58 protein-coding genes and 1 other RNA gene (1 of these 59 only partly in view) are annotated in these 55,214 nt (G+C 63.9%); 22 read left to right on the forward strand and 37 right to left on the reverse strand.

Annotated elements, in window-relative coordinates; translation table 11 throughout:
- Positions 1-55 precede the first annotated feature (55 nt).
- The gene (locus tag ACP15R_RS06185; protein WP_424985521.1) at positions 56-895 is read left to right on the forward strand and encodes a universal stress protein; all 840 of its coding nucleotides are present in this window, start codon (positions 56-58) and stop codon (positions 893-895) included.
- A 43-nt stretch (positions 896-938) separates the two neighbouring features.
- Here ACP15R_RS06185 and ACP15R_RS06190 read toward each other — a convergent pair whose 3' ends face one another.
- Positions 939-1,193 carry a GlsB/YeaQ/YmgE family stress response membrane protein gene (locus ACP15R_RS06190; protein ID WP_424985522.1) on the reverse strand — a complete coding sequence of 85 codons (255 nt, stop codon included), beginning with the start codon at positions 1,191-1,193 and terminating at the stop codon, positions 939-941.
- Positions 1,194-1,264: 71 nt separating this feature from the next.
- Positions 1,265-2,587: a serine hydroxymethyltransferase gene (glyA, locus tag ACP15R_RS06195; RefSeq protein ID WP_424985523.1), complete on the reverse strand. Its 1,323-nt coding sequence runs from the start codon at positions 2,585-2,587 to the stop codon at positions 1,265-1,267.
- A 101-nt stretch (positions 2,588-2,688) separates the two neighbouring features.
- Here glyA and ACP15R_RS06200 point away from each other — a divergent pair, with 101 nt between their 5' ends.
- Positions 2,689-3,573, forward strand: a complete 885-nt coding sequence (locus ACP15R_RS06200) for a LysR family transcriptional regulator (RefSeq protein ID WP_424985524.1) — start codon at positions 2,689-2,691, stop codon at positions 3,571-3,573.
- On the opposite strand, the gene fnrL is transcribed toward ACP15R_RS06200, so the two are convergent.
- Positions 3,564-4,307, reverse strand: coding sequence for a transcriptional regulator FnrL (fnrL, locus tag ACP15R_RS06205; protein ID WP_424985525.1), 744 nt, complete (start codon positions 4,305-4,307; stop codon positions 3,564-3,566). The genes ACP15R_RS06200 and fnrL overlap by 10 nt on opposite strands.
- Before the next feature lie 80 nt (positions 4,308-4,387).
- Here fnrL and hemN point away from each other — a divergent pair, with 80 nt between their 5' ends.
- Positions 4,388-5,743: an oxygen-independent coproporphyrinogen III oxidase gene (gene hemN, locus ACP15R_RS06210; protein WP_424985526.1), complete on the forward strand. Its 1,356-nt coding sequence runs from the start codon at positions 4,388-4,390 to the stop codon at positions 5,741-5,743.
- 7 nt (positions 5,744-5,750) lie between these two features.
- On the opposite strand, the gene ACP15R_RS06215 is transcribed toward hemN, so the two are convergent.
- The 5 genes from ACP15R_RS06215 to ACP15R_RS06235 all read right to left on the reverse strand — a co-directional run bounded on the left by ACP15R_RS06215 (position 5,751) and on the right by ACP15R_RS06235 (position 12,139).
- Entirely contained in the window at positions 5,751-7,328 is a 1,578-nt protein-coding gene (locus ACP15R_RS06215; RefSeq protein ID WP_424985527.1) for an ABC transporter ATP-binding protein, read from the reverse strand.
- A complete protein-coding gene (locus ACP15R_RS06220) occupies positions 7,325-8,431 on the reverse strand; it encodes an ABC transporter permease (RefSeq protein WP_424985528.1) in 1,107 nt (368 codons plus the stop codon). Before ACP15R_RS06220 ends, ACP15R_RS06215 begins: the two co-directional genes overlap by 4 nt.
- The gene (locus ACP15R_RS06225; protein ID WP_424985529.1) at positions 8,432-9,517 is read right to left on the reverse strand and encodes a microcin C ABC transporter permease YejB; all 1,086 of its coding nucleotides are present in this window, start codon (positions 9,515-9,517) and stop codon (positions 8,432-8,434) included.
- Positions 9,518-9,526: 9 nt separating this feature from the next.
- Complete coding sequence (locus tag ACP15R_RS06230; protein ID WP_424985530.1) at positions 9,527-11,431, reverse strand: extracellular solute-binding protein; 1,905 nt, start codon at positions 11,429-11,431, stop codon at positions 9,527-9,529.
- 201 nt (positions 11,432-11,632) lie between these two features.
- Positions 11,633-12,139: a c-type cytochrome gene (locus ACP15R_RS06235; RefSeq protein ID WP_424985531.1), complete on the reverse strand. Its 507-nt coding sequence runs from the start codon at positions 12,137-12,139 to the stop codon at positions 11,633-11,635.
- A gap of 118 nt (positions 12,140-12,257) precedes the next feature.
- On the opposite strand from ACP15R_RS06235, the gene ACP15R_RS06240 reads away from it, so the two are divergent.
- Positions 12,258-13,091, forward strand: coding sequence for a prephenate dehydratase (locus ACP15R_RS06240; protein WP_424985532.1), 834 nt, complete (start codon positions 12,258-12,260; stop codon positions 13,089-13,091).
- Between the two features lie 36 nt (positions 13,092-13,127).
- Here ACP15R_RS06240 and ACP15R_RS06245 read toward each other — a convergent pair whose 3' ends face one another.
- The 4 genes from ACP15R_RS06245 to nudC all read right to left on the reverse strand — a co-directional run bounded on the left by ACP15R_RS06245 (position 13,128) and on the right by nudC (position 16,674).
- Complete coding sequence (locus ACP15R_RS06245; RefSeq protein WP_424985533.1) at positions 13,128-14,537, reverse strand: PepSY-associated TM helix domain-containing protein; 1,410 nt, start codon at positions 14,535-14,537, stop codon at positions 13,128-13,130.
- Positions 14,538-14,703: 166 nt separating this feature from the next.
- A complete protein-coding gene (locus ACP15R_RS06250; RefSeq protein WP_424985534.1) occupies positions 14,704-15,054 on the reverse strand; it encodes a hypothetical protein in 351 nt (116 codons plus the stop codon).
- A gap of 87 nt (positions 15,055-15,141) precedes the next feature.
- On the reverse strand, positions 15,142-15,609 hold the full coding sequence (locus ACP15R_RS06255; RefSeq protein WP_424985535.1) for an SRPBCC family protein: 468 nt from the start codon (positions 15,607-15,609) through the stop codon (positions 15,142-15,144).
- Positions 15,610-15,645: 36 nt separating this feature from the next.
- Entirely contained in the window at positions 15,646-16,674 is a 1,029-nt protein-coding gene (gene nudC / locus ACP15R_RS06260) for an NAD(+) diphosphatase (protein WP_424985536.1), read from the reverse strand.
- A 217-nt stretch (positions 16,675-16,891) separates the two neighbouring features.
- Here nudC and ACP15R_RS06265 point away from each other — a divergent pair, with 217 nt between their 5' ends.
- From ACP15R_RS06265 to ACP15R_RS06275, 3 genes are all read left to right on the forward strand, one after another.
- A complete protein-coding gene (locus ACP15R_RS06265) occupies positions 16,892-18,778 on the forward strand; it encodes a bifunctional 2',3'-cyclic-nucleotide 2'-phosphodiesterase/3'-nucleotidase (protein WP_424985537.1) in 1,887 nt (628 codons plus the stop codon).
- A gap of 41 nt (positions 18,779-18,819) precedes the next feature.
- Positions 18,820-18,918: signal recognition particle sRNA small type (gene ffs / locus ACP15R_RS06270), an RNA gene on the forward strand.
- 107 nt (positions 18,919-19,025) lie between these two features.
- Entirely contained in the window at positions 19,026-20,537 is a 1,512-nt protein-coding gene (locus tag ACP15R_RS06275; RefSeq protein ID WP_424985538.1) for a YifB family Mg chelatase-like AAA ATPase, read from the forward strand.
- Positions 20,538-20,540: 3 nt separating this feature from the next.
- Here ACP15R_RS06275 and gshB read toward each other — a convergent pair whose 3' ends face one another.
- From gshB to rsmI, 3 genes are all read right to left on the reverse strand, one after another.
- Positions 20,541-21,476 (reverse strand): glutathione synthase, encoded by a 936-nt coding sequence (gshB, locus tag ACP15R_RS06280; protein ID WP_424985539.1) that lies wholly within the window; start codon positions 21,474-21,476, stop codon positions 20,541-20,543.
- 61 nt (positions 21,477-21,537) lie between these two features.
- Positions 21,538-21,906 carry a YraN family protein gene (locus ACP15R_RS06285; RefSeq protein ID WP_424985540.1) on the reverse strand — a complete coding sequence of 123 codons (369 nt, stop codon included), beginning with the start codon at positions 21,904-21,906 and terminating at the stop codon, positions 21,538-21,540.
- A gap of 11 nt (positions 21,907-21,917) precedes the next feature.
- On the reverse strand, positions 21,918-22,775 hold the full coding sequence (gene rsmI / locus ACP15R_RS06290; RefSeq protein WP_424985541.1) for a 16S rRNA (cytidine(1402)-2'-O)-methyltransferase: 858 nt from the start codon (positions 22,773-22,775) through the stop codon (positions 21,918-21,920).
- An 85-nt stretch (positions 22,776-22,860) separates the two neighbouring features.
- Between rsmI and ACP15R_RS06295 the strand changes: the two genes are divergently transcribed.
- The 3 genes from ACP15R_RS06295 (at position 22,861) to murJ (ending at position 28,502) form a co-directional block, all read left to right on the forward strand.
- On the forward strand, positions 22,861-24,030 hold the full coding sequence (locus tag ACP15R_RS06295) for a penicillin-binding protein activator (RefSeq protein ID WP_424985542.1): 1,170 nt from the start codon (positions 22,861-22,863) through the stop codon (positions 24,028-24,030).
- Complete coding sequence (locus ACP15R_RS06300; RefSeq protein WP_424985543.1) at positions 23,990-26,818, forward strand: [protein-PII] uridylyltransferase; 2,829 nt, start codon at positions 23,990-23,992, stop codon at positions 26,816-26,818. The genes ACP15R_RS06295 and ACP15R_RS06300 overlap by 41 nt, the downstream gene beginning before the upstream one ends.
- A gap of 112 nt (positions 26,819-26,930) precedes the next feature.
- Positions 26,931-28,502: a murein biosynthesis integral membrane protein MurJ gene (gene murJ / locus ACP15R_RS06305; RefSeq protein ID WP_424985544.1), complete on the forward strand. Its 1,572-nt coding sequence runs from the start codon at positions 26,931-26,933 to the stop codon at positions 28,500-28,502.
- A 20-nt stretch (positions 28,503-28,522) separates the two neighbouring features.
- Here murJ and ACP15R_RS06310 read toward each other — a convergent pair whose 3' ends face one another.
- Positions 28,523-29,209 (reverse strand): rhomboid family intramembrane serine protease, encoded by a 687-nt coding sequence (locus tag ACP15R_RS06310; protein ID WP_424985545.1) that lies wholly within the window; start codon positions 29,207-29,209, stop codon positions 28,523-28,525.
- Between the two features lie 101 nt (positions 29,210-29,310).
- Between ACP15R_RS06310 and trpS the strand changes: the two genes are divergently transcribed.
- The 3 genes from trpS (at position 29,311) to ACP15R_RS06325 (ending at position 31,618) form a co-directional block, all read left to right on the forward strand.
- Positions 29,311-30,336 (forward strand): tryptophan--tRNA ligase, encoded by a 1,026-nt coding sequence (trpS, locus tag ACP15R_RS06315; RefSeq protein WP_424985546.1) that lies wholly within the window; start codon positions 29,311-29,313, stop codon positions 30,334-30,336.
- 96 nt (positions 30,337-30,432) lie between these two features.
- Complete coding sequence (locus tag ACP15R_RS06320; RefSeq protein WP_424985547.1) at positions 30,433-30,915, forward strand: VOC family protein; 483 nt, start codon at positions 30,433-30,435, stop codon at positions 30,913-30,915.
- Between the two features lie 193 nt (positions 30,916-31,108).
- Positions 31,109-31,618, forward strand: coding sequence for an AAA family ATPase (locus ACP15R_RS06325; protein WP_424985548.1), 510 nt, complete (start codon positions 31,109-31,111; stop codon positions 31,616-31,618).
- Between the two features lie 58 nt (positions 31,619-31,676).
- On the opposite strand, the gene rpmD is transcribed toward ACP15R_RS06325, so the two are convergent.
- From rpmD to rpmC, 11 genes are all read right to left on the reverse strand, one after another.
- The gene (gene rpmD / locus ACP15R_RS06330) at positions 31,677-31,865 is read right to left on the reverse strand and encodes a 50S ribosomal protein L30 (protein WP_199024044.1); all 189 of its coding nucleotides are present in this window, start codon (positions 31,863-31,865) and stop codon (positions 31,677-31,679) included.
- A gap of 12 nt (positions 31,866-31,877) precedes the next feature.
- Positions 31,878-32,450 carry a 30S ribosomal protein S5 gene (gene rpsE / locus ACP15R_RS06335; protein ID WP_424985549.1) on the reverse strand — a complete coding sequence of 191 codons (573 nt, stop codon included), beginning with the start codon at positions 32,448-32,450 and terminating at the stop codon, positions 31,878-31,880.
- 101 nt (positions 32,451-32,551) lie between these two features.
- On the reverse strand, positions 32,552-32,911 hold the full coding sequence (rplR, locus tag ACP15R_RS06340; protein ID WP_424985550.1) for a 50S ribosomal protein L18: 360 nt from the start codon (positions 32,909-32,911) through the stop codon (positions 32,552-32,554).
- Between the two features lie 11 nt (positions 32,912-32,922).
- Positions 32,923-33,456 carry a 50S ribosomal protein L6 gene (gene rplF, locus ACP15R_RS06345; RefSeq protein ID WP_424985551.1) on the reverse strand — a complete coding sequence of 178 codons (534 nt, stop codon included), beginning with the start codon at positions 33,454-33,456 and terminating at the stop codon, positions 32,923-32,925.
- 12 nt (positions 33,457-33,468) lie between these two features.
- Positions 33,469-33,861 carry a 30S ribosomal protein S8 gene (gene rpsH, locus ACP15R_RS06350; RefSeq protein ID WP_424985552.1) on the reverse strand — a complete coding sequence of 131 codons (393 nt, stop codon included), beginning with the start codon at positions 33,859-33,861 and terminating at the stop codon, positions 33,469-33,471.
- A 13-nt stretch (positions 33,862-33,874) separates the two neighbouring features.
- A complete protein-coding gene (gene rpsN / locus ACP15R_RS06355) occupies positions 33,875-34,180 on the reverse strand; it encodes a 30S ribosomal protein S14 (protein ID WP_369954729.1) in 306 nt (101 codons plus the stop codon).
- Positions 34,181-34,198: 18 nt separating this feature from the next.
- The gene (rplE, locus tag ACP15R_RS06360; RefSeq protein ID WP_424985553.1) at positions 34,199-34,762 is read right to left on the reverse strand and encodes a 50S ribosomal protein L5; all 564 of its coding nucleotides are present in this window, start codon (positions 34,760-34,762) and stop codon (positions 34,199-34,201) included.
- Positions 34,755-35,066 (reverse strand): 50S ribosomal protein L24, encoded by a 312-nt coding sequence (gene rplX, locus ACP15R_RS06365; RefSeq protein WP_424985554.1) that lies wholly within the window; start codon positions 35,064-35,066, stop codon positions 34,755-34,757. Before rplX ends, rplE begins: the two co-directional genes overlap by 8 nt.
- Positions 35,067-35,068: 2 nt before the next feature.
- Entirely contained in the window at positions 35,069-35,437 is a 369-nt protein-coding gene (rplN, locus tag ACP15R_RS06370; RefSeq protein ID WP_008757934.1) for a 50S ribosomal protein L14, read from the reverse strand.
- Between the two features lie 72 nt (positions 35,438-35,509).
- Positions 35,510-35,740 carry a 30S ribosomal protein S17 gene (rpsQ, locus tag ACP15R_RS06375; protein WP_424985555.1) on the reverse strand — a complete coding sequence of 77 codons (231 nt, stop codon included), beginning with the start codon at positions 35,738-35,740 and terminating at the stop codon, positions 35,510-35,512.
- Positions 35,741-35,744: 4 nt separating this feature from the next.
- Positions 35,745-35,951, reverse strand: a complete 207-nt coding sequence (rpmC, locus tag ACP15R_RS06380) for a 50S ribosomal protein L29 (protein WP_424985556.1) — start codon at positions 35,949-35,951, stop codon at positions 35,745-35,747.
- Between the two features lie 275 nt (positions 35,952-36,226).
- Between rpmC and ACP15R_RS06385 the strand changes: the two genes are divergently transcribed.
- The gene (locus tag ACP15R_RS06385; RefSeq protein WP_424985557.1) at positions 36,227-37,027 is read left to right on the forward strand and encodes an ion transporter; all 801 of its coding nucleotides are present in this window, start codon (positions 36,227-36,229) and stop codon (positions 37,025-37,027) included.
- Between the two features lie 111 nt (positions 37,028-37,138).
- Here the strand turns inward: ACP15R_RS06385 and ACP15R_RS06390 are convergent, their stop codons facing one another.
- Positions 37,139-37,756: a 2OG-Fe(II) oxygenase family protein gene (locus tag ACP15R_RS06390; protein WP_424985558.1), complete on the reverse strand. Its 618-nt coding sequence runs from the start codon at positions 37,754-37,756 to the stop codon at positions 37,139-37,141.
- A 39-nt stretch (positions 37,757-37,795) separates the two neighbouring features.
- Complete coding sequence (ypfJ, locus tag ACP15R_RS06395) at positions 37,796-38,698, reverse strand: KPN_02809 family neutral zinc metallopeptidase (protein ID WP_424985801.1); 903 nt, start codon at positions 38,696-38,698, stop codon at positions 37,796-37,798.
- 60 nt (positions 38,699-38,758) lie between these two features.
- Here ypfJ and ACP15R_RS06400 point away from each other — a divergent pair, with 60 nt between their 5' ends.
- The 4 genes from ACP15R_RS06400 (at position 38,759) to recR (ending at position 42,072) form a co-directional block, all read left to right on the forward strand.
- Positions 38,759-39,121 (forward strand): YidH family protein, encoded by a 363-nt coding sequence (locus ACP15R_RS06400; protein WP_424985559.1) that lies wholly within the window; start codon positions 38,759-38,761, stop codon positions 39,119-39,121.
- 79 nt (positions 39,122-39,200) lie between these two features.
- A complete protein-coding gene (locus ACP15R_RS06405) occupies positions 39,201-40,952 on the forward strand; it encodes a DNA polymerase III subunit gamma/tau (protein WP_424985560.1) in 1,752 nt (583 codons plus the stop codon).
- A 97-nt stretch (positions 40,953-41,049) separates the two neighbouring features.
- Positions 41,050-41,394 carry a YbaB/EbfC family nucleoid-associated protein gene (locus ACP15R_RS06410; protein WP_369955302.1) on the forward strand — a complete coding sequence of 115 codons (345 nt, stop codon included), beginning with the start codon at positions 41,050-41,052 and terminating at the stop codon, positions 41,392-41,394.
- A gap of 84 nt (positions 41,395-41,478) precedes the next feature.
- Complete coding sequence (gene recR, locus ACP15R_RS06415; RefSeq protein WP_424985561.1) at positions 41,479-42,072, forward strand: recombination mediator RecR; 594 nt, start codon at positions 41,479-41,481, stop codon at positions 42,070-42,072.
- Between the two features lie 24 nt (positions 42,073-42,096).
- On the opposite strand, the gene ACP15R_RS06420 is transcribed toward recR, so the two are convergent.
- Together ACP15R_RS06420 and ACP15R_RS06425 are read right to left on the reverse strand one after the other, a co-directional pair.
- A complete protein-coding gene (locus ACP15R_RS06420) occupies positions 42,097-43,248 on the reverse strand; it encodes an amidohydrolase family protein (protein WP_424985562.1) in 1,152 nt (383 codons plus the stop codon).
- A gap of 81 nt (positions 43,249-43,329) precedes the next feature.
- Positions 43,330-45,429, reverse strand: a complete 2,100-nt coding sequence (locus ACP15R_RS06425) for a TOMM precursor leader peptide-binding protein (protein ID WP_424985563.1) — start codon at positions 45,427-45,429, stop codon at positions 43,330-43,332.
- Positions 45,430-45,538: 109 nt separating this feature from the next.
- On the opposite strand from ACP15R_RS06425, the gene ACP15R_RS06430 reads away from it, so the two are divergent.
- Positions 45,539-48,862, forward strand: coding sequence for an AAA family ATPase (locus ACP15R_RS06430; protein WP_424985564.1), 3,324 nt, complete (start codon positions 45,539-45,541; stop codon positions 48,860-48,862).
- 34 nt (positions 48,863-48,896) lie between these two features.
- Positions 48,897-49,310 carry a BMA_0021/BMA_0022 family TOMM bacteriocin gene (locus ACP15R_RS06435; RefSeq protein WP_424985565.1) on the forward strand — a complete coding sequence of 138 codons (414 nt, stop codon included), beginning with the start codon at positions 48,897-48,899 and terminating at the stop codon, positions 49,308-49,310.
- Positions 49,311-49,352: 42 nt separating this feature from the next.
- Here ACP15R_RS06435 and ACP15R_RS06440 read toward each other — a convergent pair whose 3' ends face one another.
- The 6 genes from ACP15R_RS06440 to ACP15R_RS06465 form a co-directional block, all read right to left on the reverse strand.
- Entirely contained in the window at positions 49,353-50,174 is an 822-nt protein-coding gene (locus tag ACP15R_RS06440) for an N-acyl homoserine lactonase family protein (protein WP_424985566.1), read from the reverse strand.
- The gene (locus ACP15R_RS06445) at positions 50,171-50,461 is read right to left on the reverse strand and encodes a putative quinol monooxygenase (protein WP_424985567.1); all 291 of its coding nucleotides are present in this window, start codon (positions 50,459-50,461) and stop codon (positions 50,171-50,173) included. Before ACP15R_RS06445 ends, ACP15R_RS06440 begins: the two co-directional genes overlap by 4 nt.
- Positions 50,462-50,586: 125 nt before the next feature.
- Positions 50,587-51,366, reverse strand: coding sequence for a heme ABC transporter ATP-binding protein (locus tag ACP15R_RS06450; RefSeq protein ID WP_424985568.1), 780 nt, complete (start codon positions 51,364-51,366; stop codon positions 50,587-50,589).
- Positions 51,363-52,433 carry a FecCD family ABC transporter permease gene (locus ACP15R_RS06455; RefSeq protein ID WP_424985569.1) on the reverse strand — a complete coding sequence of 357 codons (1,071 nt, stop codon included), beginning with the start codon at positions 52,431-52,433 and terminating at the stop codon, positions 51,363-51,365. Before ACP15R_RS06455 ends, ACP15R_RS06450 begins: the two co-directional genes overlap by 4 nt.
- Positions 52,430-53,293: a heme/hemin ABC transporter substrate-binding protein gene (locus tag ACP15R_RS06460; RefSeq protein ID WP_424985570.1), complete on the reverse strand. Its 864-nt coding sequence runs from the start codon at positions 53,291-53,293 to the stop codon at positions 52,430-52,432. Before ACP15R_RS06460 ends, ACP15R_RS06455 begins: the two co-directional genes overlap by 4 nt.
- Positions 53,293-54,345: a hemin-degrading factor gene (locus tag ACP15R_RS06465; protein ID WP_424985571.1), complete on the reverse strand. Its 1,053-nt coding sequence runs from the start codon at positions 54,343-54,345 to the stop codon at positions 53,293-53,295. The genes ACP15R_RS06460 and ACP15R_RS06465 overlap by 1 nt, the downstream gene beginning before the upstream one ends.
- Positions 54,346-54,854: 509 nt before the next feature.
- Here ACP15R_RS06465 and hemP point away from each other — a divergent pair.
- Complete coding sequence (hemP, locus tag ACP15R_RS06470; protein ID WP_424985572.1) at positions 54,855-55,028, forward strand: hemin uptake protein HemP; 174 nt, start codon at positions 54,855-54,857, stop codon at positions 55,026-55,028.
- Positions 55,025-55,214: the beginning of a hypothetical protein gene (locus ACP15R_RS06475; RefSeq protein ID WP_424985573.1), read on the forward strand. The gene runs 296 nt beyond the window's last position; the window shows 190 of its 486 coding nt (coding positions 1-190); it begins with the start codon at positions 55,025-55,027; its stop codon lies beyond the right edge, outside the window. The genes hemP and ACP15R_RS06475 overlap by 4 nt, the downstream gene beginning before the upstream one ends.

Genomic DNA, 55,214 nt, shown 5'->3' on the forward strand with positions numbered 1-55,214 from the left:
CCATACGATCCCGGTTGCAAACCCGGCCGGCGACATCAAATTCCGCGAGGACCAGATGGCTTTCAAATCCCTGCTCACCGTTCTGACCAGCCTGTCTGACGCCGATCCGGCGCTCCGGCAGATCATCGCATTGGCCGGCGCACAGGACGCGCATGTCGAGGCATTGTGCCTGGGCGTCGACCGCAGCCAGACCGGCTATTATTATGCCGGGGCCAATGCCATGATCCTGCAGGAAACCCTGACCCGCGCAAATGCCGAAGCCGCCGAGGTTCTGGCCCATGCCAGCGATATTCTCGGCAAGTCGGGGGCGCGCTGGTCAGCCGATGACGGGGTGGCGCAGCTGGCCGATATCGGGCGTCACGTGGCCCACAGGGCGCGGTTTTCAGACCTCGTGGTGCTGCCGCGGCCCTATGGCGACAACCACGGAACCGAAGCTGAACCGATCATCGAGGCCGCGCTGTTCGAGGGACATGCGCCGGTTCTGATCGTGCCCGATCAGGGTGAACCGGTTGCCGCGCCGCGCAACATCATGGTGGCATGGAACCAGAGTGTCGAAGCGATGCGCGCGATCCGCCGTGCGCTGCCTTTCCTGGCCGCGGCCGAACTGGTGCGGATCGTGGTGATCGATCCGCCGAGCCATGGGCCGGAACGCTCGGATCCGGGCGGATTGCTGGCGCAGATGCTGGCACGGCACGGTGTCACCTGCGAAATCGACGTGCTCAGCAAGACGATGAACCGGGTGTCCGACGCGCTGAACCGGCACGCGGTCGACACCAGCGCCGACATGGTGGTGATGGGGGCCTATGGCCATTCCCGGTTCCGCGAGGCGATCCTGGGCGGGGCCACGCGCAATATGCTGGAACAGGCCAGGTTGCCGGTGTTCATGGCCCATTGACGCGCCCTGCCGGGCCCGAAGAACCGCCGGGGCACGGGGCCGGTTACGCCTTGCGGATCAGGCCGATGAGAAACAGCAGGATGACCGCGCCGATCGTGGCATGAAAGATCGAGGCAATCACGCCGCCGCCAACGGCGAACCCGAGCGCCGGAAAGATCATCCCGGCGACAAAGGCGCCGACCACGCCGACGATGATATTGCCGATCACGCCGAATCCGCGCCCTTTCATCAGCTTGCCAGCAATCCAGCCGGCAATCGCCCCGATCAGGATCATCGCGAGAACGCTGCCAAATTCCATCTGTCTATCCTCACCCTGTTGCGTGCAGGCAGGTTCGCACCATGCGCCCCCGCCCGCAACCCGTGGCGCGGTCAGCCATGGACAAAGTGCATGCCCTGGAACCCGGCGCGCATCTCGCGCGTGCGCGCGGCCACCTCAGCGGGATCATCGCCTCGCAATCCGTCAGCGATCAGCCGCGCCAGCTGCCCGGCATCGGCGGTTGTGACGCCCCGGCGCACCAGTTCCGGCGTACCGATCCGCAGCCCGTTCATGTCGCCCTCGACCCCGGCAATCGGCAAGCCGATGCCACAGGCCAGGAACCCGGCCCGGCGCAGGGTTTTCGACGCGGCCTGCCCGCCGCCGAACCGCGCGGCCTCGAGTGCGAATTGATGCGACCGCGTGGCCCCGGTGCCGGTCTGGAACACCGGCAGGCCCAGACCCGCCAGTTCCTCTGCCAGGGACCCGGCCAGGTCCAGCATCGCCTGCGCGTAATCGGCCCCGAAATCGATCCAGTCCAGCATGGTCAACGCCAGCGCCGCCGATTTCGCCGCATCGAAGTTGGCGGTCATGCCGGGAAAGGCGATCTTGTCGAGCCGCTCGGCGATCTCGGCATCATCGGTCACGATCAACCCGCCCGCCGGACCACCAAGGCTCTTGTAGGTGCTCATGGTCATCAGGTGCGCCCCCTCCTTGATCGGGTTGGCCCAGACACCGCCCGCGATGATCCCGCATTGATGCGCCGCGTCGAACAGGACCTTGGCCCCCACCTCGTCCGCGATGGCCCGGATCTCGCGCACCGGATGCGGCAAAAGGTTGAGGCTACCGCCGATGGTGATCAGCTTTGGCCGTACCCGCAGCGCCAGGTCGCGCAGAGCGTCCAGATCGACGGAATACCCATCCGCATTCACCGGTGCCGGATGGGTGGTCAGGCCATACAGCCCGGCACAGCCATCGCCATGATGGGTGACATGCCCCCCCACCGATGCGGGCGGAGCGATAATCGCATCGCCCGGCGCGGTCAGGGCCATGAAGGCATACAGGTTCGACTGCGCCCCCGAGGCGACCCGGATCTCGGCATATGCGGCGTCAAACACCCGCGCGGCAAGCTCGGCGGCGATGACTTCGATCTCCTCGATCGCCTCAAGCCCCATCTCGTATTTGTCACCGGGATAGCCAAGCGACGGACGGCTGCCCAGCCCAGCGGCCAGCACAGCCTCGGCGCGCGGGTTCATCACGTTGGTCGCCGGGTTGAGATTAAAGCACTCGGCATCGTGAATCTCGCGGTTCTGCCGCACCAGGGCGTCGATACGCGCGGTGACATCGGCGGCGGCCTGTCCCGACAGGCTGTGCGCGATATCCTGGACACGGGTTTCGCAATGGGCCGGAACCCAGGGGCGGTGGGCGAGGTAGGTCATGTGCAGCTCCTATGATCTTCTGTCATCGTCAAATCATCGCGGCGGCTTGCGCGCAAATCACTAATCATGAAAAATAGGGTTAGAAAAACTAAGGCTATTGCATGTCCGTCGCTCCACCGCGCCCCAAATCGCTTCCCCTGACCGCCCTGCGCGCCTTTGAGGCCGCGGCCCGGCTTGGCGGGTTTGCCGCCGCCGCCGAAGAACTGCATGTCAGCCCCGGGGCCATATCGGCGCATATCAAGGCCATCGAGACCGAACTGGGCGCCGCCCTGTTTGCACGTTCGGCGCGTGGCGTGCGGCTCACGCCGCTAGGACAGCGGGCGCTGCCGCATTTTGCCGAGGCGTTCGACGGGCTGGGGGACGCGGTTCAAAGGCTGCGCGCCGATGCCGCCCCCGGTGTCGTCCATATCGCGGCGCTCCCGGCGATAGCGCAATTCTGGTTGTCGCCACGGCTCCCTGCCCTGCGTGCGGCCGCGCCGGAAATCCAGATCTCCATCACCGCGCTGGAGCAACCGCCCAACCTCAAACGGGTGCCCTACGATCTGTGCCTGTTCCATTCCCGTGGCGAAGGCGAAACCGTTGCCGAAGATGCGTTGTTGCCGGTCTGCGCGCCGGCGATGGCTGCGCGCATGGCCCGGCCAGGGGATATGGCCGACCTGCCCTGTCTGACCGATACCGGCTGGCCCGACGATTGGCGGACATGGATCGACACCGCCCTGCCGGATGCGGGGTTCACGCCGCGCGGGCCGCTGTTCTCGCTCTATTCCCTCGCGGTCGAGGAAACGGTCAACGGCGCGGGTATCCTGATGGGACACACGGCACTGATCGCGCCCTACCTGGCCAGTGGCAAGCTGGTCGCGCCGTTTGACATGACGGTGCCGCTGCGCTCGTCGCTCCGGATGTGGAGCCTGCGTCCCGCCGCTCCCTCAAGCCCGGCGGGGCGCGTCGCCGGCTGGCTGCGCTCGCAGGCCCATGATCAGCCGTAGAACCCGCCATCGCTGTCGTCGCCCGCAACATCCATCAACCGGCCCAGATCGGGCACGATCACGTGTCGCTTGCCCCGCAGTTCAATGACCCCGTCCTTGCGCAGCGCCGACATCTGCCGGCTGACGGTTTCCAGCGTCAGGCCCAGGTAATCCGCCATCGCCTCGCGCGTCAGGGGCAGGTCGAACTCCATCGCCTCATTTGCGCTGCCCGGTGTCAGCGACGCATCACGACGCCCGACGATGCACAACAGGCTGGCGATTTTCTCCCGCGCTGTCTTGCGCCCCAAAACCAGCATCCATTCGCGCGCGGCATCCAGTTCGTCCAGCGTCATCTCGAGCAGGCGATGGGCGATATGCGGGGTTTCGTTCATCATCTTTTCGAACGGGTGTTTGCGGAAACAACACATCACGATATCGGTGGTCGCCACCACGTCATAGGGTGCGCCATCGCGGCCCGGACGACCGACAAAATCCGACGGCAGCAACAGGCCGACCATCTGCGTGCGCCCGTCTTCCATCGTCTGGGTCAGCGTCGCCACGCCGGATACCACCGAGCCGACGAAATCCATCTTGTCGCCGGACCAGATGATGGTCTGGCCGGCCTCGAAGCTGCGGTAATACTTGATGTCGTCCAGCTGTTCGAGCTCGTCCGCATCACAGCGCGCACAGACGGCCTTGTGGCGAATGGGGCATTCCGCGCAATGCGGAGCGATCTTGTGGCTTGGCACGTACATGTCGGTCTCGCGATGTCAACGTTGCGCCCAGTTGATCTGGGTCAAGGATCAGGATGGTAAACCCGAATTAGCGTATACCCATGATACCGAAATCACAATTGGCCGCGTTAGGACTCTTTGACGCCAAGGTGCCGCGCTATACCAGCTATCCGACCGCCCCCCATTTCAGCACCGGGGTGGGCCCCGAAACAGTTACGACATGGATTTCACAGATCCCCGAGAACAGCGCGATCTCGCTCTATGTACACGTGCCGTTTTGCCGGCGTCTCTGCTGGTTCTGCGCCTGCCGCACGCAGGGCACCCAAAGCACGTCTCCGGTGCGGGCCTATCTTGAAACACTCAGGGCGGAACTGCGGCTTCTGAAACGGTACCTGCCGCGTGGCGTGACGCTGTCGCGGCTGCATTGGGGCGGTGGCACGCCAACTTTGTTGGACCCGTCGATGATTGCCGATCTGTCCGGGGCGATCGGCGAGCTGGCCGGGTTTGCGCCGAATGCCGAATTCTCGGTCGAGATCGACCCCAACGAGCTCGACGCCGCCCGGCTGGACGCGCTGGCGGCGGCGGGGATGAACCGGGCTTCGATCGGGGTGCAGGATTTCGACGACACCATCCAACAGACCATCGGGCGCATCCAGGGCTATGACATCACCCGCGAGGCGGTCGAGATGATCCGCGACAGGGGCATCCGCAGCCTGAATGCCGACATCCTGTTCGGCCTGCCGCACCAGACACAGGCGCGGATGACCGAGAGCGTCCAGAAGCTCCTGTCACTCAACCCGGACCGCGTGGCGCTCTATGGCTATGCCCATGTGCCGTGGATGGCCAAGCGCCAGCAGCTGATCCCGTCCGAGGCCCTGCCCACGCCACAAGAGCGACTGGCGCTGTTTGAAACCGCGCGCAAGCTGTTCCTGTGGGATCACTATTGCGAAATCGGGATCGATCACTTTGCCACCAAGGAAGACGGCCTGACCCGCGCGCAGAAACTCGGCCGGCTGCGGCGCAATTTCCAGGGTTACACGGACGACACGTCGGACGTGTTGATCGGCATCGGCGCGTCCTCGATCTCGCGTTTTCCGCAGGGCTTTGCCCAGAACGCCCCGGCGACATCCGCCCATACCGGCAAGATCCGCGCGGGCTCGTTCTCGACATCGCGCGGGCACCGGTTCACCGGTCAGGATGCCATGCGGGCGCGCATGATCGAAAGCCTGATGTGCGATTTCCGCATTGATGGCGACGACATCATCGGCAGGTTTGGTGCCACCCCGGCGGAGCTCGCCGCGATGTATGACAAGGCACAGCGCGCGTTTCCCGATCTGCTGAGCGTGGCGGGCAACACGCTGTTCATTCCGCCAGAGGCGCGCCCGCTGACCCGGATGATCGCCCGCAGTTTCGATGCCTATGACCTGAGCAAGGCAGGACACAGCTCGGCGATCTGATGGCCGGTCATCCCGCCGCCGCGATCAGGGCGCGGGTATATTCGGTGCGTGGGCGGTCGAACAGGTCTTCGGTGGCGCCTTGCTCCACCACGTCGCCCTGTTTCATCACCAGAACCTTGTGGCTCATGGCGCGCACCACCTTGAGATCATGCGAGATGAACAGGTAGGCCAGCCCGTATTTCTGTTGCAGGTCGCGCAAAAGGTCGACGATCTGCACCTGCACCGTCATGTCCAGCGCCGAGGTCGGCTCGTCCAGCACCAGCAGCCGGGGGCGCAACACCATGGCCCGCGCAATTGCAATGCGCTGACGCTGACCGCCCGAAAACTCATGCGGATAGCGGTCCATCGTGTCGGGATCGAGCCCGGTTTCGGTCATCGCCTCCGCGACCAGTTCACGCTTGTCCCGCGTGGGGTCGACCTTGTGAATGTCCAACCCCTCGGAAATGATCTGCTGGCAGGTCATGCGCGGCGACAACGAACCGAACGGATCCTGAAAGACGATCTGCATCTCTGCCCGCAGCCGGCGCAGTTCCCGGGTCGACCATTTGCGCACATCCTGCCCGCGAAAGGTGATCGCGCCCTGAGACGAGATCAACCGCATCATCGCCAGCGCCAGCGTGGTCTTGCCCGAACCGGATTCGCCCACGATCCCCACCGTTTCACCCGCGCGAACGCTCAGCGTGGCCTGGTTGACCGCCTTGACGTGCCCGACGGTTTTTTTCAGAAAGCCTTGCTGAATCGGGAACCAGACCTTCAACTGATCGGTGCTGGCAACCTCTTGTGCATCCGCGGGCACCGGCCCGGGCTGGCCCGAGGGCTCTGCCGCCAACAGCTTTTGCGTATAGGGATGTCGCGGGTTCTCGAATATCTCGGCGGTGGGTCCGGTCTCGACAATCTCGCCGCCCTTCATCACACAGACCCGGTCGGCCACCCGTCGCACGATGCCAAGGTCGTGGGTGATGAACAGCAGACCCATGTTTTCCTGTTTCTTGAGATCCGCCAGCAATTCGAGGATCTGCGCCTGGATCGTCACGTCCAGCGCGGTGGTTGGTTCATCGGCGATCAGGATGTCGGGCTTGTTGGCCAGCGCCATGGCAATCATCACCCGCTGCCGCTGCCCGCCCGAGAGCTGATGCGGGTAGGCCCCCAGACGAGTTTCCGGATCGCGGATTCCCACCTTGGTCAAGAGGTCAAGGATGCGGTCGCGGGCCGCCTGCCCGGCCAGCCCCTGATGCAGGGCGAGCGATTCCGACAATTGCCGCTCGATCGTGTGCAGCGGGTTGAGCGAGGTCATCGGCTCTTGAAAGATAAAGCTGATGTCATTGCCCCGCACCTTGCGCAGCAACCGTTCCGGCGCGCCGATCATCTGCTGGCCATCATAGGTCACGCTGCCTTCGACATGTGCGCTGTCTCCGAGCAGCGCCACCGTGGACAGCGCCGTCACCGATTTGCCCGACCCGGATTCCCCCACAAGCGCCACGGTCTCGCCCCGGTCCAACGAAAACGACACGCCGCGCACCGCGGGGCTGAACTGGCCATCCTGCGAAAAGGACACCCTCAGGTTCTCGACGGTCAAAAGGCTCATGAGAACGTCTTTCTCGGGTCGAACGCGTCTCGCACGCCTTCGAAGATGAACACCAGCAGCGACAGCATGATGGCAAAGGTAAAGAACGCCGTGAATGCCAGCCATGGCGCTTGCAGGTTCTGCTTGGCCTGCAAGGTCAGCTCGCCCAGGGACGGGGCCGACGAGGGCAAGCCGAAGCCGAGGAAATCCAGCGACGCCAGCGCCGCGATGGTTCCGGTCACGATAAAGGGCAGCATGGTCAGCGTCGCCACCATCGCATTGGGCAGCATGTGCCGGAACATGATCGTCAGATTGCCAACCCCCAATGCCTTGGCCGCGCGTACATATTCGAGATTGCGGGCGCGCAGGAACTCGGCCCGCACAACCCCGACAAGGGCCATCCAGCCAAAGGCGATCATCAGGAACACCAGCAACCAGAAACTGCGCCCCAGAATCGCGAACATGATGATGATGACATAAAGCTGCGGCGTACCGGACCAGATCTCGATGATGCGCTGAAAGATCAGGTCGAGCCAGCCCCCGACATAGCCCTGCACCGCGCCGGCGGCGATACCGATCAGGCTGGACACCGTGGTGACGATCAGGGTGAACAGGATCGACAGACGAAACCCGTAGATCACCCGCGCCAGCACGTCGCGCTTGGTGTCATCGGTTCCCAGCAGGTTCTGCCCGTTGGGCGGCAAGGGGGCCGCGCCGGGGCGGTCCACGGTGGTGTTGAACGAATAGCGGATCGGCGGCCACAGCGCCCAGCCCTGTTCGATCGGCGCACCGTCGATCATGCCGGTCCTGGCCTCTTGCATGATCGCGTCGGGATCGTCGAAACACAGGTCAGAGCCACCCGAGCGGATCAGGCATTCAACCTCGGGATCGCGATAGATCGCCTCGGTCTGGAAATCCCCGCCAAAGGCGGTTTCGGGATAGAACCTGAAGATCGGCGTGTAATAATCGCCGCGATAACTCACCAGGATCGGCTTGTCATTGGCGATGAACTCGGCAAACAGCGACAGGCCGAACAGAATGCCAAATATGATCAGCGACCAGAAGGCCCGGCCATTGCGGCGAAAATTGCGCCAGCGGCGCTGGTTGAGCGGTGACAAGGCCATTTACCCCTCGCGCCGTTCGAAATCGATACGCGGATCAACCAGCACATACATCAGGTCCGACAGGATCCCGGTCAGCAACCCGATCAAGCCGAACATGTAGAGCGTGCCGAACACCACCGGATAATCCCGCGCCACCGCGGCCTCGTAGCCAAGCCGGCCCAGCCCGTCGAGCGAGAAAATCGTTTCGATGATCACCGAACCGCCAAAGAAAACCCCGATGAACACCGCCGGAAAGCCCGCGATCACGATCAGCATGGCATTGCGGAACACATGGCCATACAGCACCTTGCGCTCGCTCAGCCCCTTGGCGCGGGCGGTCATGACATAGTGTTTCTTGATCTCGTCCAGAAAGCTGTTCTTGGTCAGCAGGGTCAGCGTGGCAAAGGCCGAAATGGTCGAGGCCACGACCGGCAGCGTGATGTGCCAGAAATAGTCGGCGATCTTGCCCAACAGGCTGAGCTGGTCCCAATTGTCCGAGGTCAAGCCGCGCAGCGGGAACACCTGCCAATAGGATCCCCCGGCAAACAGCACCAACAGCAGGATGGCAAACAGGAAGCCGGGGATCGCATAGGCCATGATGATGATGCCGCTGGTCCAGGTATCAAAGCTCGACCCGTCGCGCACTGCCTTGCGGATGCCCAGGGGGATCGAGATTGCATAGGCAATCAGCGTCGACCACAGGCCAAGTGTGATCGACACCGGCATCTTTTCAAGGATCAGGTCGATCACGCTGGTCGAGCGGAAATAGCTTTCGCCGAAATCAAACCGGGCATAATCCCCCAGCATCTTGAAGAACCGTTCCAGCGGCGGCTTGTCGAGCCCGTATTGCCGTTCGAGTTCCTCAACGAATTCAGGCGGCAAGCCACGCGCGCCCACATAGCGGTCATTGGCCCCGGTTGACTGAATCTCGACATCCGCGCCGCCGCCGGCAATGTTCTCGAACACATCGCCGCCGCCTTCCATCTGGGCGATGATCTGTTCCACCGGCCCGCCGGGGACAAACTGGACCAGCACGAAATTGATGATCAGAATACCCAGCAGGGTCGGGATCACCAACAGCAGGCGTCTTGCGATATAGGCTCCCATCGGGTCGGCTTACCGCAAAGCGCCAGAGGATTTCAGCGCAGCCGCCTTGTCGGCATCGACCCACCACAAGTCCTCTTCCCCCAGGGCATAGGGCGGCAGGGTGGCCGGATAGGCATATTGATCCCAATAGGCGACCCAATGCTTGCCCAGGTACCAGGTCGGCACGATGAACCGCTTGGATCGCAATACCCGGTCGAGCGCCCGCACATTCGCGGTCAGTTCATCCGCCTCGGTGGCGGAAACGATATTGTCGATCAGCGCCTCGATATCCGGCCCGTGAACGCCCGACTGGTTGAAAACCGAAAACGCCGCCGCTTCGGTGCCATATTGCTGGTACAGACCGGTCGAGGGTTGCAGCGACGTGGTATAGCCCCCCGAAATCATGTCAAAGTCACGTTCCCGGCGGCGCAGCGTGAACTGGGCATTGTCGATCCGGTTATAGGCCGCGTCGATGCCCATCGCCTTCAGGTTCTCGACAAACGGCATGATGATACGGTCCAGCACCGGGTTGTCGGAGAGGAATTCGATCTTGAGCGTCTGCCCCTCGGCATTGCGGCGAATGCCGTCATCGCCAACGCTCCAGCCCGCCTCGTCCAGCAGTTTCATCGCCTGGCGCAGGTTGCGGCGGTCATTGGGGCGGTCCGGCTTGCTGCTATGGGCGCTGACCGGTTCACCGGTCAGCAGGGCCGGGTCGAGATCGTCGCCAAGCGATTGCAGGATCTCAAGCTCGCGGCCCTCGGGAATGCCCCGGGCCTCCAGATGCGTGCCCTGCCAGAAGGAATGGCGTTGCTGGAACAATCCGTATTGCAGGCTCTCGTTGGTCCATTCAAAGTTGAATGCCAACTGCACCGCGGCCCGAACGCGCGGGTCCTGGAACTGTGGCCGGTCCAGGTTCATCACGAAACCGGTCGCCGAGGGCACCTGGCCATCGGCCAGCTCCTCTTTCACCACGTATCCCTTGGCGATCGCCGGGAAATCATAGGCCGTGGCCCAACTCTTGGAGTTGTTTTCCTGCCGGAAGGTGAATTCACCGGCCTTGAACGCCTCCATCGCCGCGATCGAATCGCTGAAATACTCGATACGGATCGTGTCGTAATTGTTGCGCCCCACATTCACGTTGACCTGGTTACCCCAATAATCGGGATTACGCCTGTAAACGATGCGCCGGTTGATGTCATAGCTGTCGAGCACATAAGGGGCAGAGCCGATGCCCGGCACCATCCGCGGTTTGTCGAGCCGGCGATTCTCGGGATCGGCCTCGAACCACGCCTTGGAAAAGATCGGCGTGCCGCCAACCTGGGTGATCATCGCGCGGCGCGGATACCCTTCGGCAAAATAGAACTTGACCCGGTGCGGCCCCAGGGCCTCGGCCTTGGGGATGCGCTTGCGCACGGCCTCGGCATAGGATTGCAACCCCTGGTCAAGCAGCAGGTTGTGGGAAAACACCACATCCTCGGCAGTGACCGGCGTGCCATCCGAGAACCGTGCCTCGGGCCGCATGTTGAAGATCACCCAATCCTGGCTCTCGGGATATTCGAGGCTCTCGGCGACAAGGCCGTAATACGAAGCCGGCTCGTCATAGGACGGAAAGAGCAGCGACTCGTATTGATCCGCAGACCGCGCCCCGGCGCGGCCCTGACGATTGAACGGGTTGAAGCTGTCAAACGTGCCCTGCGCCGCATAGGACAATTCCCCGCCCTTGGGCGCATCCGGGTTCACATAGTCGAAATGCGCGAACCCCTCGGGATATTTCAGGTCGCCGAATTCCGAGAACCCGTGGCTCTTGATGATCTTTTCCTCGGCAAGCGCAAGCGTCGCGAATCCCAGCAACATCACGAGCGCCAATCCCGCGATCCCGACCTGTCGTTGCAGTGAAAGGACACGGGTGACCGGCGCGGCGGAGTCGTGGTTCATCTTGCTCTTCCTCTGTGAAACGGCACCTCGGGGCGCCTTGTCTCTTGCCGATGTAAGCTAATGGAGCGTGGTGCCAAGATACAAGTTGCGAAAATGTGAGAAAGCGGCAACTGCCCTGCAATGGCACGCATCCACGCCGAGCGCGCAACAAAAAAGCCGCTGCGCAGCGCAGCGGCTTTCCCGTAAGACTATCGCCCGGCCCTAGTTGTCGAGGCTGTCGAGATAGGCAATCAGGTTCACCCGGTCGGTGGCCTTTTTCAGACCGGCAAAGCTCATGGTCGTGCCGGATGCGAAATCGCTCGGCTTGGTCAGGAACTCGCTCAGCCGCTCCGGCGTCCAATCGCCACCAACACCGGTCAGCGCATCGGAGTAACCAAAACCGCCCACGGACGCGACCGCGCGGCCAACCACGCCGTAAAGGAAAGGCCCGGTGCCATTGGCGCCATCTTCGAGCTTGTGGCAGGCCGAACATTTCTTGAACACCTTGGCGCCCTTGTCGACATCCGCAGCCATCATCAATTCGTCAAAACTGACTTCTTCGGCCTCGGCCTCGGCTTCGCCGGACTCGGTTTCAATCACATAAGCAGCTTCTTGGTCGCCATGCCCGCCTACGTGATACAAGCCAGCCGCCGCCCATTTGCCGAGCAGGAGAACCAGGAAAGCACAGAGGAACCCGCCCGCTGCTTTGGTGTAGGTCATCGTATCCATTTGGTCGCGTGTCCATTTGATCCGTTTCGCCGTTGTCTAAGCCTTTCCCTTGTCTTGGGCAAGGTATAGACACCGCGACGAAACGCCCGATTTGTACATGTTGCACGGAAAACCATCGATGACCAACCGAATTGCATTCCAGGGAGAGCCCGGCGCCTATAGCCACGAAGCCTGCCGCAACGCCCGTCCGCACATGGAAGCCCTGCCCTGCCGCACTTTCGAGGACACCATCGAGGCGGTGAAAACCGGTGCGGCGGATCTGGCCATGCTGCCGGTCGAAAACTCGACCTATGGGCGCGTTGCCGACATTCATTCGCTGCTGCCGAAATCCGGGCTACATATCATCCAGGAGGCGTTCGTGCGCGTCCACATCAACCTGCTCGGCCTGCCCGGCACCAAGGTTGCCGATATCGACCATGCGATGAGCCACACCGTCCTGCTTGGCCAGTGCAAGAGTTTCCTGCAAGAACATGGCATTCATCGCATCACCGGGGCCGATACCGCCGGTTCCGCGCGGCATGTCTCGCAGGCGGGCGACCGGTCTCTGGCGGCGCTGGCCAGTCCGCTGGCCGGTGAAATCTATGGGCTTGATGCGCTGGCCGAGCATATCGAGGACAATTCCAACAACACCACCCGGTTCCTGATCATGTCACCGGAATCCGACATTTCCCGCCGGGGAGCCGGTGGCATGATCACCACGTTCGTGTTCCAGGTGCGCAACATCCCGGCGGCGCTCTACAAGGCGATGGGCGGGTTCGCGACCAATGGCGTCAACATGACCAAGCTGGAAAGTTACATGGTTGACGGCTCGTTCACCGCGACACAGTTCTACGCCGATATCGAGGGCCACCCCAATGATCCCAACGTGGCGCTCGCGCTGGACGAGCTGAATTATTTCACCACCAATATCGAGATACTGGGCGTCTACCCGGCCGATCCCGGACGAAACTGACAGGCTGCGCCGACCCGGGGCCGGCGCAGACCCGTATCAGGACAGCATCCTGCGCAGGGCCGGTATCCGCGACAGCACAAGCACGTCCAGGGCCAGCACCGCCAACAGGGTCAGCCCCGCCAGGGGAAAGGCCAGCGAAATCGCCAGCCCGACCAGAACCGCGCCTTGCCAGAGCGGCACATCGCGCGGCATCGGCGGCGCGGCAAGACGGCCCGCACCGGCTGGCCTGCGCATCCACCACATGACGGCCCCGCTGATCGCGACAAAGATCACCGACAGGCAGAAAATCGTGTTCAACGCCACGTTCCACCAGCCCATGTCACCCTCGTGCAGTGCGATGCCCACCGCCATGCCCTTGCCATAGACCGAATAGTCGGCAAACCGCACATCGGCGAGAATCCTGCCGCTATACTGATCGATATGAACCGTGCGATCATCGGTCGGGCGGGTGCTGTCATTGCTCATCGAATCGCGCGAGATGGTCCAGACGCCCTCCGCCCCCTGCGGCAGGTTCAACTGGAACCGGTTCTCGAACCCGATCCGGCGGGCAAAGGCCGTGACACTGTCCAGCGAGACGGGCGTTGCCGCCGCGATTCCGCTTGAACCCGCATCGGACCCGGAAGCCGGCATCGGTGCCTGTTCCAAGGCCCAGGGCACCTCTTTGGTGGCACCGTGATTCATGCTGGCATGGGTGACATCCGAAAGCGGCGCGCCCCATTTTTCGGCCGGGAAGGTGTTCCAGGCCTGCACGAATTTCTCTCCCCAGATGCCGGCCCAGGACAGGCCGGAAATCAGAAAAAACACCAACACCACCGAGATCCAGGCCCCGATCGTCGCGTGCAGGCTCTTCCACAACTGCCGCCCCCGCGCGGCGAGATTGGGCAGAAACACCCCAAGGCCCTGCGATCCACGGGGCCACCACAGGTACAGCCCGGTCGCGACAAGAACCATGGCCAGCGACGCCGCGATCTCGATCATGCGATCTCCGGTGACACCCAGCAACAGGGTGCCATGGATATCGCTCGCCAGGTCATATAGCCCGGCGCGGCGCGACATCTCGGACAGGATATCGCCGGTATAGGGATTGACCGCGACCATCACGGCGTCACCGCCTGCATCAACCCGAAAGATCGCCGCCAGTTCCGGCGCGCGCGGGGCGATGTACTGAACCAGCGTGCCGCCCGGAACGGACCCGGTGGCGCGTTCCGCGAGTTCTGATACGGCGAGCGCCTCGCCTTGCGGAGCGACGGCGATCCACTCACCGTCCCGCCCGGACAGGGTGCTGACCCACAACATGACAAGGCCGGTCAGGGCCAGGGTGACGAGGAAGGGAATGACATACAGCCCGGCATAGAAATGCCAGCGCCACGCCGCGAGATAGAGTTTGTTGGGCTTTGGCGCGGCATCTTCGGCCGGCAAGGCCCCGGTGGGGTCGATAGAAACCATATTGGTTCTCCAGCTACGGCACGCATTCTGCGGGGTGCCGGTGGTTGATCTGAATGTTGGTTTGAGATGGCGCGCACGTCGTCCGGGCCACGAAACCGCGAATTCCGCCCGGAGCGTTGCTTGCATCCGGAGTCGGGCGCGGGTCGGACCGGCGCGATCCTGCGCTTCAGATCGCGGGAGGGGCCCGTGCCGGACGCGACTGGTCCAATCGCGCGGACTTGCCATGGTCTTGGTCGTCGGGAACATCCGGAACGGGCCGTCCGCCCATTTCCGTGACGGCCCCGGTTTCATGCGCGGGCAGTACAGCCGCCCCGACCAGGCGGCAGGACTCGCAGCCGTTGGCCATGTCACGCTGCGGTGCTTCGTCATCGGCACAGAGATCGGCCAGCGAACCGCCCGCCTGAACATAGGCCGCAAGTGCCGGGTCATGTTCCGGCCCGGCAATCCGATGCGCAAATCCCGTACCCGCCAGGGCACAGAGCAGCGCCAGGACGACAAGAATTTTCGATCTGTACAACAAGGCGCTCTGCATCGTGGCGTCACCTTATGCACGGTTTTGCCATCCGGCTAGAGGCGGAATACCTAAAGTTGAGCCGATTTACGCCTATGCAAGCCCGCGATGGCGCTCTTCGAGTCCCTTGGCATAATCCGCAACCTTCAGCTTGAACCGCTTGGTCAGGGTTGCCTTGGCCAGCTTGAGCGATTGGATCAACAGACGTCCGGGCAGCGTGCGCGGCTTGAGATTCAGCACCACCGCCATCCGCGTGCGCCGGGGCGACAGCGGGACAAGTTCGAGATCTAGAAACCCGTCCAGCCCGGTCGAGACCGTGGTGAATCGCATTGCGTTGGGCGGGTCATACGTGTCGAGCGTGATGGTCGCCTCGCGCCGTTTGCCCCGCAGGTCGAACACTGCGCGCCAGCCCATGCCCAGGACCGGGGCGTTGCTGTCTTGCAGCCGCTCCACCTCGATCCCACGCCGGATCGCCAGGCGCTCGAAGCTCTCGAATTCGCACAGCATGGCGAAAACGTCGGCGGCGGGGGCATCAATGTCTTCCTTGCTCGAAAACTGCATCTGTCGTCCATGCGTTCCTGTTGGCAGAGTGTCGGTTTAATCCAGCGTGTCCGCAAGCCAGTTCTGCAGGAGAAAATGGGCAATCGCGCCGCGCCGCGCCGGTTTGAGAACGGGGTGTTCGCCGGCAAAGGCGGTCATCATGTCGTCGCGCGTGACCCAGATGGCGTCCTCGATCTCAACCGGATCGATCCGGATGTCCCGCCCGAGCGCCCGCCCGGCGCAACCGAACATCAGCGAAGCGGGGAACGGCCAGGGCTGGCTGGACAGGTAACTGACCTCGCCTACCTCGACCCCGGCCTCTTCGAACACCTCGCGCCGAACCGCCGCCTCGAGCGTCTCGCCCGGTTCGACAAACCCCGCGAGCAACGAATACATCCCTTCGGGCCACCCCGGTGAGCGCCCCATCAGAACCGAATTTCCATGCGTGATCAACATGATCACCACCGGATCGGTTCGCGGGAAATGATGCGCCTTGCAGCTCGGGCAACTCCGCTGCCAACCGGCCTGCGCGATCTCGCTCGGGGCGCCGCACCGGGCACAATACCGATGGCTGTCATGCCAGGCGATGATCGCCTTGGCGGTGGCGGCAAGCTCGGCATCGCTCCGGTCAAGCCGGGTCATGATGCGGCGCAGTTCCGCAAACACGTGATCCTTGGGGAAATCGGGATGAACCTGTTCCGACGGATCGAGAAACAGCCCAAGCGCGGCAAGGTCCTGGTCCTTGGGCTCCCAGGCCGAGATGTCGCAACCGAAAAGCGGCGCCCCGGTATCATCCAGCCCGAGAAACACGGGCATCGACACCGCGTCGGCATATCCGCCCTGCAAGACCGGATGAGTCAGCGGCACCCTGGCCAGCCGATCCAGACCTTCGCCCCTGACCAGCGGCTTGCCACGCCACAGCACCACCGCGCAGGCCTCGGGATGCGCAAGCGCGGCCGCAAGCGCCGTCGCATCGCCACGGATATGCGCCGCCCGGTCCAGACCGGAGCCGCCGAAAGTCACCTGTTCCGCCAGTTTCATGTCGTTTTCATACCGCTGCCCCACCGTTGCCGCATCGCGCGGCATTGGCCCTGCATCGCAGAAAACGCGGACCGAGTTCAATCGCAAAGCCACCCCGACATGACGCCAATTCGCATCACACCCGCCACAAAGTCGACCGCGCGAGCCGGTTTCAAGACGCGAGGGTGACATGCTTTCATACACTTACCGGGAATTGAGCCCGGGCATTCGGGCGATACGCACCCATGAAGACAGTTTCCACCGCCCGGAAGGGCACAGGATTGTGACAGACCGACGACGCGTGCCGATCGGCACCAGGGCGCGTTTGCGTCTACTGGCGACCACCGATCTGCACATGAACCTTCTGAGCCACGACTATTATGCCGACCGGCCCGATCCGTTTGTCGGGCTGACCCGTACCGCGACGCTGATCAATGCCGCCCGGCTCGAAGCACGGGTGGAGGACCGGCTGGTGTTGCTGTTTGACAATGGCGATGCCTTTCAGGGCACTCCGATGAGCGATATTGCCGCCAATGGCGCGGACCGGTCCCACCCGTTGATGCGCGCCTTTGCCTACCTGCGTTACGACGCGATCGGGCTGGGCAACCATGATTTCAACTTTGGCCTCAAACCACTGACCAAGGCGCTGCAACAGGCGCCCTGCCCGGTGCTCTGCTCGAACATGCAGCGCCTGCGCCCGGCCCACACCAACGGGTTCGAACCCTTTGCCATTCTTGACCGGCTGCTGCGCTGTGGCGACGAGGAATGGCCGATTCGGATCGGGGTCATGTCGTTTCTTCCGCCGCAGACGGTTCAATGGGATGCCCATCACCTGAGCGCGCATATGCAGACCAGCGGCATCGTCGAATCCGCGCGCCAGTGGGTGCCGAGCCTGCAGGCGGCGGGCTGCGACCTGATCGTCGCGCTGGCGCATACGGGGTTGAGCAACGCGCCCGATCACGCCGAGCTTGAAAACGCCGCCCGCCCGCTGGCACAGCTTGACGGGATCGATGCGGTGATATCCGGCCACACCCACCTGCGGCTGCCGGGCCCGGATCATTGCGACATCGAGGACGTGGATGCCGAGACCGGCGCGGTCCACGGCAAGCCGGTGGTCATGGCCGGCAATTGCGGATCACATCTCGGGGTGATCGATCTTGACCTGGTTGCCGACCATCACCACAGGTGGACGCGCGCGGGATTTCAATGCGACCTGCGTCCGATTGCGCGGCGCTCGGACACGGGAGAGCCGACCGCGCTCATCCCGGAAGACCCGGAACTCGTCGCGCTGCTGTCCGAGGATCACGCCCAAACCCGCGACCTGATGCGGCAACCCGTGGGGCACAGCGCGGTTCCCCTGCACAGCTATTTTTCCTTCTTTGCACCCGATCGCGCGCTGGCGCTGGTTGCCGCGGCACAGGCCGCCGCCGTGCGCCCCTATCTGGCGGGGACCGAGGCCGAGGGCTTGCCGCTGATCTCGGCCACGGCCCCGGCGAAATTCGGCGGGCGGGCGGGGCCAAACCACTACACGGACATTCCGGCAGGCCCCTTGTCCTACCGGCATCTCGCCGATCTGCACGTATTTCCGAACGAGTTGCGCGCCGCAATCGTGACCGGGGCGCAATTGCAGGACTGGCTCGAGGTTTCGGCCCGGCTGTTCAATCATATCGAACCTGGCGCGGATGGGCAGCCGCTGGTCAATGAAACGGTTCCGGGCCATGATTTCGATGTGCTGCACGGGCTGAGCTATCGCATCGATCTGTCATCGCCCGGGGCCGGCACGCCACCCCATGGCCGCAACAGCCGCCGGATCGTAGATGTCATGTATGCCGGTCGGCCGGTCAATGCCGAGGACCGATATGTGGTGGTCATGAACAGCTATCGCGCCAGCGGTGGCGGCCCGTTTGCCGCGCTTGCCAACGCCTGCATGATCGATGTGCCGTCGGTCACGCTGCGCGACGTGATCGGAAATTATGTCAGCGGTCGCCTGCCCGTGGACCCGATACAGGATGCCCCCTCCCCCTGGCGGTTCGTGCCGATGCCCGGCACATATGTCACCGCCCTGACCGGCCCGGCGGCGCGGCGGCATATCGCAGAGCTGGGCGATCGCGTCATCAACCTGGGTCCGATCACACCCGAGGGGTTCCTGCGGCTGGACATCGCGGTCTGACACCGGTTGCAAATCGGTCTGCACGCCCTTATATGCGGCATCGAGAGGTTGGCGCGGGCGAGCGCCTCGCCAACCTGGTCAGGTCCGGAAGGAAGCAGCCACAACGAGTCCCGCTTGGGTCGATGTCCAGCCTCTCACCATTTCCCCAGGATATGCCCTTTCCGAGGCGCGTGCCGCCTCGTGTTAACCATTCCTAAACCACGTGCCGGATAGCGGTTAACAGGTCGCATCATGGATCGGGGGTTGGATGGTCTCGCGTGCCTATACCGTTGCCTTTCAGGGGGTCGATGCCCGCCTGGTCGAAGTGCAATGCGCGGTCAGCCCCGGTTTGCCGGCGTTTTCGATTGTCGGCCTGCCCGACAAGGCCGTGTCCGAAGCACGCGACCGCGTCCGCTCGGCGCTTGCCTCGATGGCGATTGCCCTGCCGTCAAAACGCATCACCATCAACCTGTCGCCCGCGGACCTGCCAAAGGAAGGCAGCCATTTCGACCTGCCCATCGCGCTCTCGCTGCTGGCGGCGCTGGACATCGTGCCCTGTGACGTGATCGAAGGCATGGTCGCGCTCGGGGAATTGTCGCTGGACGGTTCGCTGGTGCCGGTGGTCGGTGCCCTGCCCGCCGCGATGGCGGCGGCGCAGGAGGAACGCGGCCTGCTCTGCCCGCAGGCATCGGGTGCCGAGGCCGCCTGGGTTGGTGCGACGCAGGTGATCGGTGCCGCGAGCCTGGGCGATGCTGTCCGCCATTTCACCGGCCAGTCTCCGATCCCACCGGCGGAGCCGGGCGAAGTTACCACGCCGCCGCAGGATCGTGATCTGCGCGACGTGAAGGGCCAGGAACGCGCCAAGCGCGCCCTGGAGATTGCCGCTGCCGGACGGCATCACCTGATGCTGGTGGGAACGCCCGGATCGGGGAAATCCATGCTGGCGGCGCGCATTCCGGGCATCCTGCCGCCGTTGACGGCGGCCGAGGCGCTGGACACCTCGATGATCCAGTCGCTCTGTGGCCTGCTCGACGAAGGCGGCATCAACCGCGCCCGGCCGTTTCGCGAACCGCATCACACCGCGTCGATGGCGGCAATTGTCGGCGGCGGGCGCAATGCCCGCCCTGGTGAAATCAGCCTCGCCCATAATGGTGTGTTGTTCATGGACGAATTTCCCGAATTCACCCGCGCCGTTCTGGAAACGCTCAGACAGCCGCTTGAAACCGGCGAGGTGATGATCGCACGGGCCAATGCACATGTGAAATACCCCTGCAAATTCATGCTGGTGGCGGCAGCGAACCCCTGCAAATGCGGTTATCTGACGGACCCGTCCCGCGCCTGTGCCCGGGTTCCGGTGTGTGGCGAAGACTATATGGGGCGCATCTCGGGGCCATTGATGGATCGGTTCGATCTGCGGCTTGAGGTGCCTCCGGTGGCCTTTACCGATCTTGATCTGCCTGCATCAGGCGACAGTTCGCAAGAAGTCGCCAGCCGCGTCGCCGCGGCGCGCAGGGTTCAGGCCGAACGCTTTGGCGAGGCTGACGGACCACGGCAGAATGCCGATATCGAGGGCGCCCAGCTCGAGCAAATCGCCACCCCGGACGAGGAAGGCCGCACGCTGCTGACGCGCGCGGCGGAACGGTTCGGCCTGTCGGCGCGGGGATATCACCGGGTTCTGCGCGTGTCGCGAACCATCGCCGATCTCGACAAGAGCGATACGGTGCGCCGGCCGCATGTGGCAGAGGCACTGAGTTTTCGCATCACCGGTGCCGCCGCCTGATGGTCAGCCCAGCCTGCCTTCGATTGCCAGCCAGATCTGTTCGGCGATATTCACCCCGTCAAACCGCTCAAGTTCCTGGATACCGGTGGGCGAGGTCACGTTGATCTCGGTAAGATAGTCGCCGATCACGTCGATCCCGACAAAGACCTGCCCCTTTTCGCGCAGCAGCGGGCCGATGGCGTCACAGATTTCCCTGTCGCGCGCGGTCAGGCCGATCTGTTCCGGCCGCCCGCCAACATGCATGTTCGAGCGGGTTTCCCCTTCGGCGGGCACCCGGTTGATCGCCCCCGCCGCCTTGCCATCGACCAGGATCACCCGCTTGTCGCCGTTGCGTACGTCAGGCAGGAATTTCTGAACGATCAACGGCTCGCGAGAGAACCCGGTGAACAATTCGTGGAGCGAGGTCAGGTTCCGGTCATTCTCGTCCAGGCGAAAGACCCCCGCGCCGCCATTGCCATAGAGCGGCTTGAGGATGATGTCGCGATGCTCGGCCTTGAACGCCTTGATCGTCTCCAGATCGCGGGCAATGGTGGTGGGCGGAGTCAGATCCGGGAAATCCAGAACCAGCAGCTTTTCCGGATAATTGCGCACCCAGAACGGATCGTTCACCACCAGCGTCGTGCCCTTCAGCCGGTCGAGCAGATGGGTCGACGTGATGTAATGCATGTCGAATGGCGGGTCCTGGCGCAGCCAGACCACGTCGAAATCGGCGAGGTCCACTTCGCGCCGCTCGCCCAGGATCGCCGGCTGGCCGGCAACCCGCTGCACGTTCATGTCCTGTCCGCGCGCGGTGATCCGGCCCTGTTGATAGGCCAGCTGGTCGGGGCTGTAATAAAACAGCTCATGCCCCCGCGCCTGGGCTTCCTCGGCCAGACGAAAACTGCTGTCGGCATTGATATCGACGTTCCCGATCGGGTCCATCTGAAAGGCGATCTTCATGGCGCGTTCCTCTGTCTTGCGCCTGATACATGGCGTAGCGGGGCCACGGGTTCAATGCCGATCAACCACCGTCAAAGGCGTTTTCCAGGATCTCGAACGCCCCCTGTGCATCGACCAGCGCCGCATCGAACCGCATTTCGCTCAGTGTTCCGGACGGGTGATCGGCCAGGAATTCCTCGGCCGCGACCATGATTCTCCGCACCTGGCGGGGGCTGATCCGTTCGGCGGCGCGGGCGATGCTTGGCCCTTTCTTGACCTCGACGAAAACCATGGTGGCGGCATGGCGCAGGATCAGGTCGATCTCGCCCCCGGCACCACGCCAGCGCCGCGCAAGAATTTCATAGCCTTGCCGCTGGTAATACCGTGCGACCTGCTGCTCGGCGGCATCGCCCGCGTGATGCGCGATCCGCCCTCTGAGCTCTGGCTGCATTGCATCCCCTCTCAGGTCTTGGTGAGGCTGAGCGCCATCTGGTACACCCGCCTGCGCGGGATGCGGTGGCTTTGCGACACCAGGTCGGCCGCATCCTTGACGGAATGCTCTTTCAACGCCGCTTTCAGATCCTCTTCTAGGTCAGAGTCGTTAACCGCCTCTGAACGGGCGCGATCGACCACCAGCACGATCTCGCCCTTGATCCTGTCGGCGCCAAGCCCCTCGGCCAGCTCGCCAAGGTTGCCCCGGCGCACTTCCTCGAATTTCTTGGTCAGTTCCCGGCAAATCGCGGCAGGCCGGGCCGTGCCAAGCACCTCGGCCATGTCCGCAAGGCTTGCCGCGACCCGTTTGGGCGATTCGTAAAACACCAGCGTGCCAGGCACCGATTGCAGCTCTTGCAGGCGCGCACGGCGGGCGGTCGCCGCGTTGGGCAGGAAACCGGCAAAGAAAAACGCGTCCGTTGGCAGCCCCGCAAGCGTCAACGCGGTCAGAACCGCCGATGCCCCCGGTGCCACCGTGACCAGGTGCCCCGCCTCGTGGGCGGCGCGGCTCAGGTCATAGCCCGGGTCCGAGATCAGCGGCATCCCTGCTTCCGAGGCATAGGCGACCGACCGCCCATCGGCCAGCGCCCCGAGCAATCGCCCGCGCGCCTCATCGCCGCTGTGGTCATGATAGGCAAGCACTCGCCGTCCTTCGAGCGGCACCCCGTGGATCTCCATTAGGTGACGCAGGCTGCGCGTGTCTTCGGCGGCGATCACCTCGGCCGAGGCCAGCACGTCCAGCGCCCGCAAGGTGATGTCGCGCGCCGTACCGATGGGGGTGGCGACAAAATACAGCCCCGGGGCCAATCGGACCTTTTGATGATTCAACGCTGGACCCTCTCCCGCTGACGTTTATTATCCCGGACTGACAGAGCGGCGCAGCAAGGCCGCCGCATGAGGGAGTTGCCGAACCATGTTTGCCGTTTTCGCCGTGCCCCGCAAGGTGCTGTTGTATTGTCTGGCCCTGCTGTCGCTCGTGGTACTGTCCGCCTGTGACGCGATACCGGGTGGCGGGCCGACCATCAATACCGACAAACCGGTTCCCGTCGCCCTGCTCTTGCCGCGCAGTTCGCCGCAATCGGGCGATGCGGTGCTGTCGCGCAGCCTGGAAAACTCGGCGCGGCTCGCGATGGCGGACCTGAACGGCGTCCAGATCGACCTGCGGGTTTATGACACCGGCGGCAATGCCGCCACGGCGGCGGCACAGGCCACACAGGCGGTGAATGACGGCGCGCGGATCATCCTTGGCCCGGTCTATGCGGAATCCGCCAACGCGGTCGGCCTTGCGGTACGCGGGCAGAACATCAACGTCCTGTCATTCTCGAACAACCCGACCATCGCGGGCGGCAACGTGTTCATCCTCGGGCCGACTTTCTTCAACACCGCCAACCGGCTGGCTCGCTATTCCGCGAGCCGGGGCAAGGGCAATTTTGTCGTCGTGCATGGCACCGACATCGCCGGGCAACTGGGCCGCGATGCCATTCAGCAAGCCATCCGCGGAAGCGGTGCGCGGCTTGCCGGGACGGTTGCCTATGACCTGTCGCAACAATCGGTGATCGCCACCGTGCCCCGGATCAAGTCCATGGTCGACAGCACCGGGGCCGACTCGCTGTTCCTGGCGGCAACGACCGCGGGCGCCTTGCCGCTCTTCAGCCAATTGCTGCCCGAAGCGGGCGTATCGCCCGCCACCACGCAATTTGTCGGCCTGACCCGCTGGGATATTCCGGCACCGACGCTGGCATTGCCGGGTGTGCAGGGCGGCTGGTTCGCGCTACCCGATCCGGGCAAGGCGCAACAGTTCAACTCGCGCTATGCCGCCGCCTATGGCGGCAGCCCGCACCCGATCGGCGGTCTTGCCTATGACGGTATCGCGGCCATCGGTGCGCTGGTCGGTGCCGGCAAGGCCGATGCGCTGACCGGTGCCGCCCTGACCCAGGGGGCCGGTTTCCAGGGGGTTGGCGGCATCTTCCGCCTGCGGCCCGACGGCACCAACGAGCGTGGCCTCGCGGTGGCGACAATTCAGAACAAACAGGTGGTTGTGATTGACCCTGCACCAACAAGCTTCTCCGGCGCCGGGTTCTGATCCCGCCGCGCCGGGCCGCTATCATCCGGTCGCGCCCGGCCCGCTGATTTGCGATGAAACCGCTGTTTTTGATGCCGTTTCGGTACAGGAACAGATCGTGGCCGCCGCGCGCGACGCGGCGGACAACGCGGCCTTGCGGTCGGAAACCGTCAGGATCCTGCGCACCGCCCAGGACAGCGGCCGGGCGGCGATTGCTGCCGCCTTTGCCGAGAACCCCTTTGCCGCCCGCGCGTTGACGCGCTCGTATACCTACCTGACCGACGGGCTGGTGATGAGCGCGCTGATGGTCGCCCATACCCATCTGCACCCGCGCCCCAACCCCACCGCCGGCGAGCGTATCGCGGTGATCGCGGTGGGCGGTTATGGCCGTGGCGAGATGGCCCCGTTCTCGGATGTCGACCTGCTGTTCCTGACCCCCTACAAGATCACCCCCTGGGCCGAGAGCGTCATTGAATCGATGCTCTACATCCTCTGGGACATCCGCCTCAAGGTGGGCCATGCCAGCCGCACCATCAAGGATTGTATCCGGCTTGGCCAGGAAGACTTCACCATCCGCACCGCGTTGCTCGAGCACCGTTTTATAGCCGGGCACGCCCCCCTCGCCGAAAAGCTGGATACCCGCCTCGCCACCGACCTGTTTACCGGCAACGGGCAGGATTTCGTCGAGGCCAAGCTGAACGAGCGCGAGGCACGGCACCTGAAGCAGGGCGAGCGATACATGGTCGAGCCCAACGTCAAAGAAGGCAAGGGCGGCCTGCGCGACCTGCAATCATTGTTCTGGATCGCCAAGTATATCCACGGGGTGCAGGACGCCGCCGAGCTTGTGCCGCTGGGCGTGTTCCAGGCCGATGAATTCGCCACGTTCGAAAAGGCCGAGGATTTTCTCTGGGCGGTGCGCTCGCATCTGCACCTGATTGCCGGGCGGCCGACCGAAAAGCTGACCTTTGACATGCAGGTCGCGGTGGCGGATGCCATGGGCTACAAGGATCTCGCCGGGCGGCGCGGCGTCGAGATTTTCATGCAGAAATATTTCCGTCACGCCACGTCGGTCGGCGACCTGACCCGCATCTTCCTGAGCAAGCTCGAGGATATCAACGCCAAGTCGGAACCGCTGCTGGAGCGCATCTTTCGCCGCAAGCCGCGGATCAAACCGGGCTACACGGTTGTCAACAACCGGCTGGCGATCGCGGACCCGGATGAATTCCTCGAAGACAACCTGAACCTGCTGCGCATCTTCGAAGAGGCGCTGCGCACCGGCATGCTTATCCATCCCGACGCCATGCGGCTGGTGGCGTCGAACCTCAAGCTGATCGACAATGACATGCGCAACAGCCGCGAGGGGCGGCGCATCTTTCTCGACCTGATGCTCAAGCATGGCAACCCGGAAAGGGCGCTGCGCCGCATGAACGAGCTGGGGGTGCTGTCGGCATTCGTGCCCGAATTCGAGCCCATCGTCGCGATGATGCAGTTCAACATGTATCACAGCTATACGGTGGACGAGCACACCATCCAGTGTATCGCTCACCTGACCCAGATCGAACGGGGCGAGCTGATCGAATCGCTGCCGGTGGCCTCGTCGATCCTCAAGGAGGGCGTCAACCGCAAGGTTCTCTATGTCGCGCTCTTGCTGCATGACATCGGCAAGGGCCGCCCCGAAGACCATTCGATCCTGGGCGCGCAGATCGCCCGCAAGGTGGCGCCGCGGCTTGGGCTGAGCAAGGCCGACTCGGAAACCGTGGAATGGCTCGTGCGCTATCACCTGCTGATGTCCGACATGGCCCAGAAACGCGACATCGCCGATCCGCGCACGGTGCGTGACTTTGCCAAGGCGGTGCAGACCGTCAAGCGGCTCGACCTGCTCACGGTGCTGACGGTCTGTGACATTCGCGGTGTCGGACCCGATGTGTGGAACAACTGGAAAGCCGCGCTGATCCGTGCGCTCTATCGCCAGACCCGGCGTGCGCTCGAAACCGGAATGGAGGACCTGAACCGCGAAAACCGAGGGGCCAGCGCCAAGAAGGCCCTGCGCGAGGTGCTGCCCGACTGGAGCAAGGCCGCGCTCGCCGCCGAGACCAAGAGGCATTATCCGCCCTATTGGCAGGGGCTGCACGTGACCGCGCATGCGGATTTCGCCCGTATGCTGCGCACGCTCGAGGACTCCGGTGATCCCAGCGAGATCGTGATCCACCTTTATCCCGACCCCGACCGCGATGCCACGCGCGCCTGTTTCGTGATGGCCGATCACCCCGGTATCTTTGCCCGGCTTGCCGGCGCGCTGGCGCTGGTCGGGGCCAACGTCGTCGATGCGCGCAGCTACACGACCAAGGATGGCTATGTCACCGATGCCTTCTGGATACAGGACAGCGACGGGCACCCCTACGAGGCCGAGCGCCTGCCGCGCCTGACCAAGATGATCCACAAAACGCTCAAGGGTGAGGTGATCGCCAGCGACGCGTTCAAGACCCGTGACAAGATCAAGAAGCGCGAAAAGGCGTTCAACGTCCCGACCCATATCAGCTTTGACAATGAAGGGTCCGATATCTACACGATCATCGAAGTCGACACCCGCGACCGGCCCGGCCTGCTGTATGACCTGACGCGCACCCTGGCCAATGCCAATATCTATATCGCCAACGCGGTGATCGCGACCTATGGCGAACAGGCGGTCGACTCGTTCTACGTCAAGGACATGTTCGGGCTGAAATACTATTCCGAGACCAAGCAACGCTCGCTCGAGGCGAAATTGCGCAAGGCCATTGCCGATGGTACGGACCGGGCGGAAACGTGACATGTGGTGCCGTGGCGCGCGGCTCGCCATGACCGGCGCGCCGCCCCGTCGCAATTCCCGTCGCAACTCCCGTCGCGGCCGCCGTTGTTCGCGCGCCTGAAAGGACCTGTTCGTGAAACCCATCCGCCTGATGTCGGGCTTTCTGACAGTCGGAGTCTGGACCCTGCTCAGCCGGGTTCTCGGCTTTGTACGCGACATTCTCATCGCCGGTTGGCTGGGCACCGGTCCGGTGGCCGAGGCGTTTCTGGTGGCCTTCAGCCTGCCCAACATGTTCCGCCGCTTCTTTGCCGAGGGGGCGTTCAACACCGCCTTCATCCCGCTGTTCTCCAAGAAACTGGAAACCGGCGGCGATGCGCAACGCTTTGCCAGTGATGCCTTTGCGGCACTGGGGTCGCTGCTGATCGTCTTCACGGTTGTCGCACAAGTGTGCATGCCCTGGCTGGTGCTTGCCATGGCCAGCGGCTTTGCCGGGGATGAGCGGTTTGACCTCGCCGTGCTGTTCGGGCGGATTGCCTTTCCCTATATCCTGTTCATCTCTCTGGCCGCGCTGCTCTCCGGCGTGCTCAATGCAACCGGCCGGTTTGCCGCCGCCGCCGCCGCCCCCGTGTTGTTGAACGTCATCCTCATCACGGCCCTTCTGATCGCGGAATCCGGCCTGGCGAGCGACACCACCGCCGCACGGCCCGGCCTGCACCACGGGACATTCCTCGTCTGGGGCGTGCTGGTGGCGGGGGTGGCGCAACTGGCCCTGCTCTGGGTCGCGGCCAGGCGCGCAGGGTTTCGCATCACGCCGCACCTTCCCCGGCTGACCCCGGATATCAAGCGATTGGCCGTCATCGCCCTGCCCGCGATGCTGGCCGGCGGGGTCGTCCAGGTCAACCTGCTGGTAGGGCGTCAGGTCGCCAGTTTTTATGACGGCGCGATTGCCTGGCTCAGCTATGCGGACCGCCTGTATCAGCTGCCGCTGGGCGTGGTGGGAATCGCGGTGGGTGTCGTGCTGCTGCCCGATCTGTCGCGCCGCCTTGCGGCCCGTGACGAGTCCGGCGCGCGCGCAGCACTCAGCCGGGCGGGAGAAGTGTCGCTGGCGCTGACCATCCCGTCGGCGGTTGCCCTCGTAGTGATCCCCTACCCGCTGATTTCGGTGCTGTTTCAACGCGGGGCGTTTGACGCCGCCGACGCCGCCGCAACCGCGCTTGCGGTGGCGGTGTATGGGCTTGGCCTGCCCGCATTCGTGCTGCAAAAGGTGCTGCAACCGCTCTATTTTGCCCGCGAAGACACCCGGACCCCGTTTCGCTTTGCCGTGGTGTCGATGGTCGTCAACGTCGTTGTCGCGGTCTCGATGGCCTATCTTCTGGGCTATATCGGCGCCGCGATCGGCACCACGGTTGCGGCCTGGGCAATGGTGCTGCAACTGGCGCTCGGCACCCGTCCGATGGGCGAAGTCGCGCGTTTTGACGACCGGTTCTATCGCCGGCTCTGGCGGATCTGCGCCGCCTCGGTGGTGATGGGGCTGGCTCTTGCCACCATTGCCGCGCTGCTGTCCGGGCCGTTGCATATGGCCGGGTTGCGCTATGTCGCGCTCGCGGGCCTGATCCTGGTGGGTATCGTCACCTATTTCGGCTTTGGCCACCTCATCGGGGCCTTCCGTCTTGCCGAGTTTCGCGGAGCCATGCGGCGCGGCTGATCTGGGCCGGAATGCGGGGTTTACTTGCGCTGCACCATTCTGCGCAACCGCGCCAGACCGCCCGGGGCAAGCACCGTGGACAGGCAGAAACCGGTGGTGAACCCGGCCAGATCGGCCACCCAGTCGGGGCTGCCGCCAAAAAGCAGGCCAAAAACCAGCTGTATCCCCATCAGGAAACTGATCAGTGTAAAGGCCCGCGTCTGGTTTGCGCCAACCCGCGACAGCGACATCCACAGCATGTAGGTAAAGGCTCCAATCAACCCGTAGACCGGCGGAAAGCCACCGATCAGCGGCGCGGGATCGTCCAGGATCAGCGCATAAGCCAGCGCCCCGCCAATACCGGACAGCACGAAGATCGCGAGGAACGCGATACTGCCGAACACCTCGGCCACCATCTTGCCCATGGCCAGCAGGAACACCCCGACAAACAAGGCGTGCGTGAACGATGCATGCACGAACGGATAGCTGACAAAGCGGATCAGATGCTCGATGGGCCAGCGATGGTTCACCATCATCCAGTCAAGCACCGCCGCGGAAAACGCATAGGTCTGCATCGCGTCCAGCCGCCAGCCAACCGCCGTCGGACCACCGATGATCCCGCGCGCGCCCAGTTGGAACACCAGCTCGATCCCCATGATGAAAAAGAACATCGCCACCACCACCGGTGGCATCGGGTTCACTGCGGGAACATTGCCCTGTTCATTCATCTGCCCGGACTCCTCGGTGCCTGTTCGTTGCGCCTGTTGACGATACCCCGCCTCATGGGTAAGCGAGGCCGACCAGATTTGCCAGACGGGAGTTGCCCCAGATGACCGATACCCAGTTCCAGCCCCGCGTCTTTTCGGGGATCCAGCCCTCGGGCGACCTGCATCTTGGCAATTACCTGGGGGCGCTGAAGCGTTTTGCCGATGCCCAGAACCAGGGGGTCGAGTCGATCTATTGCATGGTCGACCTGCACGCCATCACCGTCTGGCAGGATCCCAAACAGTTGCGCCACAGCACCCGTGAACTCTGTGCAGGGTTCATCGCCAGCGGCATCGACCCCGAGAAATCCATCCTGATCAACCAGAGCCAGGTGCCCGAACACGCTCAATTGGCCTGGGTCTTCAACTGCGTCGCCCGCATGGGCTGGATGAACCGCATGACCCAGTTCAAGGACAAGGCCGGCAAGAACGCGGAACAGGCGAGCCTCGGATTGTTGGCCTATCCGTCGCTGATGGCGGCCGACATCCTGGTCTATCACGCCACCCACGTGCCGGTGGGCGAAGACCAGAAACAGCATCTGGAACTGACCCGCGACATCGCCGCCAAGTTCAACCACGACTATGGCGTCGATTTCTTTCCGATCACCGAACCGGTCATCGAGGGCACCGCGACCCGCGTGATGAGCCTGCGGGACGGTTCAAAGAAAATGAGCAAATCCGATCCCTCGGACATGAGCCGGATCAACCTGACCGACGACGCGGACACCATCGCCAAGAAGATCCGCAAGGCCAAGACCGACGCCGAACCGCTGCCCGACACGATCGAGGCGCTGGATGACCGGCCCGAGGCACGCAACCTGGTGAATATCTACGCCGCGCTTGCAGACCGCAGCAAGGAACAGGTGGTCGAAGAATTCGCCGGCAAGCAGTTCGGCCAGTTCAAGCCGGCGCTGGCGGACCTGGCGGTCGAGCGCATGTCTCCGATCACCACCGAAATGGCCCGTCTGATGGATGATCCCGCCGAGATCGATCGGATATTGGCACGCGGTGCAACCCGCGCCCGCGAGATCACTGCACCGATCCTGCGCAAGACCTATGATATTGTCGGCATGGTGGGCGCCACCGTCTGATCCGGCGGCCTGTGCATCGGTGCAGGCCGACTGCGCGCGGCGACAGGCTTTTGCCGGGCGCACCCCCGCTCCATATTGGGCGGGAAAGGAATGCAGATGACCAGCCACCTCCCCGAGACCACCCGCGTCGGCCATGTCCATTTGAAAGTGTCCGACCTTGAACGATCCATCGCCTTTTACAGCGGCGTGCTTGGGTTTGACGTGATGCAGCGATATGGTAACCGGGCCGCGTTTCTGGGCGCGGGCGGATATCATCACCATATCGGCCTGAACACCTGGGAAAGCGCCGGTGCCACACCACCCCCGCCAGGCCACACGGGCCTGTATCATTCGGCCTTTCTGTTCCCCGATCGTGCGTCCCTGGCGCAGGTTCTGCGGCGGGTGGTTGACGCGGGCATTGCACTGGATGGCGCGGCGGATCACGGCGTCAGCGAGGCGCTCTACCTGCGTGACCCGGACCAGAACGGCGTCGAACTCTATCGCGACCGACCGCGCGTGGAATGGCCACGCGATGGCCATGACAATCTGAAAATGGCCAACGCCCCGCTCGACGTCGCCGCATTGCTGGCCCTGGCCTGATCCCGGCGCATTTGCCATAGCTGTGGACTTGGCGGCGATGATGTGCCATTGGCCCGGCATGAAATCCGATGTTCACTTTGCGGCTGCCCTGCTCCGCCAACGAATTAGCCTCCCGGCCTGAAAGCGCCGGGCCGGGTAATATTTCGCATTCGAACATCCACGGCGCATCCAGCGCCCCCAAAAGGGTTTCATCATGTCCACGGCCCAACCAATCCTGCACATGCTCTGCGGCAAGGCCGCGTCGGGTAAATCGACCCTCTGCGCCAAACTCGGACGGGCCGGGCCTGCCGTCATCCTGTCAGAGGACGAATGGCTGCACGCGCTATATTCCACCCAGATGACCACACTGGCCGATTATGTACGCTGCTCCGCCGCGTTGCGCACGGTCATGGCCCCGCATGTGACCGCATTGCTGACAGCCGGAGTGACCGTGGTCCTGGACTTTCAGGCCAACACCGTCGAATCACGCAAATGGCTACGCGGTCTCCTTGATCAGACACGGGCCGGTCACAAGCTGCACTATCTCGATGTACCGGACGACATCTGCCTTGCCCGGCTGAAGGCGCGGAATGCCCAAGGCCGGCATCCCTTTGCCATGAGCGAGGCACAGTTCAGGCAGCTCTCACGCCACTTTGTCGCCCCCGCGGCGGATGAAGGTTTTGACATCGTGCACCATCGGTACACGCCCGACAGAACCGGCTGAGCAAAGAAAAACGCCCCGGAAATTCCGGGGCGTTGATCACTTCGAAACCGAATGACGCTCAGTCGCGCTCTTCGATGATCTCGACCATGTGCGGGATGCTGTTGATCATGCCGCGAACGCTGGGCGTATCTTCCAGTTCGCGCGTCTTGTGCATCTTGTTCAGGCCCAGGCCGATCAGCGTTGCGCGCTGTTTGGCGGGGCGGCGGATCGGGCTGCCGATCTGCTTGACGACGATGGTTTTTGCCATGTTCCCGTCTCCTTACGCTTCTGCGGTTTCGGCCGCAGGCGCTTCGTCACGCTTGGGCAGGATGTCGGACACTTTCTTGCCGCGACGCTGCGCAACAGCACGGGGGCTGGATTCCTTGCGCAGGCCGTCGATGGTGGCCCGGATCATGTTATAGGGGTTCTGGCTGCCGATCGACTTGGAGACGACGTCCTTGACACCCAGCATCTCGAACACGGCACGCATCGGACCACCGGCGATGATACCGGTACCTTCAGGCGCGGTGCGCATGACGACACGACCGGCACCGTGGCGGCCTTCCATGTCGTGGTGCAGGGTGCGGCCTTCGCGCAGCTGAACGCGGATCATCTGGCGCTTGGCTTGCTCGGTGGCCTTGCGAATGGCCTCGGGGACCTCTTTCGCCTTGCCCTTGCCAAAGCCGACACGGCCTTTCTGATCGCCGACAACGACCAGCGCGGCAAAGCCGAAACGCTTACCACCCTTGACGGTTTTCGACACACGGTTGATCGCGACCAGGCGATCTGCGAATTCCGGAGCTTCTTCGCGCTGGTTGCGGCGACCGCCCCGTTGGTTGGGTTCTCTGGCCATGCTGGCCTCCTGTCTTGCGGTGCTGGGCACCATTGTCTCAATCCTGGTGGGCGGACCGCCCCCGGATCATCGAGGCGGCCCCGAAAGGCCGCCTGCAGGTCTTAGATTTTCAGGCCGCCTTCGCGGGCCGCATCGGCCAGCGCCTTGACCTTGCCGTGAAAGAGGAACCCCCCACGGTCGAAATAGGCTTCTTCAACACCGGCTTTCTTGGCACGCTCGGCGATGGCCGATCCCACCTTGGCAGCGGCTTCGATGTTGTTCTTGCCGACAACGCCCAGGTCTTTTTCGAGCGACGACGCGGACGCCAGGGTGACGCCATTCACATCGTCGATCAGCTGGACGCTGATGTTCTTGTTGCTGCGGTGCACCGACAGACGCAGGCGTCCGGCGTTGACCTTGCGCAGCTTGTTCCGAACGCGCAGGCGGCGCTTCAGAAACAGGGTTCTTTTGCTGTTTGCCATGTCCTGGGTCCTTACTTCTTCTTGCCTTCTTTGCGGAAGATGAACTCGCCCTTGTAGCGGATGCCTTTGCCCTTGTAGGGCTCGGGCTGACGCCAGGAGCGGATGTTCGCGGCAACCTGACCAACGAGTTGTTCGTCAATGCCTTCCACAACGATCTCGGTCTGCTTGGGCGCGGTCACGGTGACACCTTCGGGTGCAACGTAATCGACGTCATGCGACAGGCCGAGGTTCAGCTTGAGCGTGTTGCCCTGCATTTGCGCACGGTAACCAACACCCTGGATTTCAAGCTCTTTCTTGAAACCCTGGGTGACACCGGTCACCAGGTTGGCGACCATGGTGCGGGACATGCCCCATTGCTGGCGGGCCCGCTTGGAGCTGCCGCGCGGCGAGATAGTGACGACATTGTCTTCGACCGCGAGGGTCACGTCGTCGGTGGCGCTGAAGCTGCGGGCGCCCTTGGGGCCTTTCACTTCGATGGTCTGACCCGACACAGTGGCGGTAACGCCGCTGGGCAGCTCGACCGGTTTCTTACCAATACGAGACATCGAGAGACCTCCTTAGAATACGGTGCACAGCACTTCGCCGCCAACATTGGCTGCGCGCGCGCTTGCGTCCGACATCACGCCCTTGGGCGTCGAGACGATCGACACACCCAGGCCCTGACGAACCTGCGGGATGTCCTTGACGCCCATGTAAACGCGGCGACCGGGTTTGGAGACCCGCTTGAGCTCGCGGATGACAGGCTCGCCTTCGTAGTATTTCAGGCTGATCTCGATGGCCGGGTGGCCGTCGGCACCGGTGATTTTCTCATAGCCGCGGATATAGCCCTCGTCCGCCAGCACATCCAGAACCCATGCCCGCAGCTTGGACGCCGGGGTCATGACGGTGGACTTGCCGCGCAGCGACGAGTTGCGGATCCGGGTGAGCATGTCTGCGATAGGATCGTTCATAACAGTCTCTCCCTTACCAGCTCGATTTCACCATGCCGGGGATCTGACCGGCAGAGCCGAGATCCCGCAGCGCGATCCGCGAAATTTTCAGTTTGCGGTAATACGCATGCGGACGACCGGTCAGCTGGCACCGGTTGTGCAGACGCGTAGCCGAACTGTTGCGCGGCAGTTTTGCAAGCTTGAGGCGCGCCTTGAAACGCTCTTCCATCGGCTTGCTTTCGTCATTCGCGATCTCTTTGAGAGCGGCGCGCTTGGCGGCGTATTTCTCCACCAGGCGTTCACGCTTCTTTTCGCGCTCGATCATTGCTTTTTTAGCCATGTCTAATCCTTCCCGCGCTTATGAATTGAAGGGCATGTTGAAATGCTTCAACAGCGCCTTGGCTTCAGCGTCGGTCTTCGCTGTGGTGGCGATGATGATGTCCATCCCCCAGGTTTCGTCGACCTTGTCGAAATCGATCTCGGGGAACACGATGTGCTCCTTCAGGCCCATGGCATAGTTGCCACGGCCGTCGAACGATTTGCCCGACACACCGCGGAAGTCGCGGATACGGGGCATTGCGATGGTGATCAGACGATCGAGGAATTCGTACATCCGCTCGCTGCGCAGGGTCACTTTGGCACCCAGAGGCATGTCTTCACGCACGCGGAAACCGGCGATCGATTTCTTTGCGCGGGTTGTCAGCGCCTTCTGGCCGGCAATCGCGGTCAGGTCTTCCTGGGCCGATTTTGCCTTCTTGCTGTCACGGACAGCTTCTGCACCACAGCCGATGTTCAGGACGATCTTGTCCAGACGCGGGATCTGCATGTCGTTCTTGTAGCCGAATTCTTCTTTCAGCGCCGCACGGATGCGGCTTGCGTATTCGGCCCTGAGACGCGGGGTATAGTTTGCGGAATCAAGCATCGATCACGTCCCCCGTGGTTTTGGCAAAGCGCACTTTCTTGTCGCCTTCCAGTTTGAAACCCACGCGGGTGGGCTTGCCGTTGGCGTCGAGCAGCGCGAGGTTGCTGAGCTGGATCGGCATCGCCTTGGGGATGCGACCGCCCTGGCTCGTCTGGCTCTGACGGGTGGCGCGGATGGCGATGTTGACGCCTTCCACCACGGCTTTGCCGGCCTTGGGATCGACGGAAGTGATGGTGCCTTCCTTGCCCTTGTCCTTGCCGGCCAGCACGACGACCTTGTCGCCTTTGCGGAGTTTAGCAGCCATGGTTACAACACCTCCGGAGCGAGCGAGATGATTTTCATGAAGTTCTTGCCACGCAGTTCGCGAACAACCGGGCCAAAGATACGGGTACCGACCGGCTCGTTGTTGTTGTTCAGGATAACGGCTGCGTTGCGATCGAAACGGATCGCGGTGCCGTCTTCACGACGGACTTCCTTGGCGGTGCGCACGACGACGGCCTTGCGGACGTCCCCTTTTTTCACGCGGCCGCGCGGGATGGCTTCCTTGACCGAGACGACGATGATGTCGCCGACGGATGCGTATTTACGCTTGGAACCACCCAGGACCTTGATGCACTGAACACGGCGGGCGCCGCTATTGTCAGCAACATCCAGATTGGTCTGCATCTGGATCATGTGGTTTCTCCCGACCTTTGGGGACTGATATTCTGCCCCAGGGTTTCGTTAATGCCGGACGGTCCGGAAGGCTTACGCCTCCAGAACCTCCCAGCGTTTGGTCTTCGACTTGGGGGCACATTCGATGATGCGAACGCTGTCGCCCACCTTGAACGTGTTCTTCTCATCGTGAGCCCGGTATTTCTTGGACTTACGGATGGTCTTCTTCAGAACCGGGTGCGTGAAACGGCGCTCCACAGAAACGGTCACGGTCTGTTCGTTGGCGTCGCTGGTCACGGTGCCTTGCAGGATACGCTTGGGCATCTGATTACTCCTCGGATGCCGCAGCAGCGGCCTTTTCGTTCAGAATGGTCTTGACGCGGGCCGCATTGCGACGCGCGGCCTTGATGCCGGCCGTGTTTTCCAGCTGACCGGTGGCCTGTTGAAAGCGCAGGTTAAAGCTTTCTTTCTTCAGGTTGGCCAGATCCTCACGGAGCTGGTCCGGGGTCTTGTCACGAAGTTCCTGGGCGTTCATCGCCTTTTCCTTTTCTCAAAACACCAGAAGGCCCCCTGCAGGGTCACCCTTGACCTGGTGGATGAATGATAGACATGCGAATCCCCCGCCAACGGCAGGGGACACGCAGGATGCCGCTCTATAGGGGGTCGTGATTGGGAGGGCAAGGAAAACTTTGCAGCCCCTCGCCGCGTCTCCGGATAGGTGCCGTGACAGGGTTTGGCACGGGCATATCGCCGCCGGCTAGCCTCGAATCCCTCTTGGCTCCGGCATCGTTCCGACCCATATGTGCCGCCATGACAGACACAGCACCCGTATCCACCATGCAGAACCGCATTGCCACCCTCCTGGCCGACAACCGCTTCCGGAACTTCATCCTCGGGGTGATCCTGTTCAACGCCGTGCTGCTGGGGCTGGAAACCTCTGATGCGGTGATGGGGCTGGTGGGGCCGGCGATCCTGTTTCTGGACGGGCTGTGCCTGGCGATCTTTGTCCTTGAACTGACGGCCAAGATCTATGTCCAGAAGCTGCGGTTTTTCCGCAACGGCTGGAACCTCTTTGATTTCGTGATCGTCGCGATCTCACTGATTCCCGCGGCCCAGGGCCTGTCGGTGCTGCGCGCCTTGCGGATCCTGCGGCTGTTCCGGGTGCTGTCGGTGGCGCCCAACCTGCGGCGCGTGGTCGAAGGGCTGATCATCGCGCTGCCGGGGATGGGGTCGGTGTTCCTGCTGACCGGGCTGATCTTTTACATCGGCGCGGTCATGGCGACCAAGCTTTTCGGCGCCGCGTTTCCGGAATGGTTCGGCACCATCGGTCTCTCGGCCTATTCGCTGTTCCAGATCATGACGCTCGAAAGCTGGTCGATGGGGATCGTCCGCCCGGTAATGGAACTCTACCCTTATGCCTGGGCGTTCTTCATCCCCTTCATCCTGACGACAACCTTTGTGGTGGTGAACCTCGTGGTTGGCCTCATCGTCAATTCGATGCAGGACGCCCACCAGGCCGAAGCCGATGCCGAAACCGGAACTTATCGCGACGAGGTGCTCGAGCGGCTGACACAGATCGAAACGATGCTGAAACAGCGCGACGAGCGGTAAGCCGTTTCACGCTGGACCCGGCTCGCCGAACCTGGCCCGGTATCCGGAAAATTCAACGCGTCGGGCAATGTGCGCCATCTCGGATGAACGCGCAACACCGCAGGCCGCAGGTCAGGCCCAGCCGTAGTTGAAGCTGATGCTGATCCGTTCGTCCTCGGACATGTTCATGGGCACCTCGTGGCGCAGCCAGCTTTCCCAGAGCAGCACCTCGCCGACCGCCGGCGTCACATAGATAAAGGGCTGCAACTCGCGCCGCCCGCCCTTGATCCGCGTCGGGGCCGCCATCATCCGGGCCGAGCGCGGATCTTCCAGCTTCAGCGCGCTGGCCCCCTCGGGCATCGACACATAGGTGGTGCCGCTGATCACTGAATGCGGGTGGATATGGCTGGCATGCATCCCGCCCTCGGGCAGGATGTTGATCCAGATGTCTTCGAGCCTGAGATCGCGACCGTCGAGATCAAATTCCAAATCGCTGGCAAAGGCCGCCACATGCCGGTCAAGCGCCGCCACGAGATCGCCGAAGATCGGGAAACGCCACGGCAGGTCGGTCAGCGAAGCATAGGACGTATAGCCCGGATAACCGTTTTCCTCGCACCAGTCCTGCCCGGCCTCGTCATCTCCGGCAATCGACAGGCAGGAGGTTTCGAGCTCATCGGCGGGAATGTCGCCAAACTGGTTCAGCGCGGCGCGGTAGAGACGGGTGACAAAGAGCGATTCAATCTGTGACATGCCGCCTCTTTAGACCAGCGGCCGGGTCTTGGCGAGCGGTCAAAGACGGTCGGTTCCAAAGGTGTCACAGGCCGCGATATTGCCGTTGTCATATCCCCGCCGGAACCAGCGTTCGCGCTGTGCCGATGTGCCATGCGTAAAGGTATGCGGCCGGGGCACGCGCCCGGCCTGCCGTTGCAGGTGGTCATCGCCGATCATGTTCGCGGCATTCAGCGCTTCCTGCAGGTCGCCCCGCTCCATCAACCCGCCCACCGCGGCGGCCCAGACCCCGGACAGGCAATCCGCCTGCAACTCGAGACGCACTGTCAGGGCATTGGCATCAACCTGCGAGGATTGCCGCCGTGCCTCGTTGACCTTGCCAAGGATACCCACCTGGTTTTGCACGTGATGGGCAACCTCATGGGCAATCACATAGGCGGCGGCAAAATCACCCCCTGCCCCCAGCTGTTGCGACATCGTGGTAAAGAAAGCGAGGTCGAGATAGGCCTTTTGATCCGCCGGGCAATAGAACGGCCCCGTGGCTCCGGAGGCGCCGCCGCAGGGGCTCTGCGTGACCCCGGAGAACAGGACCATCACGGGCGGCGCATAGGCTGCGCCGAATTCATCGCGAAAAATTCGGGTCCAGACCTCTTCGGTGGTGGCCAGCACGCGCGCGGCGAACTCGGCCTCCTGCTCTTCCCGCGGGCTGGCAGCATGGGGCTGACCGCCACCGGCGGGTTGCTGGGTCAAAAGCGGCGTCACATCGATCCCGGCGAAATAGCCGACGGCCAGCACCAGCAGCAAACCGACACCGCCGATACCGCCAACGGCCCTGCCCCGACTCCGACTACGACTCCGGCTCCGGCTCCGGCTCCGCCGGTCCTCGACATTGCGGCTGCGTCTAACCCCGCGCAATTTCATCGCGAACTCCTGAACATAAACTCGGCCACAGTACCCTAGCATTCGCAGCCCGGCGGGAAACACCCCCTTGCCGCGCCGCGCGCGCCGGGCGAGTGTCAGCACATGGAGAACCGTGACGAACAGGCCGAACAACGAACCCGCTGGTCGGAGGACCGCACGGTTCTCGCCAATGAACGCACCTTTTCGAGCTGGATGGGCACCGGGCTGGGGGCGATCGGTGTTGCCATCGGGCTGAAGGCGGTGTTTGGCGCGTTCGAACCCACCTGGGTGGCCAAGGCGGTCGCCTCGCTGTTCCTGGTCGCTGCCATCCTGATCTTCTGGTCCGCCCGGCGGCAGGCGCTCAAGACGCTAAAGCGGCTGAGCGAAAACGATGCCGAGGCGCAACCGGTACGCAATTTCACCATTCTGGCGGTGGTTCTGACGATTTCGGCGCTTGCCACCGGGGCCGTTCTGTGGAGCCTCTGACACCGGCTCCGGTCCGGCATGGACCTCGCCCCCGCCGCCGACTACCCTCTGGCGGACTCCGAATCCGATAGGACCGTTCATGACCGAAACAGACGCCCCCGCCTACCAGGTACTGGCCCGCAAATACCGGCCCGAGACCTTTGCCGACCTTGTCGGGCAGGATGCGATGGTGCGCACGCTCAGGAATGCCTTTGCCACCGACCGCATCGCGCAGGCCTTTGTCATGACCGGGATTCGCGGCACCGGTAAAACCACCACGGCGCGGATCATCGCCAAGGGGATGAACTGTATCGGGCCCGACGGCACCGGCGGGCCGACCACCGAACCCTGCGGCAAATGCGAACATTGCACCGCGATCATGGAAGGACGGCATGTCGACGTGCTGGAGATGGACGCCGCCAGCCGCACCGGTGTGGGCGATATCCGCGAAATCATCGACAGCGTGCGCTATCGGGCGGCAAGTGCGCGCTACAAGATCTATATCATCGACGAGGTTCACATGCTGTCCACCAGCGCGTTCAACGCGCTGCTCAAGACGCTGGAAGAGCCGCCGGCGCATGTGAAATTCATCTTTGCCACCACGGAAATCCGCAAGGTGCCGGTGACGGTGCTGAGCCGGTGCCAGCGGTTTGACCTGCGCCGGATCGAGCCGGAGGACATGATTGCGCTGATGGGCAAGATCGCGGGGGCCGAGGGGGCCGCGATTGCCGAAGACGCGCTGGCGCTGATCGTGCGGGCGGCGGAAGGATCGGCGCGGGATGCCACGTCGCTTCTGGATCAGGCGATCAGCCATGGCGCGGGGGAAACCACGGCCGAACAGGTGCGCGCGATGCTGGGGCTGGCCGATCGCGGCCGGGTGCTGGACCTGATGGACATGATCCTGAAGGGCGACGCGGCGGGAGCGCTGACCGAGTTGGGCACGCAATATGCCGAGGGCGCGGACCCGATGGCGGTGCTGCGCGACCTGGCCGAGATCTCGCATTGGGTGTCAGTGGTCAAGATCACCCCGGACGCCGCCGAGGACCCGACCGTGTCGCCGGATGAACGCGCCCGCGGCAAAGCGATGGCCGACACCCTGTCGCTGCGAGTGTTGTCGCGGATGTGGCAGATGCTGCTCAAGGCGCTGGAAGAGGTCGCCGCCGCCCCGAACGCGATGATGGCGGCGGAAATGGCGATCATCCGGCTGACCCATGTGGCCGATCTCCCAAGCCCCGAGGAATTGATCCGCAAGCTTCAGAGCAGCAGCCCACCGCCGGCGCCCCCCGGCAACGGGGGCCTTGCGCAAGGCGCAAGTTCGCCTGCGGCGGGCGGGGGGGCCTCGGCTGTCGCCTCGGCCCCCGTGCGTGGCAACGGCACCACCCAGACCGCACCGGCCGTGGCCCCCGAGAGCGCGCTGGCGCGGTTCCCGACCTTTGAACATGTGGTCGAGCTGATCCGGGCGAACCGGGATGTGAAACTGCTGGTCGAGGTGGAATCCGGTCTCAGGCTGATCAGCTACCAACCCGGGCGGATCGAGTTTTCCCCCGCCGACGGTGCGCCGACGGACCTGGCCCAGCGTCTCGGGACACGCTTGCAGGGCTGGACCGGCAACCGCTGGGCGATCAGCGTGAGCGCCACTGGCGGCGCCCCGACAATCGCCGACATTCGGGATCAGGCGGAAAACGCCCTGCGTGAAAAGGCCGAGGCGCATCCGCTGGTGCAGGCGGTGATTGCCCGGTTCCCCAAGGCCCGGATCACCGATATCCGCACCCCGGAACAGATCGCCGCCGCCGCCAGTGCCGAGGCGCTGCCCGAGGTCGAGGATGAATGGGACCCGTTCGAGGACGGCTGAGGCCCGCCACCGCTTGATGCCGCTCCGATCCGCACCGCCCCTTGTGAGCAAGCCCCGGTGCGCGTATCTGTGCAGCAAGCAATTCAGGAGAACTCAGATGCTCAAGGGACTCGGCGGGCTTGGCGATATGGCCAAGATGATGAAGGCCGCACAGGAAATGCAGACCAAGATGACCCAGCTGCAGGAAGACATGCACAGCCAGACGGTCACCGGCGAATCCGGTGCCGGGCTGGTCAAGGCTGTCTGCTCCTGCAAGGGCGAGCTGAAATCGCTCGACATCGACCCGTCGATCTTCAACAGCGATGACAAGGAAGTGGTCGAGGACCTGATCCTGGCCGCGATCAAGGACGCCCAGCAGAAAGCCAGCGACAAGGCCCAGGAGGAAATGGCCAAGCTGACCGAAGGCATGGGCCTGCCCAAGGACATGAAGCTGCCGTTCTGACCGCACGCGCGCCGACACCGATGGCAGGAGCCTGCCCCCGCGCGGATAACCGCAAACTCTCGTGCCCGCCCCGGATACCCTGCAATGTCCAGCACCCGTGATATCGACAACCTGATCGAGTTGATGGCGAAACTGCCGGGCCTTGGCCCGCGGTCGGCGCGGCGCGCGGTGCTGCACCTGATCCGCAAGCGCGCGCTGCTGCTGACGCCGCTGGCCGACAGTTTGCAGGTCGTCGCGGAAACCGCGCGCGAATGTCTCAACTGTGGCAATGTCGGCACCACCGATATCTGTGACATCTGCACCTCGGAAAAACGCGCCACGGGCGAGCTTTGCGTGGTCGAGGATGTGGCCGATCTCTGGGCGATGGAACGCTCGGGCGTGTTCAGGGGGCGTTATCACGTTCTGGGCGGCACGCTCTCGGCGCTGGACGCCATCGGACCGGAACAATTGCGCATTCCGCGCCTGATCGACCGGGTGACGAGCGAGGGCATCACCGAGGTGATCCTTGCGCTGAATGCCACCATCGACGGGCAGACCACGGCACATTACATCGCCGACCAGCTTGCCGGACAGGTCCGGCTGACTTCGCTGGCGCAGGGCGTGCCGATCGGCGGGGAGCTCGACTATCTCGACGATGGCACGATCATGGCGGCAATGTCGGCGCGCAAGGATATCTGACGCGGCCGACGCACGCGCCGTAGGTCAGGAGACCCCGAAAAACCGGCGCGCGTTTTCGCCCAGGGCCCCGCGCAGCCGCGGCTCGGGCAACTCCAGCGCAAGGGCTTCGGCGACGATGTCATCCCCGTGATCCAGGTGCGGAAAATCGCTGCCGAACATCAGGTGCTCTTCGCCAAGATAGGAAATCGTCTCGTTCAACAGCGGCTCGTCGGGTTCAAAGCCGATGGCGCATTGCGCGCGGAAATACTCGGATGGTTTCTTGCGGATGGTCTCGGCCACCTCGCCGGCCAGATGGGCGTATTCCAATTCGTCCAGACGCCACAGCCAATGCACCATCCAACCGGCGCCAGCCTCGAGAAACGCCACGCGCAAATCCCTGTTGCGCTCGAAGGTGCCGCTTTCGAGCAGCGACAGAAAGGCCATCATCTGCTCCATCGGATGCGAGCAGGCATGTTGCGAAAACCGCGAGGAAAACCGGTCGGCCCCCGCCGTGGCAGTGCGGGCATGGGCGGCCTCGTGCACCGCGACCCGCAAGCCGTTCTCGGCGCAGAAATTCCAGAACGGGGCATCGGACGGATCGCCCAACAGGCGGCCTGCAATCGGGTTTGGGCGCACGACCACCGTGTTCCACCCCTGCCCGAGCGCAAACCGGGCCTGATCGATCATCGCCTCGGGCTCATAGCGCGCGATCAGCGCCGCACCACGCAGCCGCGCCGGATCGGCGGCGCAGAGATCGGCAAGCCAGCGGTTATATGCCTCGGCAAACGCCGCAGCGACATGGGGTTCCCGGTGCGGCATGGCAACAAGATACCCGGCATAGGACGGCAGCAACAACGCCGCGTCGATGCCATCCTTGTCCATTGCGCCCAGATGCCCGGCCGCGGTGGCCCCAAGCGCGAGATCTTCGGGGCGGTCGACCGCGGCGGCGGCAATCTCGATCTTGGCGCTCTTGGAAATGTCCATGACCGGTTCGCCCGCCACCAGCAGATCAGGGGGCAGGTGCAACGGGCCAGCCGGCCCCGCAACGGTCATCCGCTCGGACAGCGGCTCGCCGCGATCCAGATAGGCCAGTGTCGGCACATAGTCGGACAGGTTGGAAGGCAGGTAGTCCCGCCACAGATCCAGCGGTTCGTGCACATGACGATCCGCGTCGAATATCCAGAACCCGTTGCGCACGATGCCTGCCCCTCTTTGCCATCACCCTGTTGGCAAGGAACCAGCAAAACGCCCGCTCTGCAATCCGGTTGATGCCCCTGCTCACAGGAAAAGATGTGTCGGATTGAGATCGGATTCCCGTGCCGGTGCCCCGCGCCAGCCCATCCGGACCGGCACATCATAGAGGCGTCCCGGCCCGAAGCGGGGCCAGAAATGGCGCAGGCCGGGCGCAAAGACCTTGACCACCGGCAGGCCGGTCCCGGAACGTGTCTGGTCAAGGATCAGGGTTTCGATCCCGTACTGTGCAAGCCGGTTCACGCACCAGTCAAGGAGCGCACCCAAACTCGCCACCCGACCGAACGGGGCGTCGGCCGGCGCGGCCTCTCCTGCTGGCAACAAAAACGTCTCGTCCGCCTCGGGGCCAGTCTCCCACGGGGGCGGCCCGTCACGACCATTGGCGCGAAACAACTGCACAAGTTCGGTCATCGCGCGTTCGATCGCGACCGCGCTTTCAAAGTGGCAGCCAAACCCGATGCACCAGCGCCCATCGCTCTTGGCGCGGGCAACCGCCGCCAGGCATGGAATCGCAAGGTCAGCCGTGAGATCAAGCAGCCAGCATTCCCATCCCTGATCGACAAACCCCTGTGCCAGCGCCCTGACCCGCGCATCCGCGACCGTCAGCGGATCAAGCGCCGGGCGGGGGATGCGGTTATACCACCAGATCGCCACGCTGTCGCGCTCGACCAGTTCCAGGATTGCCTGAAGCGCCGCCTCGGCCGGTGTTGATCCTGCGGCACAGCCATTGGGGTCAAACCGGCCATAGCGCGGCTCTGGCGCGTTGGCGAAACACAGATCGCGCAGCATCCATTTCGCCCGGCCTTGGGTCACCGACCACACCGGCCCCCAGTCAAGTTCACAATCCGGCGCAAGCGGTTCGGGCACATGCCGCCGGTCATCACGGCTGAGCGCGTTCCATCTCTGCCGGTCGCGGAACTGCGCCGCGCTGAACCGCCAGACCGAGTTGGGATCGACCGCCTCGGTGCCAAGCCCGGCCGGAGTGGCGCGCCGCGTCCGATAGCCATCGGGAAATTGCGCCGACAACCGCTCTATCGCCTCGCACAGTACGCTGGCCTCGGCCTGCGCTCCGGTCAGCCCCTTGCCAAGCGCCACGCCGTGAAACGCATCCGGGCCCGGCGATGCGGCGCGCGGAACGATGGGATAGGACGCGGCCCAGACATGCCGCGCCCCCGCCCCGTCCGCCCCGCCCGTCTCCAGCGCACCGGCGCTGCTGACTAGCCCGGTCAGATCGCTCATCAGCGGGCGCAGCGACCGCACCACATCCTGCGCGCTGCGGCCCCGGTATCCGCCCAACCGCCGCCGCACCGGGGTATCGTCGCGCAGCTCCACCAAGCCCCGCGCCCCGGTTCCACAGGTACAGGACAGGTCGTGATATCGCCGACCCTCGGTGCTCACCTCAACAATGCCCCGCAAGGCAGGGTCCCCATTGGTCAGATAGGCACACAGGGCGCTGGCGGTTTCTACCGCCATGCCGGACGGGGTCAAACTCTGCGGCATGGCCCGCGCGTGTTCCGGCACCCCCTGCTCCTGGGCCCAGGTTTCCACCGGCCGGTTCAATCGCAGGCGGCGGTGCAGGCAGGAAAGGCAGGGCCCATGCCCGAAATGAGGTCCGAAATAACTGCGCTGCCCCACCAGCTTGACCGGCAGCCACGGGGTTTCGCGCGGGGCCGCCGCGGTCATCATCGGGCCAAGATAATCCGCGCACAGCACCAGTTCGACCGGCTCTACATCGGCCAGGGAAACCCCGCCCAAGGCATCGCACATGATCGACAGGGCGGCGTCATTGTCCGAGACCAGGCGGACCGGCCCCACCTGCTGCGACACCTGCACGTTTCCGGAGGATGGCACGGCTTTGGTGCGGATCTCGACAATGCCCTGCTTGCGAAGCCTGCCAATCGCGAACAGCACCTGCGCCGCCGGGAAATCCGGCAACGCCGCGATGATCTGCTCCACCTCGCGGGTGCCATCGGCACAGGCCAGCACCGCCGAAACAAGTGGCGACGCGCTGTGCTGGCTGCCCTGTTCCGAAACCAGGAACACCCCGCCCGACGGCGCGGCGATGACCCGAACGGCGGTCGAGACGGCGACAAGCTCGGCGCGAGTGATCGTATTTCGTTCAACCATCCAAGGAACTGTATGTATACACGCAAAAGGTTATCCGCTAACTTCCTAGGTAAACTACAGATCTGCGCTCGAAAAGGGGCGGGACGCGGACGCGACGACTAGGGATAAGATGTCTACGGAACTGAATGAATTTCTGACCGGTCTTGGGCTGGGTCATCGATTTGACGATTTTGTTGCCAACGGGATCGACATGGATGTCATCGCCGACCTGACGGCGGAAGACCTCGGCGAATTTCAACTGAACCTCGGAGAGCGCAAGCGGTTTCTCAAGGCGGCGCATGCCGTCGGAGCGGCAAAACCCGACACCGCGCCAGCCGCCGGCCCCGAGAGGCGGCAATTGACCGTGATGTTCGTGGACCTTGTGGGATCGACCGCGCTCTCGGCGAGCCATGACGTGGAAGACCTGCGCACCGTGGTCGGGGCCTATCAGACCTGCTGTGCCGCCATCATCGAACGGCATAACGGCACCATCGCCAAATACATGGGTGACGGGATCCTCGCCTATTTCGGCTATCCCAGTGCCGCGGAGCATTCGGCGGAGCACGCGGCGCGCTGCGGGCTGGAACTGATCCGCGAGGTCAACCGGCTGACCCCGCTGCCGGATGTGCAGCTGTCCTGCCGCGTGGCGGCGGCGACCGGAATGGTCATCGTCGGCGACCTGATCGGCAGCGGCGACTCGCAGGAACGACAGGTCGTGGGCGAGACGCCGAACCTCGCCGGGCGCCTGCAATCGCTTGCCAATCCGGACCAGATGGTGATTTCCAACAGCACCTACCAACTGCTCAAGGGGCTGTTTGAATGCTCGTCTCTGGGCAATCATGACCTCAAGGGGTTTGACGATCCGATCGAGTGTTTTGCCGTCAATGGTGAACACGAGGTCGCCAGCCGCTTTCGCGCCACCCGCGAAGGGCGCAGCCTGTCCCCGCTGCTCGGGCGTGAAAAGGAACTCGATGCGCTGGTCGCGCAATGGGATGCCTGCTGCACGGGGCACCTGGAATCCGGCCTGCTGGTCGCCGAGGCGGGGATCGGCAAATCGCGGCTGATCGCGGAACTGGTCGAGCGGATTTCCGAGAGCCCGCACGAGGTGATCGAGCTGGCCTGTCACCCGCAATTCGCGAACTCTGCCCTGCGCCCGTTCAAGAGTCTTGCGGAACGCCTGTTCGGCTGGTCACGCAGCGATGACGCGCAAACCCGGTTTGCCACGCTCAGGAACTATCTCGAGCGCCACAACATGGCCTCTGAAACCGAGATATTCGCCTCGACTTTGGGCCTCCCCGCCGAAGGGCTGTACCAACCGCCCACGGAATCGCCGCAGATCCAGCGCGCCGGGCTGGCGCGCGGCCTGGCCCGGCTGCTGGCGGGGCGGGCGACGGCGACACCGCTGCTCATCCTGTTCGAAGATTTGCACTGGGCCGACAGCACGACGCTCGAAGTTCTCGAACCGCTGCTCGCCGGGCTCAGGGATGCGCCGGTCTTTCATGTGGCCACGACACGGACGGTCGAGGGCCTGGCGCTGGCGCAGGATGCTGGCGTCAAGTTGATGCACCTGACCGGGATCAGCGGCGAAGCCGCCATCCAGCTCACCCAGAGCCTGACGGGCGGCAAGTCGCTGTCAACGGAACTGGCCGCCCATATCCTGTCGCAGGCCGAAGGCAATCCACTGTTTCTTGAAGAGTTGACCAAGAGCCTGATGGAATCCGAAGCCATCAGCGAGGAAAATGGGGTTTTACAAGTGAAACGCAGTTTGACCGAGTCCGAGATACCCACCACGTTGCAGGATTCCCTGATGGCCCGTCTTGACCGGGTCGCCACCGCCAAGGAACTGGCCCAGATCGGTGCCGTTGTCGGCCGCGAGTTCAGCCTTGATTTGCTGTCGCATGTCTGTGGCCAGCCGCCCAATATCGTGGTTGCGGGGATATCGGTGCTGGAACAGGCCGAACTGGTTTTCCCGGTTGACGGCAAATCCGACAAGACCTGGGTTTTCAAACACGCGCTGATCCAGGAAGCCGCCTATGACAGCCTGCTGCGCAGCCGGCGGCGTGAACTGCACGGGCTGATCGCCCAGGCCTATGAAGCCGCCCGCCCGGACGAGATCGCCAGCCAGCCGGAAATCATGGCGCATCACCTGGGCCAGGCCGGTGAGCACGAGCGCGCCATCGAATTTGGCCTTGCCGCGGGGATGGGCGCGCTGGTCCGGTCGGCCAATTCCGACGCGGTCGCCCATGCCCGCAAATGCCTCGACTGGGTGGCGCGGCTGCCGGACAATCCCGACCGGTGCCGGCTGGAGCTCAAGGTGCAGGGCATTCTGACCCCGGCATTGATGCAATCACAAGGCTATTCCGCGCCGGACGTGGAAGAGAGCACGAGCCGGGCGCTGGCCTTGCTGGAACAGCATGGCGACCAACCCGAAGCCTTTCCGAACCTCTGGGGGCTGAACCTGTTCCACCACGTGCGCTCGGAGCGGGAACAGGCCCGTGATGTGGCCGAACGCTTTGTCACGTTGGCCGAAAAGATCGGCGATGGCAGCCAGCTGGTGGCCGGTCTGCCGCCGCTCAGCCAGTGCAGCTGGATCGAGGGCAACCTGCCGGCGGCGGAAGCCGACCTGCTGCGCTGTATCGAGCTGTACGATGCCGCCGCCCACGCGATGCATGGCGCGATGTATGGCATGGATTCGCTCAGCTACAGCCGCATGACCCTGTCGCAGGTGCTCTGGATGTGCGGACGCAGGGCCGAGGCGGATGCCGCCGCGGATCACGCCGTGTCCCATGCCCGCGAATTGAACCACACCAACACGCTGGGGATGTCGCTGCTCTACCGGGTCATGCTCAAACAACAGAACGGGTTGCGCGAAGAGGTGGCCAAGGATGCCGCCGAGGCGCTGGAATACTGCACCCGGATGGGGGTCAGCACGCCGACCTCGTATATCGCGATGATCGCCAACTGGGCCAGGGGCGATGTCGCCGCCTCGCAGGAAATCTACGAGATTCACAACATGATCGGCGCACAGCTTGGCATGACCTATTATCGCAGCCTTGGAGTCGAAAATGCCATCGAGGCCGGTGACATGGAAACGGCGCAGCACATCCTGGACGTGGCGCTCGACCAGGCGCGCAACACCGGCGAAGGCTATTGGCTGCCGCAGCTGCTGCGCCTTCAGGCCCGCATCGACACGAATCCCGAGACCGCCCGCGAACACCTGAGAGAGGCGAGCCGGCACGCCCGGCAATCCGGGGCCCACACGCTTGACGCCCTGGCGATGATCGACATGCTTTGCCTGGCCGATGGCGATGACGACGCCGCCCTGCGCGCCCGCCTGCAAGAGCTGGTCGAGGGCAACGGGATCGAATTGCCGGCCTATGCGCTGGCCAAACTCGAAACACACGCGGCTGGGACAAGCCAGGGGCCGGGCGGTCAGGCCGGCATCGCGACGTGACTTGCAGGATCAACAACTGGGAAGGTGAGACGACATGACATGGTTCCTGAAAGACCCGGACAACGCGCTCGGGCACGATTCGAAACCCGGCGCGCTGGAATCGACGATGCACTGGCAGGTCATCTGGCCGCGCGCCATCGCGCTGGCCTGGGAGAGCCCCGAATTTCATGCCCAGCTCAAGGCGGATCCCCGCGCCGCCATACGCGACAAATTCGGCTATCACCTGATGGACGATCTGGACCTGACCATCGAGGACGCCCCGGCAGACGCCAAATTCGACCCGACACAGGCGACCAATTCGCCCGATCAAGAGCGCGACCCCTGGGCCGGTCTGCCGCATATGAAACTGACCCTTTGCATTCCGCCCGCGCCGCCGGTCGAATTGCAGGGCGTGGCCATCACGTCCTATCAGGATACCGGCCGTACCTATCCGTTCAGCTGCTGCTGAGCACCGGCCGGGCCGTGCGACGGCAGTCGTTGCGGCCCGGGCCTAGGGTGCCTCGGCACCCGCGCCATGCAGGTCCACCGGGCGGCAGGGTCCAACATCCAGCCGGAACACATAAGGCGCCATCGCCTCGGGAAAATAGCTGCGCACCAGCGGATCGTGGCCGGGGACGATCAACTGCGGCTCCGAGGCCAGCCGCCGCAGCGTATCGAACCCGTCAAGCATGTTCTGCAAATCCACCACGATCGGAAAGGGCTTGCGGGCGAACATGTTCTCGTAGAAATGCGAGGCATCCGAGGCCAGCACCATCCAGCCGACCTTGGTACGCACCCGCACGCATTGCAGGCCCCGGCTATGCCCGCCGATGCAATGTACCGTAACGCCTTCGGCAATCTCGGCATCGCCATCGTGAAACACGACCTTGCCCGCGTATAGCCGCTTGATCGCCTCGCAGACATGACCGGCGGTATAGGGCATGCGCAACGTGTCATGGCACATGCAGGGCCCGGTCGCATAGGCCATCTCGGTCGTCTGAAGGTGCAGCGTCGCATTCGGAAACAGATGCAGCCCCCCCGCGTGGTCATAGTGCAGGTGGGTGACAATCACCCGTGTCACATCGGCCGGATCGATCCCGAACGGCGCGAGTGCGGCAACAGGGTCCAGCCGGATGGGCCGGCCCCGGACCTGCGCTTCGGCATCGTCATAGCCGGTATCCACGAGGATGACTTCCTGCCCCCGCCGCAACAGCCACATAAAGTAATCCATGGCATGCGGGGCGTCATGGTTGTCATCGAATATGAAACTGTCCGCGCGGGTCCGCGCATTGCGATCGGCGTATTTGATACAATAGACCTGCCAATCGCTCATGTGGGCACCTGATCATAGGTGCGCACCTGCTTGGTCGCGATCATCGGCGCGACTTTGTCATCAAAGGCCAGGAAATGCGGGCTGTGCAGATGGACATCGAACGCGGCGCGGTCCTCGTAGAGCTCATAGAGGAAAACCTCGTCCCGGCGCTCTTCGTCGGTACAGACATCGAACCGGTGACAGCCCGGCTCGACCGCCAGCGACGTTGCCGCGTTCTGCATCATCTCGGGCAGGAATGCGTCGATATGTTCGGGCCTGATCCGAAAGGTGACAACAACTGCAAACATCCGGCCTTCCCCCTCCTGAAATGTCATGACAGACCACCGGTGGCAGGGCAAATGCGGAGGTGTCTGCATTTGTTTGTGTATGCATTAAAGTTCACGCCGTCAATGCCGCGCCCGGCCTGGCCGGTTCAGGCGGCACTGTGAGGCAGCACGAAGACGCTGCCATCGGCGGGCGCGGCATTGACGCGCAGGGCCGGCCCATAGGCCGCCGTCAGCGTCGCATCGGTCATCACCTGCTCGACCGTCCCGGCGGCCGCGACACGCCCCAGCCGCATCAGCACGACCTTGTCGGCAAACAATGCCGTGAGATTCAGATCATGCATCACCGCGATCACGCCACCGCCGCGCGCGGCAAAATCCTGCGCCAGGCGCATCACCATCAACTGGTGACCGATATCCAGGCTCGCCACCGGTTCGTCCAGCAACAGCCAGCGGGGGGTGCCATCGACCAACGGCTCCCACACCTGCACGAGGACCCGAGCCAATTGCACGCGCTGCTGTTCGCCGCCCGACAGGTCCTGGTATCTGCGCGCGCCATACCCGGCCAGGCCAACCGCGGCGAGTGCCCGCCTCGGCACATCGGCAGATGGCCGCGCCGCGCGGGCGGTCTGCCCCAGGTTCACGACCTCGGCCACGGTAAAGGCAAAGGCAAGCGTCACAGATTGCGGCAGCACCGCCCGGATCGTCGCCAGTTCCGCGCCGTCAAAGCTCGTGATGGACCGGCCATTGATCCGCACCTGTCCGTCATGGGGAATCTCGTCGCAAAGGGCGCGCAGCAGCGTCGTCTTGCCCGACCCGTTCGGCCCGACAATCGCGGTGATCTCGCCCGCTCTGGCGGTAAAATCCACGCCGAACAGAACGCCGCGCCGCCCGAATGTCACCGAAATCCCGCTGGCCTGAATCATCATGGCATCAGGTCCATGCGCCGCTGCATCAGGATCCACAGGAACACGGGCGCGCCAAGGATCGCGGTCACGATGCCGATCGGCAGTTCGGCAGGTGCGATCACGATCCGTGCGAGAATGTCCGCCGCCAGCAGCAGGCTGGCCCCCAGCAACGCCGCGTTGGGCAACAGGGTGCGATGATCGGGACCGGACGCCAACCGCAGCAGATGCGGCACCACGATCCCGACAAAGCCGATGCCGCCCGAAACCGCAACCGCCGCCCCCGTCGCCGCGGCCACCACGAGCACGGCCAATGTCTTGAGACGCTGCACCGGAATGCCCAGATGCACCGCCGGGGCTTCGCCCAGTGCCAGCGCGTTCAGGCCACGCGCGAGCACCGGCGAGGCCAACAGTGCCACCAGGATGATCGGTGCGGCGACCATGACCCGTTGCCATGTAGAGGCCGAGAGCGAGCCCAGCTGCCAGAAGTTGAGATCGCGCAATTGCTGGTCGTCGGCAAGATAGATCAACAGGCCGGACCCTGCCGCCGTCATCGCGCCAATGGCGATCCCGCCCAGCAGCATGGTTGCAACCGAGGTCTGCCCGCCGCGTGTCGAGAGCCGGTAGAGCACGATGATCGTGATCCAGCTCCCGGCAAATGCCGCCAGCGGCACCAGATGCGGCCCCGCGACCCGAAGCACACCGGCAGGCAGCCCCGCCCCGAGAACAATCGCGCCAATGGAACCAAGTGCGGCCCCCGAACTGACGCCGACCAGCGCCGGATCGGCCAGCGGATTGCGAAACAGCCCCTGAAGAACCGCCCCGGACACGGCAAGCGCCGCCCCGACAAGGATCGCCATCACCGTGCGCGGCAAGCGGATGTTCCACAGGATCGCCTGGTCCACCGGGGCAAGTCTGCGCCCCTGCCCCAGGTCCGCCAGCGCATGCCACAGCGACGTGCCCGCCGCCCCCATTGCAAGGCTGGCCGTCGCCACGCCCAGCAACAGCATCCCCAGCAGAACACCCAGGCGGCGCGCCCGGACGTGACGATTATCGATCGCCTCGGCATCCGCCGCCAGGGTCGCGGTCATGACCCGGCGGGGCCGTAAATGCGCGTGGCCAGATCGGTGACCGCCCGCGCTGTACGCGGCCCAAAGCCCAGCAGGTATTGGCCATCCATCCGGATCACGGCCTTGTTTCGCCCTGCCGGTGTCGCGGCGATGGCCGGCATCGCAAGAACGGCAGCGTCATCCACCGGCTGTGCGCCGCCCCTGTCCATCATCAGGATGATATCGGGCGCGGCGGCGATGATCGCCTCTTCGGTCACGGGTTTATAGCCGGTGAACCCGGCCATCGCATTGACGGCCCCGGCCAGTTCGATCACCGACGCCGCCTTGGTCTCTTCGCCCGCCGCGAGGACACGCCCGCCTTGCAGGCTGAGCACGAACAACACGCGTTTGCGCGCATGATCGGCAAGACCGGCAGCACGCCCGGCCACGGCGCGCATCTGGTCGGTGACCTGCCGTGCCAGTTGATCGGCGCGCTCCGGCGCCCCCAACGCATCGCCAACCGCGCGGATCTTGGCGGTGATCCCTTCCGGGCTGGGGTCATCCGGGATCAGCACCAGCGGCACCCCCGCCGCGCGCAGCACCTCGAGCGTCTCGGGCGGGCCGGCATCCTCTTCGGCGAGGATCAGCCCGGGCCTGAGCGCCAGAACCCCTTCCGGAGACAACGCCCGCAGATAGCCCACATTGGGCAGCGCCCGCGCCGCATCGGGATAGGTGGATGTGGTGTCGCGCGCCACCAGCCGGTCCTGCTCCCCAAGCGCAAAGACGATCTCGGTGATCGAGCCCCCGGCAGAGACGACATCCGCCTCTCCGGCCCGCACGTCTCCGGCCGCCAGCGCCAGCAACAGCGCGCCGCACAGGCCGGCGATCCCGGGCCGCCGCATCAGGGTGCCCCGCCATCAAGGCCCGGCAAGCCCGCGACGATGCCACGCCAGGCCGGACGATCGTCACGGCCCTCCTTGCCAAGGCCGAAAACCTGAAAGATCAGCCCACCCTCGGCGTCGAACGCCTCGACCGACACCGCCGGGCCGCGCTTGGTCGGCTTGTCCACCGCCCAGACCTCGGCCACGTGATCCTGCCGCAAATGCAGGCTGAATCCCGCGTCCAGCACATTCTGCCACGGCCCCATCGGCCGCAGCGTCTGGATCGGGCCGGAATGGATCTGGATACAGCCGCGATTGCCCACAAAGACCATGACGCCGATGCCTTCGGCCTGTACCGCCCGCAACATGTCCACCACCGCGCCGGGTTCGAGTTGCCGCACAAAGGGCGCGCCGGCGATGCGATAGGCTCCCAGCCGGTTCATCCGCAACCGCGCGGTCAGGGTCAGGAACTGGTGGGTATCCGTCAGGCGTGCCCATTCCTGGCGCAAGACCTCAAGCTTGGAGGGGTTCGGCCGGGCGGCCTCGACCGGCGGGCGGGCATTGACCGACAGGGTTTCGGACTGCTGTTCATGGCGCAACCCGTCAACCGCCCGCGACCAGGCGTCCAGGTCGGACCGTTCGCGCAGAAAAATCTTGTGCACCGCATCCCCCGCCGCGTCGAACATCTGAAGGCTCCGGCGGATACCGGCATCGGTGGGCTTTTCGACCGCATAGGCATGGTGCCAGTGCTTGGGGAACAGCCGCAGGTCGATGGCGTCATTCAGCACCATCGACGCATGCATGCCCGAGTGATAATTGGCATAGACCCCGATCTTTTCATGCACCACCGAACGATTGCGCGTCAGCGCCATGACCTCGCCCAGCCCGCAGGCCGCCGCCATGATCCCATCCGGATGCGGCGCGAGCCGGGTCACGCCACGCCCGATCCGGGCCGCCACCAGCTCGGCCTCGGATATGCCAAGGTTTTCGGCAAGGTCCCGTTCTCGGGTCCTGGGGTTGTCCGCTTGTGCCTGACGGATTTCCTCGGGGGTCGGGTTGCCATCAAGTGCCATGTTCACCTCTGTCGGTCTCGTGATTTCTGATGAGGCCTGGCTGGGGCGCGGTGCGGTGGCACCCATGGCTGGATGGCCGTCGGGACCGGCGGCACATAATGTTGATTCTTTTAGTTGGTTTTGTGTCGCTCCGCAAGCCGCGATTGCCCCCGGGGTGCAAACGCCGCGCCCGCCGGATGCCCGAACATCATGCAAACAGGCAGGAAAACCGCCCCGCCCATTTTCCGATCAAAAGAATCGGGTTTACAAATCCCAGCATTTTAGTCAGAAATATGTGCAACACCCAGCCACCCTGTTCGGTCAGGGCAGCCCGGACCCTGAGCAATGAAAGGAATGTTGATGACATATCCGGCACCTTTGCGTCCCGCGTCCGGGTACCAACCGGCACCGCAACGCACCCGATACATGGCCGCGGCCTCCTGGCCCGACCTGCTGCAACTGGCATCTGAAAGCGTGGATGCGGATATAGCGCTGCTTGAGCAGGTTCGCCGCAGCGGGGAGGCGAAACAATGAACAGCACCGCCTCGACCCCCAAGATGATCGACATCAACGCCCTGACCGAAACGCCGGGCTATGACGTGCGTACGCTGACCAATGGCGGCGACCAGGCGTTGCTGGTTCTGGATGGTCAGGTCTATTCCCTGCGCATCACCCGTGCCGGCAAGTTGATCCTGACCAAATGAGCCAGCATTTCGTCCCCTCCCGTGGCGCTGCGCCGGTCGGCCAGATGCAGGAATTGCCGCCGATGGAACGCATGGCGATCCTGTACCTGCGGGCCTGGTGTGACGGCGGCTCGGGCAAGGCACAGATGATCGCCGATTTCCGCCGGGTGCTTGGCGCCGAAGAGGGCGACCTGCGCTATGAGGATT

It is taken from the genome of Microbulbifer sp. S227A (assembly GCF_049800935.1).

What these genes read in the sequence shown, in the direction of transcription:
- ACP15R_RS06185 (WP_424985521.1), top strand. Translation starts at nt 56, where the DNA reads ATGGCTTTCAAATCCCTGCTCACCGTTCTGACCAGCCTGTCTGACGCC.
- ACP15R_RS06190 (WP_424985522.1), bottom strand. Translation starts at nt 1,193, where the DNA reads ATGGAATTTGGCAGCGTTCTCGCGATGATCCTGATCGGGGCGATTGCC.
- glyA (WP_424985523.1), bottom strand. Translation starts at nt 2,587, where the DNA reads ATGACCTACCTCGCCCACCGCCCCTGGGTTCCGGCCCATTGCGAAACC.
- ACP15R_RS06200 (WP_424985524.1), top strand. Translation starts at nt 2,689, where the DNA reads ATGTCCGTCGCTCCACCGCGCCCCAAATCGCTTCCCCTGACCGCCCTG.
- fnrL (WP_424985525.1), bottom strand. Translation starts at nt 4,307, where the DNA reads ATGTACGTGCCAAGCCACAAGATCGCTCCGCATTGCGCGGAATGCCCC.
- hemN (WP_424985526.1), top strand. Translation starts at nt 4,388, where the DNA reads ATGATACCGAAATCACAATTGGCCGCGTTAGGACTCTTTGACGCCAAG.
- ACP15R_RS06215 (WP_424985527.1), bottom strand. Translation starts at nt 7,328, where the DNA reads ATGAGCCTTTTGACCGTCGAGAACCTGAGGGTGTCCTTTTCGCAGGAT.
- ACP15R_RS06220 (WP_424985528.1), bottom strand. Translation starts at nt 8,431, where the DNA reads ATGGCCTTGTCACCGCTCAACCAGCGCCGCTGGCGCAATTTTCGCCGC.
- ACP15R_RS06225 (WP_424985529.1), bottom strand. Translation starts at nt 9,517, where the DNA reads ATGGGAGCCTATATCGCAAGACGCCTGCTGTTGGTGATCCCGACCCTG.
- ACP15R_RS06230 (WP_424985530.1), bottom strand. Translation starts at nt 11,431, where the DNA reads ATGAACCACGACTCCGCCGCGCCGGTCACCCGTGTCCTTTCACTGCAA.
- ACP15R_RS06235 (WP_424985531.1), bottom strand. Translation starts at nt 12,139, where the DNA reads ATGGATACGATGACCTACACCAAAGCAGCGGGCGGGTTCCTCTGTGCT.
- ACP15R_RS06240 (WP_424985532.1), top strand. Translation starts at nt 12,258, where the DNA reads ATGACCAACCGAATTGCATTCCAGGGAGAGCCCGGCGCCTATAGCCAC.
- ACP15R_RS06245 (WP_424985533.1), bottom strand. Translation starts at nt 14,537, where the DNA reads ATGGTTTCTATCGACCCCACCGGGGCCTTGCCGGCCGAAGATGCCGCG.
- ACP15R_RS06255 (WP_424985535.1), bottom strand. Translation starts at nt 15,609, where the DNA reads ATGCAGTTTTCGAGCAAGGAAGACATTGATGCCCCCGCCGCCGACGTT.
- nudC (WP_424985536.1), bottom strand. Translation starts at nt 16,674, where the DNA reads ATGCCGCGCGATGCGGCAACGGTGGGGCAGCGGTATGAAAACGACATG.
- ACP15R_RS06275 (WP_424985538.1), top strand. Translation starts at nt 19,026, where the DNA reads ATGGTCTCGCGTGCCTATACCGTTGCCTTTCAGGGGGTCGATGCCCGC.
- gshB (WP_424985539.1), bottom strand. Translation starts at nt 21,476, where the DNA reads ATGAAGATCGCCTTTCAGATGGACCCGATCGGGAACGTCGATATCAAT.
- ACP15R_RS06285 (WP_424985540.1), bottom strand. Translation starts at nt 21,906, where the DNA reads ATGCAGCCAGAGCTCAGAGGGCGGATCGCGCATCACGCGGGCGATGCC.
- ACP15R_RS06295 (WP_424985542.1), top strand. Translation starts at nt 22,861, where the DNA reads ATGTTTGCCGTTTTCGCCGTGCCCCGCAAGGTGCTGTTGTATTGTCTG.
- ACP15R_RS06310 (WP_424985545.1), bottom strand. Translation starts at nt 29,209, where the DNA reads ATGAATGAACAGGGCAATGTTCCCGCAGTGAACCCGATGCCACCGGTG.
- trpS (WP_424985546.1), top strand. Translation starts at nt 29,311, where the DNA reads ATGACCGATACCCAGTTCCAGCCCCGCGTCTTTTCGGGGATCCAGCCC.
- ACP15R_RS06320 (WP_424985547.1), top strand. Translation starts at nt 30,433, where the DNA reads ATGACCAGCCACCTCCCCGAGACCACCCGCGTCGGCCATGTCCATTTG.
- ACP15R_RS06325 (WP_424985548.1), top strand. Translation starts at nt 31,109, where the DNA reads ATGTCCACGGCCCAACCAATCCTGCACATGCTCTGCGGCAAGGCCGCG.
- rpmD (WP_199024044.1), bottom strand. Translation starts at nt 31,865, where the DNA reads ATGGCAAAAACCATCGTCGTCAAGCAGATCGGCAGCCCGATCCGCCGC.
- rpsE (WP_424985549.1), bottom strand. Translation starts at nt 32,450, where the DNA reads ATGGCCAGAGAACCCAACCAACGGGGCGGTCGCCGCAACCAGCGCGAA.
- rplR (WP_424985550.1), bottom strand. Translation starts at nt 32,911, where the DNA reads ATGGCAAACAGCAAAAGAACCCTGTTTCTGAAGCGCCGCCTGCGCGTT.
- rplF (WP_424985551.1), bottom strand. Translation starts at nt 33,456, where the DNA reads ATGTCTCGTATTGGTAAGAAACCGGTCGAGCTGCCCAGCGGCGTTACC.
- rpsH (WP_424985552.1), bottom strand. Translation starts at nt 33,861, where the DNA reads ATGAACGATCCTATCGCAGACATGCTCACCCGGATCCGCAACTCGTCG.
- rpsN (WP_369954729.1), bottom strand. Translation starts at nt 34,180, where the DNA reads ATGGCTAAAAAAGCAATGATCGAGCGCGAAAAGAAGCGTGAACGCCTG.
- rplE (WP_424985553.1), bottom strand. Translation starts at nt 34,762, where the DNA reads ATGCTTGATTCCGCAAACTATACCCCGCGTCTCAGGGCCGAATACGCA.
- rplX (WP_424985554.1), bottom strand. Translation starts at nt 35,066, where the DNA reads ATGGCTGCTAAACTCCGCAAAGGCGACAAGGTCGTCGTGCTGGCCGGC.
- rplN (WP_008757934.1), bottom strand. Translation starts at nt 35,437, where the DNA reads ATGATCCAGATGCAGACCAATCTGGATGTTGCTGACAATAGCGGCGCC.
- rpsQ (WP_424985555.1), bottom strand. Translation starts at nt 35,740, where the DNA reads ATGCCCAAGCGTATCCTGCAAGGCACCGTGACCAGCGACGCCAACGAA.
- rpmC (WP_424985556.1), bottom strand. Translation starts at nt 35,951, where the DNA reads ATGAACGCCCAGGAACTTCGTGACAAGACCCCGGACCAGCTCCGTGAG.
- ACP15R_RS06385 (WP_424985557.1), top strand. Translation starts at nt 36,227, where the DNA reads ATGACAGACACAGCACCCGTATCCACCATGCAGAACCGCATTGCCACC.
- ACP15R_RS06390 (WP_424985558.1), bottom strand. Translation starts at nt 37,756, where the DNA reads ATGTCACAGATTGAATCGCTCTTTGTCACCCGTCTCTACCGCGCCGCG.
- ypfJ (WP_424985801.1), bottom strand. Translation starts at nt 38,698, where the DNA reads ATGCTAGGGTACTGTGGCCGAGTTTATGTTCAGGAGTTCGCGATGAAA.
- ACP15R_RS06400 (WP_424985559.1), top strand. Translation starts at nt 38,759, where the DNA reads ATGGAGAACCGTGACGAACAGGCCGAACAACGAACCCGCTGGTCGGAG.
- ACP15R_RS06405 (WP_424985560.1), top strand. Translation starts at nt 39,201, where the DNA reads ATGACCGAAACAGACGCCCCCGCCTACCAGGTACTGGCCCGCAAATAC.
- ACP15R_RS06410 (WP_369955302.1), top strand. Translation starts at nt 41,050, where the DNA reads ATGCTCAAGGGACTCGGCGGGCTTGGCGATATGGCCAAGATGATGAAG.
- recR (WP_424985561.1), top strand. Translation starts at nt 41,479, where the DNA reads ATGTCCAGCACCCGTGATATCGACAACCTGATCGAGTTGATGGCGAAA.
- ACP15R_RS06425 (WP_424985563.1), bottom strand. Translation starts at nt 45,429, where the DNA reads ATGGTTGAACGAAATACGATCACTCGCGCCGAGCTTGTCGCCGTCTCG.
- ACP15R_RS06430 (WP_424985564.1), top strand. Translation starts at nt 45,539, where the DNA reads ATGTCTACGGAACTGAATGAATTTCTGACCGGTCTTGGGCTGGGTCAT.
- ACP15R_RS06435 (WP_424985565.1), top strand. Translation starts at nt 48,897, where the DNA reads ATGACATGGTTCCTGAAAGACCCGGACAACGCGCTCGGGCACGATTCG.
- ACP15R_RS06440 (WP_424985566.1), bottom strand. Translation starts at nt 50,174, where the DNA reads ATGAGCGATTGGCAGGTCTATTGTATCAAATACGCCGATCGCAATGCG.
- ACP15R_RS06445 (WP_424985567.1), bottom strand. Translation starts at nt 50,461, where the DNA reads ATGTTTGCAGTTGTTGTCACCTTTCGGATCAGGCCCGAACATATCGAC.
- ACP15R_RS06450 (WP_424985568.1), bottom strand. Translation starts at nt 51,366, where the DNA reads ATGATGATTCAGGCCAGCGGGATTTCGGTGACATTCGGGCGGCGCGGC.
- ACP15R_RS06455 (WP_424985569.1), bottom strand. Translation starts at nt 52,433, where the DNA reads ATGACCGCGACCCTGGCGGCGGATGCCGAGGCGATCGATAATCGTCAC.
- ACP15R_RS06460 (WP_424985570.1), bottom strand. Translation starts at nt 53,293, where the DNA reads ATGCGGCGGCCCGGGATCGCCGGCCTGTGCGGCGCGCTGTTGCTGGCG.
- ACP15R_RS06465 (WP_424985571.1), bottom strand. Translation starts at nt 54,345, where the DNA reads ATGGCACTTGATGGCAACCCGACCCCCGAGGAAATCCGTCAGGCACAA.
- hemP (WP_424985572.1), top strand. Translation starts at nt 54,855, where the DNA reads ATGAACAGCACCGCCTCGACCCCCAAGATGATCGACATCAACGCCCTG.